The 47,752-nt window shown below is 64.8% G+C and carries 43 protein-coding genes and 1 pseudogene (1 of these 44 running past the window's edge); 24 read left to right on the top strand and 20 right to left on the bottom strand.

The window, feature by feature from the left end:
• On the top strand, positions 1 to 312 hold a 312-nt coding region (locus tag AC1DS6_RS22150), incomplete at its 5' end, for a phosphate acyltransferase (RefSeq protein WP_477103092.1).
• Between the two features lie 123 nt (positions 313 to 435).
• On the opposite strand, the gene AC1DS6_RS22145 is transcribed toward AC1DS6_RS22150, so the two are convergent.
• Entirely contained in the window at positions 436 to 996 is a 561-nt protein-coding gene (locus AC1DS6_RS22145; protein ID WP_441628424.1) for an LbetaH domain-containing protein, read from the bottom strand.
• A 342-nt stretch (positions 997 to 1,338) separates the two neighbouring features.
• Here AC1DS6_RS22145 and AC1DS6_RS22140 point away from each other — a divergent pair, with 342 nt between their 5' ends.
• The 4 genes from AC1DS6_RS22140 (at position 1,339) to AC1DS6_RS22125 (ending at position 6,680) form a co-directional block, all read left to right on the top strand.
• Entirely contained in the window at positions 1,339 to 2,421 is a 1,083-nt protein-coding gene (locus AC1DS6_RS22140) for an enolase C-terminal domain-like protein (protein WP_477103091.1), read from the top strand.
• Positions 2,422 to 2,583: 162 nt separating this feature from the next.
• Positions 2,584 to 3,651 (top strand): carbon-nitrogen hydrolase family protein, encoded by a 1,068-nt coding sequence (locus AC1DS6_RS22135; RefSeq protein ID WP_045240866.1) that lies wholly within the window; start codon positions 2,584 to 2,586, stop codon positions 3,649 to 3,651.
• A gap of 201 nt (positions 3,652 to 3,852) precedes the next feature.
• The gene (locus AC1DS6_RS22130) at positions 3,853 to 5,520 is read left to right on the top strand and encodes an L-lactate permease (protein ID WP_477103090.1); all 1,668 of its coding nucleotides are present in this window, start codon (positions 3,853 to 3,855) and stop codon (positions 5,518 to 5,520) included.
• A gap of 98 nt (positions 5,521 to 5,618) precedes the next feature.
• Positions 5,619 to 6,680 carry a threonine aldolase family protein gene (locus AC1DS6_RS22125; RefSeq protein ID WP_441628418.1) on the top strand — a complete coding sequence of 354 codons (1,062 nt, stop codon included), beginning with the start codon at positions 5,619 to 5,621 and terminating at the stop codon, positions 6,678 to 6,680.
• Between the two features lie 27 nt (positions 6,681 to 6,707).
• Here the strand turns inward: AC1DS6_RS22125 and AC1DS6_RS22120 are convergent, their stop codons facing one another.
• The 3 genes from AC1DS6_RS22120 to AC1DS6_RS22110 all read right to left on the bottom strand — a co-directional run bounded on the left by AC1DS6_RS22120 (position 6,708) and on the right by AC1DS6_RS22110 (position 12,299).
• Complete coding sequence (locus AC1DS6_RS22120; RefSeq protein WP_441628416.1) at positions 6,708 to 7,598, bottom strand: LysR substrate-binding domain-containing protein; 891 nt, start codon at positions 7,596 to 7,598, stop codon at positions 6,708 to 6,710.
• Positions 7,599 to 7,858: 260 nt separating this feature from the next.
• On the bottom strand, positions 7,859 to 10,906 hold the full coding sequence (locus AC1DS6_RS22115) for an FAD-binding and (Fe-S)-binding domain-containing protein (RefSeq protein ID WP_477103089.1): 3,048 nt from the start codon (positions 10,904 to 10,906) through the stop codon (positions 7,859 to 7,861).
• 178 nt (positions 10,907 to 11,084) lie between these two features.
• Positions 11,085 to 12,299: a pyridoxal-phosphate-dependent aminotransferase family protein gene (locus tag AC1DS6_RS22110; protein WP_477103088.1), complete on the bottom strand. Its 1,215-nt coding sequence runs from the start codon at positions 12,297 to 12,299 to the stop codon at positions 11,085 to 11,087.
• 159 nt (positions 12,300 to 12,458) lie between these two features.
• On the opposite strand from AC1DS6_RS22110, the gene AC1DS6_RS22105 reads away from it, so the two are divergent.
• The 5 genes from AC1DS6_RS22105 to AC1DS6_RS22085 all read left to right on the top strand — a co-directional run bounded on the left by AC1DS6_RS22105 (position 12,459) and on the right by AC1DS6_RS22085 (position 16,046).
• Positions 12,459 to 13,196, top strand: a complete 738-nt coding sequence (locus AC1DS6_RS22105) for a GntR family transcriptional regulator (protein WP_441628410.1) — start codon at positions 12,459 to 12,461, stop codon at positions 13,194 to 13,196.
• Positions 13,197 to 13,230: 34 nt separating this feature from the next.
• Entirely contained in the window at positions 13,231 to 13,536 is a 306-nt protein-coding gene (locus AC1DS6_RS22100; RefSeq protein WP_477103087.1) for a hypothetical protein, read from the top strand.
• A 105-nt stretch (positions 13,537 to 13,641) separates the two neighbouring features.
• Positions 13,642 to 14,190 carry a c-type cytochrome gene (locus AC1DS6_RS22095; RefSeq protein WP_477103094.1) on the top strand — a complete coding sequence of 183 codons (549 nt, stop codon included), beginning with the start codon at positions 13,642 to 13,644 and terminating at the stop codon, positions 14,188 to 14,190.
• 514 nt (positions 14,191 to 14,704) lie between these two features.
• Positions 14,705 to 15,481, top strand: a complete 777-nt coding sequence (locus tag AC1DS6_RS22090; RefSeq protein ID WP_441628404.1) for a DUF2092 domain-containing protein — start codon at positions 14,705 to 14,707, stop codon at positions 15,479 to 15,481.
• Positions 15,482 to 15,491: 10 nt separating this feature from the next.
• Positions 15,492 to 16,046 (top strand): hypothetical protein, encoded by a 555-nt coding sequence (locus AC1DS6_RS22085; protein ID WP_477103086.1) that lies wholly within the window; start codon positions 15,492 to 15,494, stop codon positions 16,044 to 16,046.
• A gap of 409 nt (positions 16,047 to 16,455) precedes the next feature.
• Here the strand turns inward: AC1DS6_RS22085 and AC1DS6_RS22080 are convergent, their stop codons facing one another.
• Positions 16,456 to 17,346: a LysR family transcriptional regulator gene (locus AC1DS6_RS22080; protein ID WP_441628400.1), complete on the bottom strand. Its 891-nt coding sequence runs from the start codon at positions 17,344 to 17,346 to the stop codon at positions 16,456 to 16,458.
• A gap of 100 nt (positions 17,347 to 17,446) precedes the next feature.
• Between AC1DS6_RS22080 and AC1DS6_RS22075 the strand changes: the two genes are divergently transcribed.
• Complete coding sequence (locus AC1DS6_RS22075; RefSeq protein ID WP_477103085.1) at positions 17,447 to 19,423, top strand: alkyl/aryl-sulfatase; 1,977 nt, start codon at positions 17,447 to 17,449, stop codon at positions 19,421 to 19,423.
• A 364-nt stretch (positions 19,424 to 19,787) separates the two neighbouring features.
• Here the strand turns inward: AC1DS6_RS22075 and AC1DS6_RS22070 are convergent, their stop codons facing one another.
• Positions 19,788 to 20,696 carry a LysR family transcriptional regulator gene (locus AC1DS6_RS22070; protein ID WP_441628396.1) on the bottom strand — a complete coding sequence of 303 codons (909 nt, stop codon included), beginning with the start codon at positions 20,694 to 20,696 and terminating at the stop codon, positions 19,788 to 19,790.
• 132 nt (positions 20,697 to 20,828) lie between these two features.
• Between AC1DS6_RS22070 and AC1DS6_RS22065 the strand changes: the two genes are divergently transcribed.
• From AC1DS6_RS22065 to AC1DS6_RS22045, 5 genes are all read left to right on the top strand, one after another.
• Positions 20,829 to 21,497, top strand: a complete 669-nt coding sequence (locus tag AC1DS6_RS22065; RefSeq protein WP_477103084.1) for an HAD family hydrolase — start codon at positions 20,829 to 20,831, stop codon at positions 21,495 to 21,497.
• 12 nt (positions 21,498 to 21,509) lie between these two features.
• Positions 21,510 to 22,502, top strand: a complete 993-nt coding sequence (locus AC1DS6_RS22060) for a tripartite tricarboxylate transporter substrate-binding protein (RefSeq protein WP_477103083.1) — start codon at positions 21,510 to 21,512, stop codon at positions 22,500 to 22,502.
• A 25-nt stretch (positions 22,503 to 22,527) separates the two neighbouring features.
• Positions 22,528 to 23,673 (top strand): DSD1 family PLP-dependent enzyme, encoded by a 1,146-nt coding sequence (locus AC1DS6_RS22055; protein ID WP_441628391.1) that lies wholly within the window; start codon positions 22,528 to 22,530, stop codon positions 23,671 to 23,673.
• Complete coding sequence (locus tag AC1DS6_RS22050) at positions 23,663 to 24,100, top strand: RidA family protein (RefSeq protein ID WP_477103082.1); 438 nt, start codon at positions 23,663 to 23,665, stop codon at positions 24,098 to 24,100. The genes AC1DS6_RS22055 and AC1DS6_RS22050 overlap by 11 nt, the downstream gene beginning before the upstream one ends.
• Before the next feature lie 148 nt (positions 24,101 to 24,248).
• Positions 24,249 to 24,449: a DUF3606 domain-containing protein gene (locus AC1DS6_RS22045; protein WP_441628387.1), complete on the top strand. Its 201-nt coding sequence runs from the start codon at positions 24,249 to 24,251 to the stop codon at positions 24,447 to 24,449.
• Positions 24,450 to 24,477: 28 nt separating this feature from the next.
• Here AC1DS6_RS22045 and AC1DS6_RS22040 read toward each other — a convergent pair whose 3' ends face one another.
• Positions 24,478 to 25,560, bottom strand: coding sequence for an SRPBCC domain-containing protein (locus tag AC1DS6_RS22040; protein ID WP_477103081.1), 1,083 nt, complete (start codon positions 25,558 to 25,560; stop codon positions 24,478 to 24,480).
• The gene (locus tag AC1DS6_RS22035) at positions 25,557 to 25,940 is read right to left on the bottom strand and encodes an ArsR/SmtB family transcription factor (protein ID WP_441628428.1); all 384 of its coding nucleotides are present in this window, start codon (positions 25,938 to 25,940) and stop codon (positions 25,557 to 25,559) included. The genes AC1DS6_RS22040 and AC1DS6_RS22035 overlap by 4 nt, the downstream gene beginning before the upstream one ends.
• Positions 25,941 to 26,162: 222 nt before the next feature.
• On the opposite strand from AC1DS6_RS22035, the gene AC1DS6_RS22030 reads away from it, so the two are divergent.
• Entirely contained in the window at positions 26,163 to 26,684 is a 522-nt protein-coding gene (locus AC1DS6_RS22030; protein WP_441628385.1) for a hypothetical protein, read from the top strand.
• A 39-nt stretch (positions 26,685 to 26,723) separates the two neighbouring features.
• On the opposite strand, the gene AC1DS6_RS22025 is transcribed toward AC1DS6_RS22030, so the two are convergent.
• Positions 26,724 to 27,104, bottom strand: a complete 381-nt coding sequence (locus AC1DS6_RS22025; RefSeq protein WP_441628384.1) for a RidA family protein — start codon at positions 27,102 to 27,104, stop codon at positions 26,724 to 26,726.
• Between the two features lie 199 nt (positions 27,105 to 27,303).
• On the opposite strand from AC1DS6_RS22025, the gene AC1DS6_RS22020 reads away from it, so the two are divergent.
• The gene (locus AC1DS6_RS22020; protein WP_477103080.1) at positions 27,304 to 28,536 is read left to right on the top strand and encodes a glycosyltransferase; all 1,233 of its coding nucleotides are present in this window, start codon (positions 27,304 to 27,306) and stop codon (positions 28,534 to 28,536) included.
• Between the two features lie 477 nt (positions 28,537 to 29,013).
• Here AC1DS6_RS22020 and AC1DS6_RS22015 read toward each other — a convergent pair whose 3' ends face one another.
• From AC1DS6_RS22015 to AC1DS6_RS22000, 4 genes are all read right to left on the bottom strand, one after another.
• A complete protein-coding gene (locus AC1DS6_RS22015; protein ID WP_477103079.1) occupies positions 29,014 to 30,621 on the bottom strand; it encodes an EAL domain-containing protein in 1,608 nt (535 codons plus the stop codon).
• 197 nt (positions 30,622 to 30,818) lie between these two features.
• On the bottom strand, positions 30,819 to 31,211 hold the full coding sequence (locus AC1DS6_RS22010; RefSeq protein WP_441628378.1) for an RT0821/Lpp0805 family surface protein: 393 nt from the start codon (positions 31,209 to 31,211) through the stop codon (positions 30,819 to 30,821).
• Between the two features lie 697 nt (positions 31,212 to 31,908).
• On the bottom strand, positions 31,909 to 32,358 hold the full coding sequence (locus tag AC1DS6_RS22005; RefSeq protein WP_441628376.1) for a DUF6402 family protein: 450 nt from the start codon (positions 32,356 to 32,358) through the stop codon (positions 31,909 to 31,911).
• A gap of 144 nt (positions 32,359 to 32,502) precedes the next feature.
• On the bottom strand, positions 32,503 to 32,742 hold the full coding sequence (locus AC1DS6_RS22000; RefSeq protein WP_441628430.1) for a hypothetical protein: 240 nt from the start codon (positions 32,740 to 32,742) through the stop codon (positions 32,503 to 32,505).
• On the opposite strand from AC1DS6_RS22000, the pseudogene AC1DS6_RS21995 reads away from it, so the two are divergent.
• A pseudogene (locus AC1DS6_RS21995) lies at positions 32,699 to 32,854 on the top strand (IS5/IS1182 family transposase); the annotation flags it as partial. The gene AC1DS6_RS22000 and the pseudogene AC1DS6_RS21995 sit on opposite strands and share 44 nt — an antisense overlap.
• Before the next feature lie 451 nt (positions 32,855 to 33,305).
• Here the strand turns inward: AC1DS6_RS21995 and AC1DS6_RS21990 are convergent.
• The 3 genes from AC1DS6_RS21990 to hppD all read right to left on the bottom strand — a co-directional run bounded on the left by AC1DS6_RS21990 (position 33,306) and on the right by hppD (position 37,189).
• Entirely contained in the window at positions 33,306 to 34,508 is a 1,203-nt protein-coding gene (locus AC1DS6_RS21990; protein WP_441628374.1) for an amino acid aminotransferase, read from the bottom strand.
• A gap of 58 nt (positions 34,509 to 34,566) precedes the next feature.
• Entirely contained in the window at positions 34,567 to 35,955 is a 1,389-nt protein-coding gene (locus tag AC1DS6_RS21985; RefSeq protein ID WP_477103078.1) for an amino acid permease, read from the bottom strand.
• Positions 35,956 to 36,115: 160 nt separating this feature from the next.
• Positions 36,116 to 37,189: a 4-hydroxyphenylpyruvate dioxygenase gene (hppD, locus tag AC1DS6_RS21980; RefSeq protein WP_441628370.1), complete on the bottom strand. Its 1,074-nt coding sequence runs from the start codon at positions 37,187 to 37,189 to the stop codon at positions 36,116 to 36,118.
• Between the two features lie 236 nt (positions 37,190 to 37,425).
• On the opposite strand from hppD, the gene AC1DS6_RS21975 reads away from it, so the two are divergent.
• The 5 genes from AC1DS6_RS21975 (at position 37,426) to AC1DS6_RS21955 (ending at position 44,650) form a co-directional block, all read left to right on the top strand.
• Complete coding sequence (locus AC1DS6_RS21975; RefSeq protein ID WP_045240890.1) at positions 37,426 to 37,899, top strand: Lrp/AsnC family transcriptional regulator; 474 nt, start codon at positions 37,426 to 37,428, stop codon at positions 37,897 to 37,899.
• Between the two features lie 106 nt (positions 37,900 to 38,005).
• Positions 38,006 to 39,208: a polysaccharide pyruvyl transferase family protein gene (locus tag AC1DS6_RS21970; RefSeq protein ID WP_441628368.1), complete on the top strand. Its 1,203-nt coding sequence runs from the start codon at positions 38,006 to 38,008 to the stop codon at positions 39,206 to 39,208.
• A 239-nt stretch (positions 39,209 to 39,447) separates the two neighbouring features.
• Entirely contained in the window at positions 39,448 to 40,020 is a 573-nt protein-coding gene (locus AC1DS6_RS21965; protein WP_477103077.1) for a DUF2760 domain-containing protein, read from the top strand.
• Positions 40,017 to 41,864, top strand: a complete 1,848-nt coding sequence (locus AC1DS6_RS21960; protein WP_276288285.1) for an Hsp70 family protein — start codon at positions 40,017 to 40,019, stop codon at positions 41,862 to 41,864. The genes AC1DS6_RS21965 and AC1DS6_RS21960 overlap by 4 nt, the downstream gene beginning before the upstream one ends.
• Positions 41,865 to 41,869: 5 nt before the next feature.
• A complete protein-coding gene (locus tag AC1DS6_RS21955; protein ID WP_441628364.1) occupies positions 41,870 to 44,650 on the top strand; it encodes an Hsp70 family protein in 2,781 nt (926 codons plus the stop codon).
• A gap of 138 nt (positions 44,651 to 44,788) precedes the next feature.
• Here the strand turns inward: AC1DS6_RS21955 and AC1DS6_RS21950 are convergent, their stop codons facing one another.
• The 4 genes from AC1DS6_RS21950 to kce all read right to left on the bottom strand — a co-directional run.
• Positions 44,789 to 45,163, bottom strand: a complete 375-nt coding sequence (locus AC1DS6_RS21950) for a hypothetical protein (RefSeq protein WP_477103076.1) — start codon at positions 45,161 to 45,163, stop codon at positions 44,789 to 44,791.
• A gap of 80 nt (positions 45,164 to 45,243) precedes the next feature.
• The gene (locus AC1DS6_RS21945; RefSeq protein ID WP_477103093.1) at positions 45,244 to 46,482 is read right to left on the bottom strand and encodes an MFS transporter; all 1,239 of its coding nucleotides are present in this window, start codon (positions 46,480 to 46,482) and stop codon (positions 45,244 to 45,246) included.
• Between the two features lie 289 nt (positions 46,483 to 46,771).
• On the bottom strand, positions 46,772 to 47,101 hold the full coding sequence (locus AC1DS6_RS21940; RefSeq protein WP_441628360.1) for a hypothetical protein: 330 nt from the start codon (positions 47,099 to 47,101) through the stop codon (positions 46,772 to 46,774).
• Positions 47,102 to 47,306: 205 nt separating this feature from the next.
• Positions 47,307 to 47,752 carry the 3' end of a 3,5-dioxohexanoate:acetyl-CoA acetone transferase gene (kce, locus tag AC1DS6_RS21935; RefSeq protein WP_477103075.1) on the bottom strand. 478 nt of this gene lie beyond the right edge of the window, so the window shows 446 of its 924 coding nt (coding positions 479-924); its start codon lies beyond the right edge, outside the window; the stop codon is at positions 47,307 to 47,309.

Below are 47,752 nucleotides of genomic sequence, written 5' to 3'. Positions count from 1 at the left end.
CCGGAACTCGAGGTGGATGGCGAGATGCACGGCGATTGCGCCCTCGACCCGAAGCTGCGCGACACGCTGGTGCCGGACGGCGCGCTCAAGGGCGAAGCCAACCTGCTGGTGTGCCCGAACATCGATGCGGCCAACATCGCCTACAACCTGCTCAAGGTCGCGGCGGGCAACAATGTGGCGATCGGGCCGATCCTGCTCGGGGTCAAGGCGCCGGTGCACATCCTGACGCCGTCGGCGACGGTGCGGCGTATCGTCAATATGACGTCGCTGGTGGTAGTGGGCGCCGCGGCAATGCAATCGCCCAAGGACTGAGTCGCCGGGTACCGGCGCCAGAAACAAGCGATCACCGCCGGGACTGCGGATGCCCGGCGGTGATCAGCGATACATGAAAGCCAGCAGGGGGCAAGCCTTGTCCGATGCGCGAGCCCCCTCCCCTCACAGCTCGTTCTGGATGCGTTTGTAGCCGCTTACAAACTGATTGTTCGTACGTGCGACATCTTCAGAGAATTCGGCGGCATCCGCTGTCACTCGCGGGATCTGTTCCAGATCCGTTGCCGGCCCGATCCGCTCCGTGGACGGCACATGGAATCCGCGCGGCAGGCGGCAGCCATCCACCACGGCGTTGTGCCGCACAACGCAGTCATGGCCGACCGAGCAGTTGTACAGGACACTGTTGAATCCGATAAAGACGCGGTCCCCCACGTCGCAGGGTCCGTGGACGATGGCGCGGTGGGCAATGGACGTGTCCGACCCGATCAGCACCGCCGCACCCGCCCGGGAATGAATGATTACCCCATCCTGGATATTTGAGTTCGCGCCGATGACGATCGGCTGCATGCCGCCGTCCGGCCCGACCTCATCCGCCCGGATAACGACATAGGGTCCGATGAACACATTCTCACGGACCACCACGCGCCCGCAAATGATTGCGGTAGGGTCGACAAATGCACTCTCGTGAATAACCGGTAAATCTCCGCTTGGGTTCTTTCGAATCACAGCATGGTCCCTTGGCATGTTTTATCGCAGTGCATGGCCAAGGGCATCCCGCGGAGCACCCCGTCCCGCACAGTCTCCGCGCGCACTGGCGCCTGGCATGAGCACCATACAGCGGCGCCACCGGCTCAGGCAACGGAAAGGCGGCCGCCGGCGAATATTTCAATCCCGCTTGATCGTATTTCAAGGTACTTCGTTTTTATTCAAAGCGACGGACGAATACGAGCCTAATGATTACGGGCTCAATGATTCGTGAAATACTTTCAAAGCACTCCCATACTGCCGCTCCCGATTCTCAACGCATACTAGCGTCATCCGTTTTTGAGAAACCCAGCGAGAGCGATTATGTCCAACTCCCCGTTGATCACCGGCTTCGATGTGCGCCCGGTCATTGTTCCACTGCACCCTCCCCTGCGAACCGCAAGCGGTGTCATGGCGACCGCGCCGCTGGTGCTGCTCGATATCAAGACCAGCAGCGGCATCGCCGGCAGCGCGTACATCTTCACCTATACGCCGCTCGTCCTGCGGGGCGTTGTCCAGGTACTGAAAGACGTCCTGCCGGTGATGGAGTCATGGGCACTCGAACCGCGGGCGAATATGGAAGCGCTCCGGCGCAAGTTCGTCCTGATCGGCACGCCAGGCCTCCTCGACATGGCCCTGGCTGCGATCGACATGGCCCTGTGGGACGCGCATTCGCGCGTCATCGGACTGCCGCTGGTGCGGGTGCTCGGTGGCACGCCGTCAAAGACGCTTGCCTATGCGAGCTTCGGCATGGAGCGTCCGAATGATGCCGCGCCGCTGATCGAAGCCGCCGTGCGGGCGGGCTTCCGCGCCATCAAGATCAAGATTGGGTACCCGACCCTGGAGGAAGACCTCCGGGCTGTGCGCGCCGCCAGGGCACTGATCGGCACGGACGGCAAGCTGATGGTCGACTACAACCAGTCCCTGTCCGTCCCCGAATCCATCCGCAGGGGCGAGGCCCTCGACGAAGAGCGCATCGAGTGGATAGAGGAACCGACAAGGTACGACGATTTCGCCGGCCACGCGAAGATCGCCGCCGCGGTCAGGACCCCCATTCAGCTTGGCGAGAACCTCTACGGCCCGCGCGAGGTGCTCCGCAGCATCCAGCAAGCGTCATCGGACCTCATGATGCTCGACCTGATGAAGATCGGCGGCGTATCGGGCTGGCTCGACGCCTCCGCGGTCTGTGCCGCAGCCACCATCCCGGTCTCCACGCACTTCTTCCAGGAGGCGAGCGCGCATCTCCAGAGCCTTACCCCGACCGCGCACTACCTGGAGTACTTCGGGCTCGCTGACGCGGTCCTGCTGGATCCCTTGCAGGTAGCCGAAGGCGCTGTCGAGCCCGGCGAGCTTCCCGGACTGGGCATCCGGTGGAACGAAGACGCGATCCGCCGTTTCGCCGCCTGATTTTCCCGGAACCCGGCTTTCGAACGCCAGCGCCTGAATGATCAGGCACCCTAGGCACCCAAGGCACCCAAGGCACCTAAAGCACCTAAAGCACCTAAAGCACCTTAAGCAGCTAAAGCACCCAACTGCCGGCAACGGCATTTCTTTCGGAGACAGCCTAAAATGAAAACCTATCCCAAGTTCAAAGCCGCCGCGTGCCATGCGGCACCGATCTACTTCAATACGCCGGCGACCGTCGACAAGGCCTGCGCATGGATCGCCGAAGCCGCCGGCAACGGCGCCGAGCTCATCGCGTTTCCGGAAGCCTTCATCTCTTCCTTCCCGGTCTGGTCCGGCGTCTGGGCGCCGGTGGATGTGCATGAGTTCTTCGTCAAGCTGGCCTCGTCAGCAGTGGAAGTGAATGGCCCCGAGGTCAGGCAGATCCGCGATTGCGCCAAGCGGCACGGTGTCTTTGTTTCACTGGGCATCAACGAGGGCACACCGATCAGCCCCGCCTGCATCTGGGACACCAACATCCTGATCGGCGACGACGGGTCCATCCTGAATGCACACCGCAAGCTCGTTCCCACGTATTGGGAAAAGCTCACGTGGACACCGGGCGACGGCAACGGCCTGCGCGTGTCGGACACTCGCATCGGCCGCATCGGTGCGCTGGTTTGCGGCGAGAACACCAATGCTCTCGCACGCTTTACGCTGCTCGCACAAGGTGAAAACGTGCACGTTTCGTCCTTCTCTCCGCGCTGGCCGACCAATCCGCCGGGAGAGTCGGGCTACGACCTTGAAGCGGCGATCCGCCTGCGCGCCGGCGCGCACGCCTTCGAAGGCAAGCTCTTCAATATCGTGGCATCGGGCTTCCTTCCCCCCGAAGCCATCGACATGATCAGCCGCGACAATTCCAGGGCTCGCCAGTTGCTCGAAGAGTCGCCGAAGAGCGTTTCCATGATCCTGGGACCGGATGGCCAGCCCATCAGCGAGGTGATCCGCGACGAGGAAGGCATCGTCTATGCGGATATCGACCTCGCGAAATGCGTGGTGCCGAAGCAGTTCCAGGACGTGGTCGGCTACTACAACCGCTTCGATGTGTTCCAGTTGAAGGTCAACCGGCGCGCGCTGGCGCCAGTTGAATTCTCCTCGCATCCGGAGGAGCGCACTGCCGGGGCCGAGGACGACGACCTGAACGATCTCCTCTTCAATTCCGCGGGCACCGTCCCCGCGCGGCACAATGCCTGACCCGAAGCGCGATGGCGCGCTATTGCGATAGTGCACTAGTCAATATTGCAATGGTCAATCGCGGTCCGGCCCCCCAGCGCCGGACCGCCGATCTCTTCACGGCGTGAATTAAAACCAGTCTGAAACCACTCCGTGCCCCACCGGCGAAGTATCGAAACATATCGATTCAGCCGCATAAAAATGCATTGCTAGGAGACAAACATGGCATGGAGTCAAATCTATGATCCATTGGGAAGCCCGTTGCTCTCGACACTCGTCGCAGCGATCCCGATCGTCGTACTGTTGGCCGCACTGGCCTTCTTTCACATTCAAGCGCACCTGGCCGCGGGCCTGGCCCTGCTGGCCGGCGGCGCCGTTGCCTGCACGGTCTTCGGGATGCCGGCGAGCATGGCGGGAAAGGCAGCCGCATACGGCATTGCCTCCGGCCTCTTCCCGATCGGCTGGATCGTCCTCAACATCATCTTCCTGCACCGGCTGACCACGCAGAACGGCTTCTTCAAGGCGCTCCAGAATTCGATCTCCGGGGTCACGGAAGACAAGCGCATCCAGCTATTGCTGGTCGCGTTTTGTTTTGGCGCCTTTTTTGAAGGCGCCGCCGGATTCGGCACGCCGGTCGCGGTCACTGGCGCCATCCTGATCGGCTTTGGCTTCTCCCCGCTCGCCGCATCCGGGCTCGCGCTGATCGCCAATACGGCGCCGGTGGCATTCGGCGCGCTTGGCTCCCCTGTCCTTGCCCTCGCTTCCGTCACGGGGCTGGATCTCTTGCAACTTTCGGCCATGATCGGAAGGCAGTTGCCCTTCTTCTCGGTCCTGGTGCCGTTCTGGCTGATCTGGGCGTTTGCCGGTTTCCGGGGCATGAAAGAGATCTGGCCGGCCATCCTGGTCGCAGGTGTCAGCTTCGCGGTCCCGCAGTATCTCGTTTCCAATTTCCACGGGCCCTGGCTTGTCGACGTCATCTCCTCGCTCGTATCCATGAGCTGCCTGGCCCTGTTCATGAAGGTCTGGAAGCCCCGCAAGATCTGGACATCCGCAAAGCTGTTCAACCGTCACGATGATTCCAGGGTCGAGAACCACGAGCCGCCGCAAACGGAAGCCCCGGGACGCCGCATCTCCGCGGCGAAGGCGTGGATGCCGTGGGTCATCCTGACTGTGTTTGTCTTCCTGTGGGGGATTCCGCAGGTCAAGAAGTCCCTGGATGTCCTCTGGACCTGGAAATACAGCATCCCCGGCCTGGACAAAATGGTGCTCAAGATGCCGCCGGTGGTCGCCGCGGCGATTCCCGAATCGGCCGTGTACTCGTTCAACGTCCTGTCGATGGCCGGCACCGGCATCCTGGTCGCGTCGGTGATCGGCGGCATCCTGATGGGATACTCGCTGCCCAGGCTGCTGCGGGAGTACTGGCAGACCATCAAGCTGGTCCGGTATTCGCTGCTGACCATCTGCGCCATGTTCGGCGTGGGCTACCTGACCAAGTTCTCCGGCCTGGACGCGACGCTGGGGCTTGCCTTTGCCCATACCGGTGTCCTCTATCCGCTCTTCGGCACGATGCTCGGCTGGCTTGGCGTGGCGCTGACCGGATCGGACACGGCCGCCAACGTGCTGTTCGGCGGCCTGCAGAAGACCACCGCTGAACAACTCGGCCTGTCGCCGTACCTGATGGCATCCGCCAACAGCTCAGGCGGCGTCATGGGGAAGATGATCGATGCGCAATCCATCGTGGTTGCCTCGACCGCCACCAAGTGGTACGGGCATGAAGGCGACATCTTGCGCTACGTCTTCTTCCACTCCCTGATCCTGGCCGTTCTCGTTGGACTCTTCATTACGCTGCAGGCGTATGTCTACCCGTTCACGCAGATGGTCATCCATTAGCTTGGCGCCTGCCCCTTCCCCAAAGAGGCAAGCATTTGGCCGATCCCCCGGATCGGCTTTTTTCCCTCGCCGCTTTCCCTATCACGAGGCAGGATTCCATGCATACGCGGATCGATCTCTACAGCGACACTAAGACCCGGCCTTCGCCCGGCATGCGCGCGGCAATGGCGGGCGCCACCGTTGGCGACGAACAAGCCGGCGAGGACCCGACGACGCTGGCCCTCTGCGCACGGGTAGCCGGTCTCCTGGGCATGGAGGCCGGCGTCTTTCTTCCGTCCGGGACGATGGCCAACCTGGTCGCGATCCTGGTGCATGCCCGGCCCGGCGACGAGCTGATCGCGGACAGCCAGTCTCACATCGTGTGCACCGAGGCCGCCGGTGCCGCCGCGATTGGCGGAGTCGCCGTCTATCCGCTCGAATCGCCGCACGGCATCTTCGATGCGGCACAGGTCGCCGGCGCGATCCGTCCGCGTGGCCGTACCTCGCCGCGAACCGCCATGCTGTGCGTCGAGCAGACGACCAATTTCGCCGGCGGCGCAGTCTGGAGCATCGGGCAACTGAAGGGCGTGCGCGATGTGGCGCAAGATGCCGGCCTGGCATGCCACATGGACGGCGCCCGCCTGCTGAACGCCAGCGCCGCTACCGGCATGGCGCCGTCGGACTATGCACAGGGATGGGATAGCGCGTGGATCGACCTGACCAAAGGACTTGGGTGCCCTGTCGGGGCCGTGCTATGCGGCACCGGGCGTTTCATCGAGCGCGCGTGGGAATGGAAGTACCGCCTGGGCGGCGCCATGCGCCAGTCCGGCGTCCTCGCGGCAGCCGGACTGTATGCACTGGACAACCACCTGGAACAATTGCCCCGGGATCATGAGAATGCCGCGCTGATTTGGCGGGCGCTGGCCGCCAGCCAGCTCTTCCGCTTCGATCCGCCGGTGCCGCAGACCAACATCCTGCGCTTCGCGTTCTCCGACGCCAGGATCGACAATGCGGGATTCGCCGGACGATGCCTTGAACGCGGCGTGAGGGTCCGGGCTATCGACCGTGGCTTCGTGCGCGTCACCACCCACCTCGACATCTCCGCCGATATGGCGGCGGCCGCTGCCGCCACGATGCTGTCGGTTGCCCACGAGATGCGCGGCGGAGCCTCAGGCGGTTGATTCAGGCTGATTCCGGCTGATTCCGGCTTACTTCAACGGATTGCGCAATATGTCGGTCATCCAGCGGACGAACTTCACAATATCGCTCCCCTCTTCGCATCCCGGCGGGTAGGTGATGTAGTACGCGTAGATCGAGCGCACCTGAAGGTCGAACAAGGGAACCAGGACGCCCGAACTGATCCAGCTCCGCGCCATCCTGTTGCGCGCCAGTGCAACGCCCTGGCCGTTCACCGCCGCTTCCAGCATCAGCCCGAGGTCGACAAACTGCGCGCCGATGCTCGGCTCCGGCCAGTCCAGCCCGGCGGCCACCAGCCAGGGCCGCCAGGGCTCAAGCGGACAACGCAGGAGGCGTGCCGTGGATAGTTTCTCGGGCGACTGGAATGGCCCGACATCGCGAAGGTAGCTGGGACTGCAGACAGGAAAGACCGGCTCATCCAGTATCTTCACCGTTTCGAGGCCCGGATAATTTCCTGTGCCAAAGCGGATCTCGATATCCGCATTCTCGGATTTGAGCCCCACCAGCGGCACGGACAGCTGAAGAATCAGCTCGATATCGGGGTGCGCATCCTGGAAACCGGTGAGATGCGGCACCAGCACCTGGCGCGCAAAGGTCGGCGGTGCGGCGACGCGCAACTGGCGGATCTCTCCGGCCGACCTTGGCCGGGCGCTGTAGTGGCTCAACGCGTTCAGCGCTTCCTTCACCACTTCGAGATACTCGGACCCTCGCGCCGTCAGGGTGAACCCGCCCTGGACCGAATTGAAAAGCTCGATGCCCATGACGTCTTCAAGCTGGCGGATGCGATGACTGATCGCACTGGGCGTGACGCACAATTCTTGCGCCGCCAACGTCCCGCTGCGCAGCCGCGCGACGGCTTCGAACGCGGTCAGGCATTGCAGCGGTGGAACTCTATACGTCATGGAAAGTGCTCACGAGTGTACCTACCCCAACCGCTGCGGATGCGACGGACAACAGGCGTTCAGAGCTACGCGAGGGAGGAGAACCCGAGACGCCGGAGCACACTATCGGGGCGTATCCTCCATGCCCGGTGCGCGTATGCCTGCGGCAACGGAACCTCGCGCAAGTATAACCGCACAGGTCGTGCGCGTTGCCGACGGGGCTTCACCGGCGCGGTCCAGCGGGCGATCGCGGTTTCGCAATCGCCGCGGGACAACACAGGTCAGCCCGCGCGCAGCAAGGCATCGAAATCCTCGTCGAGCGCGGACGCCAGCAAGCGGGCAACATGCACCGCCGGCGTACCCGTCCCGTCATGGATCTGGTGACGGCAGCTCGTTCCATCGGCGACGACAACCGCGTCGCTGCCGGCGCTTCGGACCGCTGGCAGCAGGGATAGCTCCGCCATGGCCCTGGACGCTTCAAAGTGCTCCGCTTCATAACCGAAGCTGCCAGCCATTCCGCAGCAAGACGACTCCACCGTGTCGACCTTGAGTCCCGGAATCCATTTCAATACCGTCTGTACCGGGCGGAAGGCATCGAACGCCTTCTGGTGGCAATGGCCATGCACAAGCACCTTGTTGCCGGGAATGCCTGTGAGCTTGAGCGCCAGCCGGCCGGCTTCCTTCTCCGCCACCAGGAACTCCTCGAACAGGTAGGCGGACTTCGCCAGGCGCCGGGCTTCGTCGCCGAATCCGTAGCTCAGGAACTCGTCCCGCAGGGAGAGCAGACAGGATGGTTCCAGTCCGACGATGGGTACACCGGCATCGACGTAAGGCTTCAAGGCATCCAGTGCGCGCCTTGCCTCGGCTTTGGCTTCGTCGACAAGGCCCGCCGCCAGGAAGGTGCGCCCGCAGCAAAGCGGCCGCTGGTCCGGCGAGACATTGAAGTGAACGTCATACCCGGCCGCGCTCAGCACACGCTCTGCGGCAACCGCGTTCGCCGGCTCCATATAGTTGTTGAACGTATCGACAAAGAGCAAGACGGTCTTCTCGCCGATCGCTGTCCGGCCTGCCGTCTTGCGCCTCGACAGAAACGAACGCTCGAAGCGCGGCAGCGACCGCTCGGGAGCAAAACCGATCCAGCGCTTCATCAGCGAGGACAGCACCGGGATCCGGTCCGCCAGGTTGACCAGCGGCGCGAACTTGCTCGCCAGCGGCGCATAGCGCGGCATGAATGCCACCAGGCGGTCGCGTAATCCCAGTCCGTGCCGTTGCGTCCAGGCCGAGCGCGCCTCGATCTTTACCTTCGCCATGTCCACGCCGGTCGGGCAGTCCCGCTTGCAGCCCTTGCAGGAAACGCAGAGGTCCAGCACTTCCTTGACCTCGGGGCTGGCCAGCCCTTCCGCCCCCAGCTGGCCGGACAATGCCAGCCGCAGGGTGTTGGCGCGCCCGCGGGTCACGTGCTTTTCATCCTTCGTCACGCGGTAGCTGGGACACATGGTGCCGGCATCGAACTTCCGGCAGTGGCCGTTGTTGTTGCACATCTCCACGGCCTTCGCCAGCCCCTGGGCGCGGTCGCCGCCCAGGCCGGGGGCGGTCTCCACGCCCGAGATGGGGTCCCGCATGACATTCCATGCGGTCCAGTCGAGCGCGGGCTGCAGCGCGATCGCCTGGTACTCCGGGGAGTAGCGGAAGTGCCGGCTGTCGTCCATGCGCGGCGGCTGGACAATCTTGTCCGGGTTGAAACGGTTATCCGGGTCGAACAGCGACTTGATCTCCCGGAATGCCTGGTGGATCCTGGGGCCGTACTGCCACGCCACCCATTCGCCCCGGCACAGTCCGTCCCCATGCTCGCCAGAGAACGCGCCCTTGTACTCGCGGACCAGCTCGGCGGCCTCCTCGGCAATGGCCCGCATTTTCGCGGCGCCATCGCGCCGCATGTCCAGGATCGGCCGGACATGCAGGGTACCCACGCTGGCGTGGGCGTACCAGGTTCCTTCCGTGCCATGCCGATGGAACACGCCGGTAAGACGGTCGGTGTACTCCGCCAGGTGCTCAAGCGGTACCGCGCAGTCTTCGATGAAGGAGACGGGCTTGCCATCGCCTTTCATGCTCATCATGATGTTCAGGCCGGCTTTCCGGACTTCCCACAAGGCCTTTTGCTGCCCCATGTCGGCCATTGGCTTGACCGAGCCGGGCAAGCCCAGGTCGCCCATCAACTCGACCAGGCCATCCAGTTGCCTGAGCAGGGAATCCTGCTGCTCGCCCGCGAACTCCACCAGCAGGATGGCCTGTGGATTGCCGACCAGCGCCTTCTCGATCACCGGGCGGAAGGCGGGATTGCCCATCGCCAGGTCGATCATCGTCCTGTCGACCAGTTCCACCGCGCACGGACCCAGCTTGACGATGTGCTGGGTCATATCCATTGCCTGGTAGAAGGTGGGGAAGCTGACGACGCCCAGGACTTTATGCGCCGGGAGCGGCGAGAGCCTGAGCGTGAGCTGCCGGCTTACCGCCAGCGTCCCTTCGGACCCGACCAGGATATGCGCCAGGTTGGCCAGGCCATCGTCCGTGTATGACCGCGGATTCTGGCAATCGAAGATATCGATGTTGTAGCCACCGACCCGGCGCAACACCTTCGGGACCCGCTCGACAATCTCGCGATTCTCGCGTTCGGCGATGTGCCGCAGTCCCGCCAGTATCTCGCCCAGCCGCCCCGGCTGCGGATCGCCGCGCACCGAAGCAAAACTGGCCTGCGTGCCGTCGGCAAGGACAGCGTCGATGGCGTGCACGTTGTGCACCATGTTGCCGTACTCGATCGAGCGGGAGCCGCACGAATTGTTGCCTGCCATGCCGCCGATCGTACATTGCGCCCCCGTGGAGACGTCCACCGGGAACCACAAGCCATGCGGCTTCAGCCAGGCATTCAGGTGGTCCAGGACAATGCCCGGCTCAACGGTGACCAGCCTGGCCTGCGCATCGAAGCTGACTACGTTATTGAGCCATTTGCTGTTGTCGATGACGAGCGCCTCGCCCACGGTCTGGCCGCACTGGCTGGTCCCCGCCCCTCGCGCCAGGATCGGGGCTCCGCTATCCCTTGCTATGTCCAGCGCCAGGATCAGATCGGCCTGGTCGCGCGGCACCACGACGCCCAGGGGCATGATCTGGTAGATCGACGCGTCGGTGGAGTACCGCCCACGGCTGGCGGCATCGAAGAGTACGTCCCCCCTGAGTTCCTTGCGGAGAAGCCTGGCGAGCGGACTGCCTGAACCGGCACGCGAAGGCACGAGATGAACGGGTTTCACCAGCGGAGACGGGGATAGGATAGTCATGATAGGTGGCGGTGGGCCTGGCGGATGCCGGCCACGCGAGCGGGGCTTCGGCGAGACCACGAAAATGTCTCGGGGGAAGCCCGGCCGCGCTGACGGAAGATGAAGTGAATGCGGCCTGGTCCGGGCACCCGTCCCGGACCGTCAGTCACATCCCTGGCGCTGCGCTAACGGGTGGCCTTCAGCTTTTGACCAGCGGTGGAACGACCTGATCGCCAAGGAATTCCATCGCCGCCAGCACGCCACTGGCGGCGGTCTTCACGCCGGAGATCTTCAGGCCCATCTCGCATCCCGCGAGCGCCCCGACCAGCGTCAGGTCATTGCAGTCGCCCAGATGGCCGATCCGGAACATCCGGCCACGCAACTTGCCCAGCCCGGCGCCCAGGGAAATATCGAAGCGCTCGTAGGTATTCCTGCGGACCACGTCGGCATCGACACCATCCGGCATCATGACGCCGGTCAGCACGGGGCTGTACACCGCGGCGTCCACGCACTGGATTTCGAGCCCCCAGACCCGCACCGCGCGCCGGCATGCCTCGGCAAGACGCTTGTGGCGGGCAAAGACATGCTGAAGCCCCTCCGTCTCGATCATGTCCAGCGCTTCCGACAAGCCATAGAGCAGATTCGTATTCGGCGTATAGGGCCAGTATCCGGTCTTGTTCATCTCCAGGATCTCAGACCAGCCGAAGAAACTGCGGGGCAACGTGGCGTGACGGCTGGTCTCGATGGCCTTGGGGGACAGCGCATTGAAGCTGATCCCCGGTGGCAGCATCAGGCCCTTCTGCGAACCGGAGATGGTCACGTCCACGCCCCATTCATCATGCCGGTAGTCCGCCGAGCCAAGGCTGGAGATCGTATCCACCATCAGCAGCGCCGGATGCCCGGCGGCATCGATGGCGGCCCGTACCGCCGCGATATTCGAGGTCACGCCCGTCGACGTCTCATTGTGGACGACGCAAACCGCCTTGATTTCATGCTGCGTGTCAGCGCGCAACCGTTCTTCGATCATCGGGGCATTCACGCCGCGCCGCCATCCCTCGATGCCGGGAAGCCCGAGAAACTCGGGCTGCAGGCCGAGACTGCGCGCCATCTTGTCCCACAGCGTCGCAAAATGTCCCGTCTCGTACATCAGGACCTTGTCACCCGCGCTCAGGGTGTTCACCAGCGCGGCCTCCCAGGCGCCGGTTCCGGACGCGGGATAAATGATGACCGGATGCCGCGTCTGGAAGATCTTCTTGATACCATCGAGCACCTTCAGGCCAAGCGCGCCGAACTCGGGTCCGCGATGGTCGATCGTCGGATAGCTGATCGCCCGCAGGATCCTGTCGGGGACAGGACTCGGCCCCGGAATTTGAAGAAAGTGGCGACCGGAAGGATGAAAATCCAGCTTAAGCATTGCGTTCTCCTCTGATGAATTTTGAATACAATTCAATTTAGCAGAACGATCTCCATAAATCCGGCAAGCCGGCTTGAAGTTTTCTCAATCCCGTTTGAGCATCGATTTGCCGACATTTCCGTTAGTATTTCCGCACAAGGAAGCTAATTGGAGTCCTGCATGCAAACGGCACCGCCGCCGGCCCGCCCCGGATCCGCGCCATTGCTCCCGAAGGTGATGCGCCAACGCCTCCATGACGCGGTGGTGGACCATATCAGGAGTCTCATTGTCGAAGGCAAGCTGGTGGCCGGCCAGAAGATGAATGAGCGCGAACTCTGCGAGGTCTTTGGCATCTCGCGAACGCCGCTGCGCGAAGCGATGAAGGTGCTTGCTGCCGAAGGACTGATTGAGCTCACCCCCAACCGTGGCGCGTCGGTGGCCAGCATGTCGGCACCCGAGATACGCGAGGCTTTTGAAGTCCTTGGGGGCCTGGAGGCCCTGGCGGGGCAACTCGCGTGCGAGCGGATGACCGACGCGGAGCTGCTGGAAATCAGGCGCCTGCACCACGATATGATCGCGTGCCGCACGCGCAACGATCTTGCCGGCTACTACGCACGGAACCAGACGATCCATGACAGGATCAACGAGGCAGCGCGAAACTCGGCGCTGCGCCAGATCTACCAGACCGTCAACCGGCGCTTGCAGGCGCTGCGATTTCGCTCGAATTTCCAGGCGCCGAAATGGGACAGCGCGGTGCAGGACCACACGCAGATGCTGCTGGCGCTGGAAGCGCGGGACGGCGCCAGGCTTGCCGGGATCCTGCAGCGGCATTTGCTTGATAAGCGGGATGCGGTGTTGGGCACGCAGACGTTGCCGGGTGATGTTTATTCTTGCGAGTCGGGTGCATTTCACGCTTAATGCACTTATATTGCGCGAGCGAAGATGGACGGCAATGGATCTCGATTCTTTTTTCCTGGATTTCAGTGACGATGCCCTGAACGACACGCTCCCATACCTGTGGCCGGATGCTTGTTTGATCCATGTCAACGGCAATTCGCTGGAACTTCCTATGCTCTCCGGATGGCCGTTTCCGCTTGCACGATCCGGGCCGAGGCCGATTACCAATCCAAACACCTGGTTCCGGAGGCTCAACGGTACGAGTGCAAATTGCAACGGCAGCAACGGAATCGCCAGCGGCAACAACACCTTATATCCGATTGCCCGGCTTGCATTCCGATCCGGATCCCCCCAACGCTAACGGCCCTGAATGACCATGAAACTGCCCTTCGTCACGAGTATGCGAATGCATTCCCTGCTTCTGACTGCAAGCATTGCGCTGACGGTGACGCTGACGGTGACGGTGATGCCGGCGCGCGCGGAAGGTGGCGCGGGGCTGGCCCAGCAGCTATGCGCGACCTGCCATGGCGCGAGTGGCCGCAGCGACTCGCCCAGGTTTCCGCGACTGGCTGGCCAGACCCCCGAATATCTGCAGGCACAGCTCAAAGGCTTCCGCGATCATGAACGCGGAGAATCCGATGCACGCTCGCACATGTGGGGAATCGCCGCGCAACTCGATAACGCGACGATCCAATCGCTGGCCGACTATTACGGGAGTCAGACGCCGGCGCCGGGTGTGGCCGGCGACCCCGAACTGACGAGCAAAGGACAAACGATTTTCGAGCAAGGCTTCGCTGACCGCGGGGTGCCCGCCTGTGCTTCCTGCCACGGCGCACGGGCCGAGGGCGCCGGCGCATTCCCGCGACTGGCCGGGCAGCATCGCGCCTATCTGCTACGCCAGATCGAAGTGTTCAAGAACCGTTCGCGCGGCAACTCGCCCGTGATGAGCGCGGTGGCGCACGATTTGAGCTACGACGAGGCCAGCGCCGTGGCCGCCTACTTGCAATCCAGGTGATCGCCTCCCCTTCCAATGCAGGCGGCGGGGTCGGTGCCGCGACCTGCGCGCGCGCCTTATACGCCATTTCGCGACCTCGCGACCGCGTGTAGTCCTCTCTGCACTATAGGGAAGCAGGCAAGACGCAGCCTGCGAATGCCACGTCTCAGACTGGAGAAGCGCTAAACCTGGGCCGCCCGCGCCTATGAATGGGCTTCTTGTCCTGGATCAAAGTTTACCTGCCGGCTTTGACTAGGTTGGAAGTGTCTTGCGACCGGGTACTGCATGCGTTTCCTGGCATCGCGAACTCCGAGCTTCTCCCGCAGCGTGCGGAGTGAGTGCAACGGCGCGGTGCAGCCGGAACCGGTGTGGCAAAAAGCGGGGCACTGGACGAAATTTCCGGTGCCATGCCGAAGTCGAGGCGGCCGATTGCGAACAGGCGGCCAACGTCCCTCGATCAGCTAAAGCGAAATATCGCCGGCGGCGAGCCGTCCATATTGTTGCAGTGAATTTCATTTCACAAGAGGAGACAGCCATGGAACGGAAGATTCTGGTGCTCAGCCTTCTGGCTATGGCGCTCGCGGCACCGCCCAATCATGCTCAGACTCCGCCGGCGGGCACGGCCCCGGCCGCGGCCGCGGCGAGCGCTGTCGATCAAGGATCGATTCAGGCACTCAAGGACATGGGCGCCTATCTGCAGACATTGAAGCGCTTCCGGGTATCGAACGATCTGACCGCCGAACGGGTGCTGGCGGATGGGCAGAAACTACAGCACATGGCAAGGGCGGATATGGACGTCGTCCGTCCGAACAAGCTGCGCGTCATGATGCTAAGTCCGCGCTCAGAACGCGAACTGATCTACGACGGCAAGACTGTTACCCTCTATACCCCTGCGCAAAAGTATTACTCGTCGGTGGAATTTTCCGACACCATCGGTGGCCTGATCGCCCGGTTGCAGGAAAAGTACGGCGTGGAACTGCCGCTAACAGATCTCTTCATCTGGGGTACCCCCGCCGCGCCACTCGACAAGATCGAGTCCGCAATGAATGCCGGCCAGGACTTTGTCGGAAAGGACCTTTGCGATCATTACGCTTTTCGTCAGGGCAATATCGACTGGCAGATCTGGATTACCACCGGAGGCAAGCCGCTGCCGCGCAAGGTCGTCATCACCAATCGGGCGGATGAAGCCCGTCCGCAATCGGTCTCCCTCCTTGAGTGGAACCTGACGCCGAGCTTCACGGACTCGGTGTTCAGCTTCACGCCGCCGAAAGGCTCTTCCAAGATCGAGATCGTGCCGGTCAAGACAAAGTAAAGGAGCCATCATGAAGAGATCATTCAGCAAGTTGCTTCAGATGCCGCTGGCCTTGCTTGTCCTCGCCAGCTTCGCGTTGGTTCCCGCGGGCGAGGCGGCAGCTCGTGCCGGCGGCGGCGGCGGCGGCGGCGGTGGCGGAGGTGGTGGTGGTGGCGGTGCTCGCGCACAAGCGGCTGGTGGTGGCGGCGGCGGCGCTCACGCGCAAGCGGCTGGCGGCGGTGGTGGCGCCAGGCAGACTGCTCAGGTCAACAATAGCAAGGCCGACGCGCGGACCAACAATGTCCGCAACACCAGTGTGAACAACGTCAACAACGTCAACAAGAATGTCAACGTGAATGTCCAAGGTAATAGTGGCGGTTGGGACAATGACTACCACCCGGTCGGGGCCGCTGTCGCGGTCGGTGCCACGGTTGCCGTGACTTCGGCCATTGTCGGCTCGATGGTGAGAACCGTGCCGCCAGGTTGCGTACCGGTCAACTATAGCGGCATGGTCTACCAGCAATGCGGCACTACCTGGTATCAGCCGCAAGGATCCCAATATGTGGTCGTGAATCCTCCGTATTGACGCCTGCGTGTTCGGCTTCAACATCTCATGGTGATCCCCGACTAAAGCAGACAGCTGGCAGCGACGCGCTCTCGACCTCTGCCAGCCACAAGGCCAGTTCCCACCAGTCCGCCGCGGCGTTCGCGCACGGCCCGCCGCCGAAGGCCGCCAGTGCGGCCTCGATGCGCTGCGCCGTCCCGGCCAGCCCGGCATGTGGTGCCGGCGCGGATCCGACGGCGGCCGGCACCGGCTGTCCCGATAGCCAGCACCACGGCGCGGGACTGTGTCATCAGGACCAGCGACTCCATTTCCAGTTCGACCCCGAGCACACGCACCGTGCCCGCCACACGCCGGATGGGATTGCCACGCGCTTCGGCGATCCGCAGCAGGTTCGCCAGTGCGTCGACGGCGCCCCGGCACGCGCAACCGGCTATGCAGCCGCCTCGACCACCGCCACCGCCCTTTCCGCCGCCGGGGACAGCGTGCGCTGCGCCAGGCGCACGATCACGAACTCCACGGTCATGGCGGGGGTCCCCGCCAGTTCCAGCGGCACGAGCGCGCCGGCCTCCAGTTCGGCCCTGAGCGCGCGCGCGGGCGCCAGCAGGACTGCATCGGAATGCCGCGCCAGGTGCGCCAGTGCGCGAAAGTCGTTGCACTCCACCTGCAAGGGCAGGGTTTCGCCAGGCCGGCAGCCAAGCAGCCTGCGCAGTTGCCCGTGGCCGTACGGCGGCAGCGTCACCGACACCAGGGCGGCCTCGCGCAACAGCGCCGGCGTGACCCGCCCGCGGCTAAGCGGATGGTCCGGGCGCACATACCAGCCCGAGCGCTCCGGCCGCAGCCGCCGAACCTCCAGTTCCGCCACCGGCGGAATCGTGCGGTGCTCCGCCACCAGGAAATCCAGCGTCTCGGCGTGCAAGGCGGCGAGCAGCGCCGGCGCGCTATTTACCTCGGCCGTCACGCGCAACTTGGGCCATTGGCGATTCATGGCGGATAGCACCTCGGGCAGCAGGATGGCCGCGGGAAATGGCCCCATCCCCAGCTGGACGCTGCCGATCTCGTGCTGCTGCACCAGCGCGAGATCGCGCGACAGGCAACGGGTTTCGAACAGGATGCGGCGGGCCCGCTCGGCCACCATGCGCCCCGCCGACGTCAATGTGACCCCGCGCGCGCCGCGGTCGAACAGCGGCATGCCGGCCTCGGCTTCCAGCGCCTGGATGCTGCGGGTCAGCGCGGGCTGGCTCAGGTGCACGCGGCGGGCGGCCGCCGCCAGCGAACCCTCTTCCGCCACCGCGATCAGGTGTTCCAGGCGCTTCAGGTTCAAGACATGCGCTCCATGCATTGCTGGGATAAAAAACTTGCAATTGAATTATAGGTTCCGGTCGACTCCAATAGTCGCCTTGCCCGTTTCACAGAGCCTTGCCATGTCCCTTCGCCGTACCTTGCCCGCCCTGCTGGCGCTCCTCGCCTTCCAGGCTGCCACCGCCCAGACGGCCAGCGCGCCGGCTTCGCCCGCGACCGCCCAGGCCAATGCGGCGTGGCTGCAGGCGCTGCCCTTCGGCGACCGGCAGGATTTCGAGGATGCCCATCGCGGCCTGGTGGCACGCTTCCCCGAAGCCACCATCCGCACCGCGGATGGCCGGGTGGCGTGGGACTTCAACGCCTATGCCTTCGAGCGCGCCGATGCCGCGCCGCCTACGGTCAACCCCAGCCTGTGGCGGCTCGCGCAGCTCAACAACGAAGCGGGCCTGTTCAAGGTCACTGACCGCATCTACCAGGTGCGCGGGGCCGACCTCTCGAACATGAACATCATCGAGGGCGACACCGGCATCATCGTGATGGACCCGCTGATCACCGCCGAGACCGCGAGCGCGGCCCTGGCGCTGTACTACGCGCACCGGCCCCGCAAGCCGGTCGTCGCCGTGATCTACACGCACAGCCATGCCGACCATTTCGGCGGCGCCAAGGGCATCGCCGACGAAGCCGACGTCAAGGCCGGCAAGGTGGCCGTGATCGCGCCGGCCGGCTTCATGGAAGAAGCCGTCAGCGAAAACGTGCTGGCAGGCAACGCCATGAGCCGGCGCGCGCAGTACATGTACGGCACCACCCTGCCCCGCAGCGCGACAGGGCAAGTCGACGCGGGACTGGGCAAGGCCACCTCGCGGGGCACGGTCACGCTGCTCGCACCCACCGACCTGATCGCCAAGACCATCGAGACGCGCCGCGTCGATGGCATCGACATCGAGTTCCAGCTCACGCCCGGCACCGAGGCGCCGGCCGAGATGAACCTCTACTTCCCGCAGATGCGCACCCTGTGCATCGCGGAGAACGCCGCCCGCACCCAGCACAACATCCTGACCATCCGTGGCGCGCAGGTACGCGACGCCAAGGCGTGGTCGTACTACATCGGCCAGGCACTGGCGCGCTATGGCGAGCGCAGCGACATCCTGATCGCGCAGCACCACTGGCCCACCTGGGGCCAGGCGCGCATCAACGAGTTCCTGTCGGACCAGCGCGATATGTACGCCTACCTGAACGACCAGACGCTGCGCCTGATGAACCATGGCATGACGCCCATGGACATTGCCGACACGCTGCGCAAGCTGCCCGAGCCGCTGGCCAGCAAATGGTATGCGCGCGACTACTACGGCTCCATCAGCCACAACGTGCGCGCCGTCTACCAGCGCTACCTGGGCTTCTACGACGGCAATCCCGCCCACCTGAACCCGCTGCCGCCGGTGCAGGGCGCGAAGAAGACGATTGAATGGATGGGCGGGCCGGACGCGGTCCTGGCCAAGGCGCGCGAGGCCTATGCCCGCGGCGAATACCGCTGGGTGGCGCAGATTGGCAATGAACTCGTCTTTGCCGACCCGTCCAACGCGGCGGCCCGCGCGCTGCAGGCCGATGCGCTGGAGCAGCTCGGCTACCAGACCGAGAACGCCACCTGGCGCAACGCCTACCTCACCGGCGCGCAGGAACTGCGCAACGGCGTCAAGCGGGGCGCGTCCGGCGGCACCACATCGCCCGACATGGTGCGCGCGCTGACCGTACCGTACTTCTTCGACTACCTTGCCGTACGCCTGAACGCCGACAAGGCCGCCGGCAAGGCCATGACGCTGAACTGGAACTTCACGGACCTGCGGCAGCGCTACGCCATGACCCTGCGCAACAGTGCGCTGACCTACCTGGCCGACACGCAACATCCGCGGCCCACGGCGTCGCTCACCCTGGACAAGGCCACGCTCGACCGCATCAGCCTCAGGCAACTGACGCTGCCGGAAGCGATCAGCAATGGCAGCATCCGCATTGACGGCGATCCCAAGGCGGTGGCGTCGCTATTCGGCATGCTGGATAGTTTTGACGGATACTTCAATATCGTCACGCCGCAGGCGGTGCCTTGAAGGCGCCGCAATCATGGAGAGACCGATGCCGATGCGAGTGACCTGCCCCCTCAGCGCGCTTCTCTTTTGCTGCGTCGCCGCATGCGCAACGCAAGCGCCGGTGGCGCCGGCCAAGCCGGAAACGCCGGCTCCCGCGGCGAATATGCCTGGCTCCGACCGGGATGCGAATGGCTGCATCCCCTCGGCCGGATACGCCTGGTGCACGCGCACCAGGCAATGTGTGCGTCCGGGCGAGCTGGCCCAGAAACAGGGCTTTAAGCTCACCCTGGAATCATTCGACGGCTACTGCGCCAACCCGGAGCAATAGAAGTCTGCCTGCGCGCCGGCGAAAGCTCGCCTCGGCAAACCCGTAATTTCCGGATCGCTATTTCCCCAATCCCTCCTCGAAGAATTGCAGCAGCGCCTGCACCCGTGCCGTACGCCCACGCCGCGTCGGCACCAGCAAAGTCACCGGGGCGCTGTCGAACTCCCAGTCGGCAAGCACGCGGACCAGCGAGCCGCGCGCCACCGCCTCCGCCGTATCCCATTCCGAGCGCAGCACCAGGCCCAGCCCTTGTTCCGCCCACTGGCGGGCGACGCTGCCATCGTTGGTGGTAAAGGCCGGCACGACCCGCAGCGTCTCGCGTGCCGGGGGCCGGCGCGCGGCGCCCGGACCCGGCCGGCGAAAGCGCCACAGCGTCACGTCCTCGTCGTTCTCGCGAATGCAGATGCAGGCGTGTTCCAGCAAGTCGCGCGGCTCGGCGGGCGTACCATGCGCGCGCAGGTAAGCCGGGCTTGCGCACAGCCAGCGCGCATTCGGCGCCAGCGTGCGGGCGATCCAGGATGAGTCCCGTACCGCGCCGATATGGATCACCGCGTCAGAGTCATGGCGGTCGGGCCAGGGCGTTTCCCGAAGGTCCAATTGCAGGCGCAAGCCGGGATGGCGCTGCGCGAAACGCGCTAGCAGCGGGGCCACGTGGTGCCGCCCGTAGCCAAAGGGGGCGGCGATGCGCAGCGTACCGGTCAGGCGGCTGTCCTCCCGGCGAAAAGACTCTGGCAACGCCTCGAGCTGCGCCAGCAGCGCCGCGCCCTCCTGGGCAAACCGCTCCCCTTCCGGCGTGAGGCTCAGGCGCCTTGCGGTCCGCGTGGCGAGCGCCAGGCCCAGGGTAGCTTCGAGCTTGCGCAGGCGCATCGACAGCGCCGGTGGTGTCACGTTGAGCGCGCGCGCGGCGGCGCTCAGGGACGGCGCTTGCGCCAGCGCTTCGACCAGCCGCAGGTCCTCGATCTGGATCATTCACTTCAGATTAACGATTGATGTTCCGGTATTTAACCACGAGCCGCATACTCCTTCCTACACTGAGGGCCTGTCACGACTGCCGATTGCCGATTGCCGCTGACAACCACCCCACTCACGTAAAAGGCCCCCATGGATACCCCGGACCGTTCTCCCTCCCCTGCCTGGCCCCGCGCCGTCCTGTTCGACCTGCTCACTGCCTTGCTGGATTCCTGGACTATCTGGAACGCCGCCGCCGGATCGGAGGCGCAAGGCAGGGCGTGGCGGGCGGAGTACCTGAAGCGGACCTATGGTTGCGGCGCCTACGTCAGCTATGAGCAACTGGTGCGGGAGGCAGCCCGGCATGTCGGCCTGCCCGCCAGCGCGCCGGATGCGCTCGAGGCCGGCTGGGATGCGCTCCCGGCATGGGATGGCGCGCGCGAACTGCTGCGGGCGCTGCGGCCGCATTGCCGCCTGGCGGTGGTGACCAACTGCTCCGAACGCCTGGGACGCCGTGCCGCTGCCCTGCTGGATATCGACTGGGATGTGGTCGTCACCTCCGAGGAAGCCGGCTTCTACAAGCCGGATCCGCGCCCGTATCAACTGGCGCTGAAGCAGCTCGGCGTGCCGGCCGCGGATGCCGCCTTCATCGCGGGCTCGGGCTATGACATGTTCGGGACCTCGGCCGTGGGCTTGCGCACCTACTGGCATAACCGGGTGGGCCTGGCCCTGCCCGCGGGCGCGCCGGCGCCCGACGCCGAGTTCGCGACGCTGGAGCCGGCGCTGCCATGGCTGCGGTCCTTTCACGCTGCAACTTGCTAGGGAGCGCCCGCCATGCCCGGCATTTCAACTCCTCTTGGCCGCCGCCTGCTGGCGGCAGCCACCCTGGCCCTGGCCGCGCAGGCCATGGCACAAAGTCCGGCGTTTCCCGCGCGGCCCATCACGCTGGTGGTGCCGTTCCCGGCCGGGGGACCCAGTGACGCGCTCGCGCGGGGCTTTGCCAGGCAAATGGGCGATCAGCTCGGCCAGCCCATGGTCATCGAGAATCTCGCCGGCGCGGGCGGCACCATTGGCCTTGCCAGGCTGGCGAAGGCCGCGCCCGACGGCTACACGCTGGGCTTCGGCACGATCGGCACCCATGTCGCCAATGTGGCCTTGTACAAGAAGCTGCCCTACGACCCGGTCGCGGACTTCAAGCCCATCGGGCTCGCCGGATCGGCGCCGATGCTGCTGGTCGCGCGGGCGGACCTGCCAGCCGGCAACCTGCGGGAGTTCGACGCATGGCTGCAAACCCATGCGGCCACGGCATCGTACGGCAGCGCCGGCCTGGGCTCGGTCTCGCACTATGGCTGCGTGCTGCTGCTCGCGGCACTGAAGAAGAATGCCACCCATGTTCCCTATAAGGGCGTGGCGCCGGCCGTCAGCGACCTGATGGGCGGCCAGACCGACTTCATGTGCGACCAGACGACCACCGCGCTGCCGCAACTTGCCGGCGGCAAGATCAAGGTGCTGGCGGTGCTGTCCGGCGAGCGCCTGAAACAATTGCCCGGCACGGGTACGGCCAGGGAGGCTGGCTATCCTCTCGACGTGCGCTCCTGGAACGCCATCTTTGCGCCCAAGGGCACGCCCGACAGCGTTGTCACCCGGCTCACCGCGGCCATGGCCGGTGCCGCGGCCGATCCGCAGTTGCGCCGCCAGATGCAGGCGGTGGGCGTCGACGTCCCGGCCCAGGGCGGCACAGCGCCTGCCGTGGTGTCGAACCTGATTTCGCGCGGCCTGCGCGACGATGTGCCGGCGCTCAAGGCCAGAGGCCAGCTCCTGGACTAACCACCTCTAAAGACCCCAAGACGATATGCCTATTTCCTCCGACACGCTCGCGAGCCTGGAAACGCCGGCAGCGGTGATCGACCTCGCCCGCATGCAGCACAATATCCAGCGCATGCAGGCACGCATGAATGCGCTTGGCGTGCGCTTCCGCCCGCACGCCAAAACCAGCAAATGCTCGCCCGTGGTGCAGGCGCAAATCGCGGCCGGCGCGCGCGGTATTACCGTTTCCACCCTCAAGGAAGCCGCGCATTTCTTTGCCGATGGCGTCACCGACATCCTCTACGGTGTCGGCATGGTGCCGGGCAAGCTGCCCCAGGCCCTGGCCCTGCGCCGCCAGGGCTGCGACCTGAAGATCGTCACCGATAGCGTGGCGTCCGCCGAGGCCATCGTCGCATTCGGCGCCGAACACAAGGAAACGTTCGAGGTCTGGATCGAGATCGACACCGATGGCCACCGCTCCGGCATCCGCCCCGGCGAAGCGGCGCTGCTCGCGGTCGGCCGCGTGCTGCACGAAGGCGGCGCCCGCCTGGGCGGCGTGATGACGCACGCCGGCTCCAGCTACGACCTGGACACGCCCGAAGCCCTGGCCGCGATGGCGGAACAAGAGCGGGCCGGCTGCGTCAGCGCGGCCAGCCGGCTGCGCGAAGCCGGCCTGCCTTGCCCGGTTGTCAGCGTGGGCTCGACCCCCACCGCGCTTTCCGCAACCGGCCTGGCAGGCGTCACCGAGGTGCGCGCGGGCGTCTATGTGTTCTTCGACCTGGTCATGCGCAATGTCGGCGTGTGTACGACGGAAGACGTGGCGCTGAGCGTGCTGACCACCGTGATCGGGCACCAGGCGGACAAGGGCTGGGCCATCGTGGACGCGGGATGGATGGCCATGAGCCGCGACCGCGGCACCCAGAAGCAGAAGTGCGATTTCGGCTACGGCCAGGTCTGCGGCATCGACGGCGCCGTGCTGCCGGGGTACGTGCTCAGCGGCGCCAACCAGGAACATGGCATTCTCTCGCGGGAAGGCTCTCCGGAGCCCGACATCGCAACGCGCTTCCCCATCGGCACGCTGCTGCGCATCCTGCCCAATCATGCCTGCGCGACAGGGGCGCAATTTCCTGAATATCACGCGCTCGCGCAAGACGGCGAGCTCGCCACCTGGAGCCGGTTTCATGGATGGTAATCAGAATCACGCAGTCCAGACCGCACCGACTGCACCGACTGTGCAGACGGTCTCGCCCGCCGGACTCTCCGCGCCGGGCGGACACTACAGCCACGCAACGGTCGCCAATGGCTTTGTCTTCGTGTCCGGCCAGCTTCCGGTCACGCCTGACGGGCAAAAGCTCTCCGCCGCCCCCTTCGACGTGCAGGCGCGGCAGGTGCTGGCAAATGTGGAGGCGGCGCTGGTCGCCGCCGGGAGCGGCATCGCCGGACTGGTCCAGGTCCGCGTCTATGTGGACAGCATCGAGAACTGGCCGGCCTTCAACGCCATCTACGCGGCATGGGCGGGCAACGCGCGCCCGGCGCGGGCGATCGTGCCGACCGGTCCGCTGCATTTCGGGCTGAAGGTCGAAGTGGAGGCCACGGCGGTTGTCCTTCCGGCCGCATGACACCGCTGCGCTGAACCAAGCGGCCGCAAGCGCTAACACGCTGCCATGCGCGGCCGATCAATGACTACAATGCAAGGCAGCCATTCGACAGCAACACGCTCCGCTCACGACCCCATGTGACGCGGCCGGCAAAGGCTGGGAGAGCCGCATGAGCAACGATCCGAAGCACTTCAGGCCTCTGGACCCGGGAAGGGTCAACATGATGGATGCGCTTGAAGTGCAGTACTGGTGCACGGAGCTTAACTGTACGCAGTCCGAACTCCGGGAGGCCGTGGCAAACACAGGCGATCACATTTCCGCTGTCCGGGCCCGCCTGGAGGCGTTGTACCCGGACAAGCGGCACGGATAGCGCATCCGCCTCCATACAGGTCCCGCCGTCAGCCAAGCTGCGGCTGCGTGGCGGCAAAGCTGGGCCGCTCGCGCATGACCGCCTGTGCGCGCCGCACGTTGGGGCACTTCTCCAGCAGCTCGGCCCCTTCAGGGAACATGCCGACATAGGTCAGGATCGGCGCGAGGAACAGGTCCGCCATCGACAGCGCCGTGCCAGCCAGGTAGTCGTGATCGCCGTATGCGTCCTCCAGCGCCTGGAGTTGCGCGGCGATCTCCGGCAGCGCCGCATCGATCATCGCGCGATCGGGCTGGCCGTTCTCTCCCTTTGGAAAGAGGTACTGCAGGACGTAGCGGCGGACCATCGTGTCGTAGGCATGGCAGTTGATCAGGCTGATCCACTGCTCGCAGCGCGCACGGGAGACGGGGCCGGATTTTTCACGCAGGCTCGGTCCGTCAAAGGCTTCCTCGATATAGCCCAGGATCGCGCGCGTTTCGTAGAACGCGATCGGTCCGTCGGTCAGCACCGGAATGCGCCCGAACGGATTGTGCGCGAGCACCTCCGGCGAATGCGGCGGCACCGGCTTCAGCGTGTAAGCCACGCCTTTTTCCTCAAGCGCCATGCGCACCGTGCGGCAGTAGCTGCTGCGCGGATCGCCGATCACGGTCACGGTGCCGGCGCTGCCCGCCGGATCGAGGTAGTCGCTGAGGCGATTGAACACCGATTGCCATCCCCCCATATGCGAGTCGCGCTCGCGCGCTTCCGGGAAGCCGCTGTGGCGCATGTGCAGACGGGTGCCGCCCTCCTTCTCCGTCAGCGTGACTTCGATCAGCGTCTTGATCTCCCGCGGAATTTCGCCGGATTCCCAAGTCCAGGTATAGGCGAGGAAGTCAGCGCGGTCGATCGCCTGGTACTCGCCGCCCACGATGTGCTTCGCGCCATCGCGCCCGCCCATCACGATGCGGTACTTGCCGCCGACGCGTGCGTCGGCGCTGGCTTCCAGCACGCTCATGCCGCGCGGGCAATGCCACGCGGCCAGCGCGGCCTGGCTGGTAAATGCATCGAAGACCTTCTCGCGCGGGGCGCGGATGAAGCGTTCCATTTCCAGGTGGAAGGTAGCGGCTTGGGTCATGATTTTTTCCCTCGGGATTTGCTTTCGCTGCGGGCGCCTTCGGTGACGCCCGCCGCATGGGTGCGTTCGACGAACTCAACGAGGCGATCCAGGTTGCCTTCCCAATGGCGCCGGTAAGTACCCAGCCAGTCATGCGCGTCGCGCAACGCATCGGCCCGCAGGTGGCAGATGCGCCAGCGCGCGTTGACTTCGCGTTCGATCAGTCCGGCTTCCGCAAGCACGCGCAGGTGCTTCGAAATCGCCGGAGCGGACATCTCGAACGGACGCGCCAGCTCGCTTACCGGCGCCTCCCCTTCGGCCAGGCGCGCCAGGATCGCACGGCGGGTCGGGTCAGCCAGGGCGGCAAAGATGGGGGTGAGCGGGTCGATGGAGGATGGCATGGGCTCATTTAACCAACAGGTTAAATGAAAGTCAAGGCGGAAAATCACGGACGCCGCGCGATTTGGGCTGATGGAATAAATCCCCCGCCCGGTGCGTTTACCGTGAGGGCAAGGGAGGCGCGACAGATGCGACAGATGCGACATGTGCATTTGCGTGCGCATGCGCTATGCTGCACGGATGTCCCCGATAAACACGACCCGCGCAGACGCTGGAGAATGGTCATGCAATATCGCTTAGTCAGATGGATGGCCGCCGCCGCCGCCGCGTTCGCGCTGTGTGCCTGCGCGACCCTGAATCCCGTGCAGACCGCGCAAAATATGATCGGCAGTCCGCAAAGTACCGTGCGCGACACGTTCGGCGCACCCACCGAGACCTATCAGCTCGCCGGGGGCACCAGCCGTTGGATCTACTCCAAGCAGCCGCTCGGATTCGAGGTCTACGCCGCGGATTTCGACGCAAGCGGAAACCTTTCCAACTTCCGCCAGATGCTGACCGAGAAGGAGATCTACGAGGCACGGCCCGGTGTCTGGACCAAGCGCGACGTGGCCGAGCGCTTTGGCATGCCGCGCGAGCCGGTCCAGTATTACCCCCTCATGAAGCGCGAGGCATGGTCGTACCGGCTCTATACAAACGGCTACATGCCGGCCCACTTCAGCGCCTATTTTGACGACCGCGGTGTACTGGACCGCACCATGATCATCCTCGACATGATCGGCGGCGACAGCCGTGACGCCAGCAAGTAAGGCCATTGGCATCCGGCGCGACGGCGCCGGAATCGCCGTTCAGCCGCCAAACACGGCAATACACTCCACCTCCACCCTCGCGCCGAGCGCCAGTCCGTTGGCGCCGAGCGCGCTGCGCGCCGGATACGGTTCCTCGAAAAACTCCTTGTAGACCTCGTTGAACACCTGCCACTCGCCGATATCGGCCAGCATGATGGTGCATTTGGCCACATGCTTTAGCGACAGGCCGTGCGCTTCGAGCGTGATGCGGATATTCATCAGCGCCCGCCTGGCTTCTTCGCGGATGCCGCCCGGCACAAGGCGGGTGGTGCCGGGCACGATGCCCATCTGCCCGGAGAGGTACAACAGCTCGCCAACCCGCACGCACTCGGAGAAAGGCAGCCCTGCGGGCAGAATCTTGCCGGAGTTCAGGAATTCCATATTGCGCCCCGCATCAGTAAGATCTTCGAACGCCACATCCCGGATCGCCCGGTGGCGGCCTCGCGGTTTTCAAGTCTAGGAGAACGGATCCGGGATCGTGCTTATTTGCAGGGTTTGCCTGATAGTTGGTGCCGCAGCCGGCCCTCGCCCCCGGCTTGAGCCGGCCAGCCGTACCGAGCACCAGGAGCCGCAGGAAAACATGAAATTCGTCGTTGCAACCTATGGAACGGAAGGCGATACCCGCCCGCTGGCGGCACTGTGCCGCGCCCTGATGGACGCCGGCCACGAAACCCGGCTGCTCGCCGATGAAGCCACCCTGGGCACCGCCCGGTCCCTTGGCGTCCCGACAACCGCGCTGGCGGGAGACATCAAGGGAACCCTGCAGCCCGAGAACGCGATCGCCAGCGTCGTTGCCGGGAACAGCGGGCTCACCAGCACCGCGAGCGCGCTGGCGGGCATTGCCAATGCCAACGCCGAGGCCTGGCTGCGGGCGATCGTGGCGGCGGGCGAGGGCTGCGATGCCATCATCGTCTCGGCGCTGGCCGCCTTTGTCGGCTTGTCGGCGGCAGAACATCTCGGCGTAAAGGCCATCGGCACCGGGCTCATCCCGATCACGCCTACGGCGGCATTCGCTTCGCCCTTCCTGCCGCCGAACCGGGTGCCGGGCCTGCTCAACCGCGCGAGCCATCACTTCGTCAACGGGCTGCTGTGGCGCGCGTTCCGCAAGCAGACCAACGCGGCGCGCGCGGCCGTATGCGGGCTGCCGCCACGGCGGGAACTCTGGACCCGGCACCCGATGCTGTACGGGATATCGCCCAGCCTGCTGCCCCGCCCCGGCGACTGGCCCGGCAACACGCATGTCTGCGGGCAATGGATCCCGCCGTCGCCGGACTGGTCCGCGCCGCAGTCGTTACGCGACTACCTCGCGGCCGGGGAGGCACCGATCTACATCGGCTTTGGCAGCATGGCGGGTTTTGACCGGCAGAAAACGCTGGAAGCGATGATCGCCGCCGCTGCGGGCCGCCGCGCGTTGTTCTATCCGGGCTGGAGTGGTGCGGACGCCACCGTGCTGCCGGCGAATTTTCATGTCGTGGGCGACACACCCCATGACTGGCTGTTTCCCAGGACCTCGCTGGTCATCCATCATGGCGGCTCCGGCACAACCCATTCCGCGGCGCGGGCCGGCGTGCCATCGGTGGTGGTGCCGTTCGCGGGCGACCAGTTCTTCTGGGCCGACCGGCTCAGGCGCGCAGGCATTGCCGCCGGCGCCGTGAACGGAAAGCACCTGCAAGCCGCTGCGCTGGCGCGTGGCATCGCGTTTGCCGAGAGCACCGAAGCGCGTTCCCGTGCCCAGGCACTAGGTGCCAGCATGCGGGAGGAAAACGGCGTGGCCGGTGCGGTTTCCGCTATTGAGCACATCATGTCCCATTGAGCCGCGACCGCAGAATCAGAGCCCTCGGAAGCCCCAACATTCGATCTTCGAGGACCGCGAATAACAGCTGCCGCCCGAATGAGCTTCGGTGTAGCCGTGTGGAGCGCCCCCAAGGGCGGGCCACACCCCAGCGCGATGCGAAGCGAGCCGTACCCCGGTGTACATTTTTTGCCTACTTTTTTGGCAAGACAAAAAAGCAGGTCGCCGCCCCGCAGGGGTGGTGAAACCGCCTTTGACTTTAAGCCTTTGAAGTTGACCTTGAAGTCAAACATCTCAGCATGCCGGCAGGCGCCGCGGATGTGAGCGTGCTCTCCATCAACTACAACCACGCGTGGTAGTGAGCCGACACCCTTTCTGTGAACACCAATAAGTTCATGGGCGAACTAGCAGGCATGCTCGACACATTCAGGCCTGAATTCAATATCGTGACGCCGTAATCCGCGCTGAATGACCAGGCCATGGCCAGGGCCCGGTCAGTTAGCCGGGCATGGCCTGCTCTTCCAGGGTGGCCGAAGTGGCACCGGGACGGTGGTGGCGCCACGCCGCCAGCTCGCCCGCCCCCAGCGGCGCGGCGAACAGATAGCCTTGCGCCCAATGCACGCCGTGCTGTCGCAGGTAGGCGGCCTGCTCCTCGTTCTCGATCCCCTCGGCGGTCAGGTCCAGATGCAGCCGCTGGCCCAGGCTGATGATGGTGTCGAGCACCACGGCATTGACGGAGTCCATCCCAATGCCCATGACGAACGAGCGATCGATCTTGAGGAAATCGGCGTGGAGCTGTTCAAGGTAGGACAGCGAACTCTGTCCCGTGCCGAAATCATCGAGCGCCCAGAGCACGCCCTGCGAACGCAGCCGCTCGATGTTGCGTTGCACCTGCTCGTCGTTCGGCAGCGCTTCGCGTTCGGTGACTTCCAGGACCAGCAGTGGGCCGCCGGGGCCGAACTTGCCCAGAAGTCGCTGCACATCATCGACGAATCCGGGGGTCGCCAGGTGGGAAGCGCTGACGTTGACGCCGATGTGGTCGCGCGGTCCCAGTCCCAGGCGCGGCAAGTCGGCGGCCACCAGGTCGAAGATATGCCGCGTCAGGTCGCCGATGAGGCCATTGTCTTCCGCCAGCGGGATAAAGATGTCCGGCCGGATATGGCCCTGGCCCGGCCGGTGCCAGCGCACGAGGGCCTCGAGCCCGCTGCACTCTCCCGTGGCCAGCCGGATGACCGGCTGGTAGACCATGTGAAATTCGCGCTGTCGCATGCCGCGGTAGATCTCGTTGACCAGGGACAGCCGGCGCCGGCAGAACAGATGCGCCAGGTATCCCGAAAGCAGCGCCGCCAGTACCAGGAACGGTGCGTAGTGACGCCACAGCTCATGGCGGTAAGCGGTGATGAGCGCCGGGGCGACCGCGACGCGCACCTCGATGGGAAAGACGGCGGACCTGGCCAGTTTCATGCTGTTCCGGTAGCGCGGGCCGGTCGGCGTCGTCAACGGCGCGCCGGTCGGCAACTGGCGTAGCGAGTCGCTGAGCAGGATCTGGACCTGGAACTGGCCGCGGTACGAGGCGGCCGCCTGGATGTCCAGCAGGTACTGCCCGTCAATGACAGCCAGCACGCCCGAACCGTCGCCAATACCGTGCGAGACGATAACCGCGGGCCGGTCCGGGACCATGGAGGTGCCAGCGCTCGGGGTGATCCGCTGCCCTGGCGGCAAGCTGGTCATCGCGTCGAATGCCAGGGCGAGGGGGATGTCGTTGAGTTTGCCCAGGACCGGAGAGCAGTAGAGTTTCTCTTGATGGACCAGGATGAGCGAGCGGAAATACGGACTCAGGGTGCTCGTCCGCGTGAGTTCGCCGATCACCTCCTGGCATGGCTTGCCGAGCAGCGCCATGGATTTGTCGACATTGGCGGTGACCACCCTGAGGATGTTGTCCATCTGCTTCTGGATCGCCACCGCCGTGACCAACGCTTCGCCGTCGGCGCGTTGCCTTCCCTGCAAGAACACCAGCGGCACCATGACGAGCGCGGGAATCAGCATGGCTGCCAGCACGATTGCCAGGTGCCAGTATTGCTCACGCCGAGGCTTGATGATCTGCACGTCCGAGGCTCCTGCGCGTGACGTGCATCCGGGAGGCCAATTCCAGGGACCCCATGCCCGGTGACGTGTTCGCGCTACGGTGTTATTGATGTGTACTCGTCCAGGGCGGTTTCCTGATGTTTTTGCGCTTGCCGCGCGCGCTTTGCCCTTGCGGATTAGCGCAAAAGGAAGAAAGCCGAGTCATGTACTGCAGGCGTTCAACCCTCGCTGACCTTGCGCGAGCGCCAGTGCCCGTCGCTCTGCTTGCAGAACCAGCCGGTCCAGTTGTCTTCATGGTCGGCGCGTTTCAGCTGAACCCTCAACTGGCGGCAGGACTGGCCTTTGTCGGTCTTGGCGTTCATCGGAGTCAGATTACCCTCGATCGGCTTGCGCTTTCCCGACGCCGGGTAGGTCCATGGCACCGCCGCTCCGTCGGTGCCGTCGTTCAGCGTATTGCCAACAGCCTTGGATAGCGCGGCCGATTCCTTTTGGTTCATGCTCCCGATCACGGTGCCATTGATGAACGTGTCGAAATATGCAAGAGCCGGCGCGGCCGGAACAAGCGTGACCGCGCAGAGCAGCGTGCTTCGAAGAAAAAGACGGGGTGACATGAAAGCAATCCTTATGTGGGACGGTGGAAGAGCGGGGAGCATTGCGCTGCAAACGTCTGTCGACTGGAGCAAATCCCGCAACTGGCTATTTGCAGAACATGGAGAACGTTTCCATAGTAACGTAATAGCCACACATAATCGAGTGCACATCCCGGACGCTGATCTGCATCCCGGCACAATCAGTGCGAGCGCAAATAGCCGGTCTGGTACCGGGCATCGGGCATCGGGCTCCCACGTGGTGCAACAATCATCAAGCGACGGACCGTAGCCATCGCTCTATCACCCCATCAGGGAGCGCCACGTCCTCGGACTCCTCATCGCCCTTACGGGAGTCTAGCCCGTAGCCAGTCCCATCGGGTCGGCGGCAATGCTATGTGGCCCGAGCCATCGCTAGCGCCAACGTCATAGACCACATCATCTTTTGACCGGAATACCCGCCGTGCTTCGGGGCTAAGGTATGTGCACTCCGCCAGCAATTCGCCGGTACGTGCATCATAGAGACGGAATAACGTTCCATAATCGCCCGTTAGAAGGCAGGTTTCACCAATATAGCCCCCTACGGAGTCACGCTCGCATTCGTGCGCTGCCGATCTGTTGATTGCATCGCAACTATACGGCACTGCAAATATCGCAACCAAAAAAATTAAAAATATTTTAATGAAAATTTTGACCCTTTTTATTATCGCTCCATGTAATATCATAAATCAAACTCCACAAAAATAGGCTTGACAAGCCTAACCTCGATTCTATCGGAATATAGAATCAAGTCACCGCCCTGCTTGTGGTTGATCTGCCAAGTGCGATAGTCAACGTTTCGCACCGGATAGTAAACATCATGCTCTGAAATCATTCCTCGCCGCGCAACCGGTCCCAGATGCCGACTACCGGTCGATACCTCTCCAATTGCCGTGGCACTTGGAACAATGATAAAACCATATTTATTCCAATGACCAAGATACTGAAAGCCGCGCCCTACCCCGAGACGCACCGGCGACTGGTCTCGCAGAGGCGGCGCCGGGCGCTCGGTAGAAATGTGGAACTCTTCTATATCCTCAACGGTGCAACCTTGCTGCTCACGCCTTAACGCCCACAACGGCTTGATAAATCTCGGTTCAAAAAACGGTATCCGCGTATCCAAATTTTCCACAAAATCTCTCCACCCATCAAAATATCGTTTTTAACAAATATACGGTGGCAGTGATATCGGACAAATCCGAATACGGGGCGGAGGCGGAAAATTCTTTAGCGAGATAGTCAGGGAAGCGCCACGTTCCCGTCCAGGATCGACGCCCTATCCACGGGCTGCAGCTCCCGTGGGAAGTACGCTCAAATAGCCTCTAACGATAGCGCCGTCCTGCGCCGCGATCCGGACTGCAGCCAACTTAAGCGGTATCGCATTCATAAGCGGCACTGGAATGCTCTGCTGCGGGTGCAACTCGCACAGGAGGCCGTCGAGATCAAGGCTGTATTGCACATGGCACACCAAGGCCAAGCTGAACAGCGCGCCCACCTCGACGAAGAACAGCAGCATTGGGCACGATCCCGAGATGCATTCAACGCGAAAGGGCAAGCAGTATGACTTCGGCATGAAGGCACGTGCTGGCATGGATGCGGATTCGGGGCAGGTGCGTACAGGGATCGGCGCAACCAAAGTGCGCTACCTAGGTGCGCTACCGAGCGGCGAGCGAGGAATCGGCGCTACTGAACACACCGGTTGCACTGAGCCATCTCTGGCTGGCTCGCAGAGCGCTGTTTGGGTACGGCGCGTGACGCCGGTTGAGGGGCGAATGGCCCCTCAACCGGCTAGAGAACGGGATTACTCAGCTGAGGTCCAAACCGTGCCAGCGGCGATGGTATTCCTGGGTCGCGAAACGGATTTTTCAGGCAAGACTCAAACATGGCCCCCTCTTTTCCGCTCTTTTCCCAGATCACGAAGCGCCCCATACGGCCTGGAACACCTTCACGGCTCGCTGCGCATGGCGGGGTGGTGTGGCCCGCCGAGGGCCACACACAAGAATCAACGGATTCAGCAGCCGTCATTGCAGGCGGCATTGGCCCACCGGCGGGCTCCGGCTGACGCCGGACAAACAACCCTTACGCAGCCGGTGCCAGCACGCTGGCAATAGCCCCCGCCACCTGCTTCACGTTGCCCTCGTTCAGGCCAGCCACGCACATCCGCCCCGAGCGCAGCAGGTACACGCCGTGCTCCGCGCGCAGGCGGTCCACCTGGTCGGCCGTCAGGCCGGTATAGGTGAACATGCCGCGCTGGGTCAGGTAGCGCGACAGCGCCTCGCCGCTGACATGGTCGCGCAGGCTGTCGTGGATCGCCGCGCGCATCCTGGCGATGCGATCGCACTTCTGCGCCAGCTCGCGCTCCCAGGTCACGCGCAGGGCCGGCGTGGTCAGTACCTTAGCCACCACCCGTGCGCCGTGGGTCGGCGGGTTGCTGTAGTTGGCGCGTACCGCGCCCGTCAGCTGGCCCAGGACCCGGCCGGTTTCTTCCGCGCTGTCGCAGACCACGCTCAGCCCGCCGCAGCGTTCGCCGTACAGCGAAAAATTCTTCGAGAACGAATTCGCCACCAGGCACGGCACGCCTTGCGCCACCAGCTCGCGCACCGCGAACGCATCGTCGTCCAGGCCGGCGCCGAAGCCCTGGTAGGCCATGTCGACGAAGGGCAGCAACTCGTTCGCCTTCAGCAGGGCAATGAGCTTGCGCCACTGGTCCTGGTTCAGGTCCACGCCGGTGGGGTTGTGGCAGCAGGCGTGCAGCAGCACGATGCTGCGCTTCGGGATCAGCCGCAGCGCGTCCATCATCGCATCGAACCTGAGGCCGCCGGTGGCGTCGTCGTAGTACGGATACGTGTTGACGGTGAAGCCGGTGCGCTCGAAGATCACGCGATGGTTTTCCCAGCTCGGGTCGCTGATCCAGACTTGCGCCTCCGGGAAATATCGCTTCAGGAAATCGGCGCCTACCCGCAGCGCGCCCGAACCGCCCAGGGTCTGCACGGTGGCGATGCGGCCTTCCGCGCGCGCCTTGCATTGCGCGCCGAAAACCAGCGCCTGCACGGCGTCACGGTAGGCCGCGAAGCCGGCCATGGGCAGGTAGGGACGCGGGCCCATGTCGGCCATCAGCGCGCCTTCGGCTTCCGCCACCGCCTGCATCACGGGCAGCTTGCCATCGCCGTCGAAGTAGATGCCGATGCTCAGGTTGACCTTGTCGGTCCTCGGATCTAGTTGAAAGCTTTCGTTGAGCGAAAGGATCGGGTCGCCGGGATAGGCATCGATATGTTCGAACATTGGATACTCTGGCTGGAATGGGTTGTGGCCGGCGGCCGGAGGGCCGCCAGGGTCATCATTATGCCGATACGCTCTGCTGCAGGGCCGGCGCCGCGTTCTTTTGCCGCAATCGGTAGCTCACGCCCAGCACGGCCATCCATGCCGGAATCAGGTACACCGAAATGCGCAGCCCCGGCGTGAGGTACATCACGTACAGGATACCCGCCAGGAAGACCAGGCACAGGTAGTTCGTGAACGGATAGCCCAGGCTCTTGAAGCGCGTCTCCTGCCCGGCGATGCGCTTGTCGCGGCGGAACTTGAGGTGAATGATGCTGATCATCGCCCAGTTGATGATGAGCGCCGAGACCACCAGGCCCATCAGCAGTTCGAAGGCTTCGCCCGGCATGAAGTAGTTGATCACAACGCAGGCGGCCGTGGCCAGTGCCGAAACTCCCAGCGCGGCCAGCGGAATCCCGCGCTTGTTGACCTTCAGCAGCGCTTGCGGCGCATTGCCCTGCTTGGCCAGGCCGTACAGCATGCGGCTGTTGCAGTACACGCCGCTGTTGTAGACGGACAGCGCGGCGGTCAGCACCACGGCATTCAGCACCGTGGCCACGATGTCACTGTTCATCGCATGGAAGATCAGCACGAACGGGCTGCCGCCGGTCACGACCTTTTCCCACGGGTAGAGCGAGAGCAGTACGCCCAGCGCGCCAACGTAGAAGATCAGGATGCGGTAGATCACCTGGTTGGTGGCCTTGGGGATGGTCTTTTCCGGCGCATCCGCCTCTGCCGCGGTAATGCCCACCAGTTCCAGGCCGCCGAACGAGAACATGATCACCGCCATGGCCATGACCAGGCCGCTGATGCCGTTCGGGAAGAAGCCGCCGTGCTGCCACAGGTTGGCCACGCTCGCTTGCGGGCCGGCCGTGCCGGACGCCAGCAGATAGCCGCCGAACACGATCATGCCGACGATGGCCAGGACCTTGACGATGGAGAACCAGAACTCCATCTCGCCGAAGGACTTGACGCTCGACAGGTTGATGGCGTTGATCAGCAGGAAGAACGCCAGCGCGGATACCCAGGTGGGAATGTGCGGCCACCAGTACTGGACATAGATGCCCACCGCCGACAGTTCCGCCATGCTGACCAGGATATAGAGCACCCAGTAGTTCCAGCCTGACATGAAGCCGGCAAAGCTGCCGCAATACTTGTTGGCGAAGTGGCTGAAGGAGCCGGCGACGGGTTCGTCGACCACCATTTCGCCGAGCTGGCGCATGATGAAGAAGGCGATGATCCCGGCCACCGCGTAGCCGAGCAGGACCGAAGGGCCTGCCATCTTGATGGTCTGGGCAATGCCCAGGAACAGCCCGGTGCCGATGGCACCGCCCAGCGCGATCAGCTGGATATGCCGGTTTTTCAAGCCGCGCTGGAGTGTCTCTTCCGTGTTCTTGGAATTGGGAACCATATTGTGTCTCTACCCACTCTTTTGGAATGTGGGCCTGCGCCTCTCGCGTGTTGCGGGCGCTTTGGCCAGGCACCGCCGGCGCGCAGTCTTGCTGCGGGCGCCGGGCGGTGTTGTTGCAGTCCGCGGCTCGGTGCCCCGGTGTCTAGCTGCCTTGTGGGCTTCAGACCTTGAGCGTGCCGCGTTCGATCTGGTCGCGCTCCAGCGATTCGAAGAGCGCCTTGAAGTTGCCTTCGCCGAAGCCTTCGTCGCCCTTGCGCTGGATGAACTCGAAGAACACCGGGCCGAGCGCGGTCTTGGAGAAGATCTGCAGCAGCAGGCGCGGCTTGCCGCCTTCGGTCGTGCCGTCCACCAGGATGCCGCGCGCCTTCAGCTGGTCCACCGGCAGGCCGTGGCCCGGCAGGCGCTTTTCCAGGCCTTCGTAGTAGTAATCGTTGGGCGCGGTCATCAGGGGCACGCCGGCCATCTGCAGGCTGTCGATGACTTCGATCAGGTTGTCCGTCAGGAAGGCGATGTGCTGGATGCCCTCGCCGTTGAAGGCCATCAGGAATTCCTCGATCTGGCCGGCACCCTTGGACGATTCCTCGTTCAGCGGGATGCGGATCTTGCCGTCGGGGGCGGTCATGGCCTTCGAGGTCAGGCCGGTGTATTCGCCCTGGATGTCGAAGTAGCGGATTTCACGGAAATTGAACAGCTTTTCATAGAAATTAGCCCAGTAAGCCATGCGGCCACGGTAGACGTTGTGCGTCAGGTGGTCGATCAGGCGCAGGCCATGGCCCACCGGGTGGCGGTCCACGCCTTCGATGAATTCGAAGTCGATGTCATAGATGGACTTGCCTTCCTCGAAGCGATCGATCAGGTACAGCGGCGCGCCGCCGATGCCCTTGATCGCCGGCAGGCGCAGTTCCATCGGGCCGGTGGCGATTTCCACCGGCTGGGCGCCGAGTTCCAGGGCGCGCGCATAAGCCTTGTGCGAGTCCTTCACGCGGAATGCCATGCCGCAGGCGCTCGGGCCGTGCTCGGCCGCGAAGTACGCCGCCGGGCTGTTCGGCTCGCGGTTGACGATGAAGTTGACATCGCCCTGGCGGTACAGCACCACGTCCTTGGAGCGGTGGCGCGCGACCAGGCTGAAGCCCATCTGTTCGAACAGCGGCTCCAGGAGGTTGGGAGTGGGCGAGGCGAATTCCACGAATTCGAAGCCCATCAACTGCATCGGGTTTTCAAACAGATCGGCCATGGTGTGCTCAACAGGAAGTTGGGGGGACGAGAGAAATATTATTGCGGCAGCTGTGCGCCAACGCGTTGGTGCGCAGCGCCAGACACGTACGGCGTGGGCTCTCAACTCCCTGTCCGTACCGTCAATCTGGCAATGAGTTTATATTCCGCTCCGGTAAATAGGATTTCGTTATCCACGCAGGCAAACCCTAGATCATGAGATAAAATTTCATCATTGCAGGAACAAGGGAAACAAAAGTGCACAATCCTGAGCTTGATCGCATAGACCGCCGCTTGCTGGCGGCGCTGCAGGAAAATGGACGCGCCTCCAACCTCGAACTGGCCGAGGCTATCCGCCTGTCGCCGGCGCAGACACTGCGCCGGCACCGCCGGCTGGAAGAGGCCGGCATCATCAAGCGCTACGAAGCCCGGCTGGACTCCGCCAGCCTGGGCTTTGGCGTCGTCGCCTTTATCCATGTCACGATGGAGCGGGGCCACATCCGGGATCTGTCGAACTTCAAGGGACTTGTCGCCGAGCTGGCGCAGATCCAGGAATGCTTCTCCGTCACGGGGGATATCGACTACGTGCTGAAGGTGGTGGCGCGCGATCTCAAATCGCTTTCCGATTTCCTGCTCGACACGTTGATGCGCATCCCTGGCGTGAGCGGGGTCAAGTCCAGCGTTTGCCTGGATGAGATCAAGTGCACCAGCGCGATGCCGCTCGATGCCTGAACCCGGGCGCCGGATGGCGGCGGCGCGCTCGCTGACACTCACTAATATAGGAGAGACCCGCCACGGGCCGCCTATGCTTGGATGAGATCCCTGGCTCACCCTCCCCGTGCCCCCTGCCCCCGACGCCGGTTGCCCCGTCATCCTGTTTGGTGCCTTCGATCGCCATAACTTCGGCGATCTGCTGTTGCCCCATGTCCTCACCTGCCTGCTGAAAGACCAGCCGCTGCGCTATGCCGGGCTGGCGCGGCGCAACCTGCTGCCGCACGGCGGCCACCGGGTCGATTCCCTGCTGCATCTGGCAGCGCGGCCGGACCTGCAAGCACCCGGCATCATCCACGTGGGTGGCGAGATTCTTTGCTGCGAAGCGTGGGAGGCGGCTGTGATGCTGCAGCCACCGGGCAAGGCAGACGTGCTGATCGCGCGGCTCGACGACCGGCAGCGGGAGCGCCAGGCATGGGCGCGCAGCGTGCTGGGCGTGGAGGACCGGGCGCCTTACGTGCTGCCGCAGGGCCTGTTTCCCCAGGCGCGGGCCGTGATCTACAACGCCGTGGGCGGCGTCGGCCTGGACCAGCGCGACCCTGCCATGCGGGCGGAAGTGCTGGGCAAGCTGAGGGCCGCGGCCCATGTCAGCGTGAGGGATGGCCGGACCAGGCAGATCCTGCGGGCCAACGGCATCGCGGCCAGCCTTGTCCCGGATCCCGCGGTGATGGTCGCGGCGCTGTTCGGCGAGCGCATCCGCCAGCGGGTCCGCCACGGTGAGCCGGCGCGCATGACCGACGCCTTCCCGCAGGGTTATCTTGCCGTGCAGTTCAGCGCGGACTTCGGCGACGACCAAACCCTCGGCGAGATCGCCAGCCAGCTCGACCGCGCCGCGCGGTCAACCGGATACGGCGTGGTGCTGTTCCGCGCCGGTGCCGCGCCCTGGCATGACGACCTGTCCTGCTACCGGCGGCTGGCGCAACGCATGGGCACGCCCGCGCCGGGCATCGTCCGGTCCCTCGATATCTGGGACATCTGCGCCGTGATCGCGCACAGCCGCGGCTTTGCCGGCAGCAGCCTCCACGGCCGCATCGTGGCCATGGCATTTGCCGTGCCGAGCGTGAACATCACACGGCCGGGGCTGGATCCGGGGACCAGCAAACAGGCCGCGTTCGCCGCCACCTGGGCGCCGCCGGAGGCCCCGTGCACTGTGGCGGTGCAAGCGCTTGCCGATGGCATTGGCCAGGCGCAGGCGCTTGAGCGCACACGGCGGGAACAGACGGCGCGCGAGCTGGTTGCGGCATGCCGCCAAGGCTTCGTGGCTGCCTGAAAAGCACAGGCCTGCGCCAACGCCATATGAAACACACCGCGATGCTGTATAACCGGCGGGGCCGGTTCGCAGGCGCAATAGGGCAAAATACGCACCTGAGAGGCCCGGCAGGGCCAAAAAACACAAGACGCTGACGCCCGGCTCGTGCCCAGGTGTCCGGAATCGCATGAGCCTCCGGGGCTTGTCCAGCGTCGCGAGGGGACAGCTCGTCCTTTAACAGAGCACACCAGGAGCATTTAATGACCGACTCGAACCTATCTTTCTTCGGCAGGGTCTCTCTTGCCGTCGGCACCTTCTTCACCATCCTGGGCGACCGCGATTTCGCCGCCGGCGTGCGCCGCCTGCGCAGCGGCGAAGGCGCTGCAGCCGCAGCCCCGGTGCCGCAAGCTGCCGCACCGGGGCCGCGGCCTGCCGCCCCCGCGCTGAAGGAAGCGAGCCCGGCCGCGGCACTCCAGTTGCTGGGACTGCTCCAGCGCGACGCGCGTTTCGTGGACTTTGTCGAGGAAGACATCGCGGCCTATTCCGACACGGAAATCGGTGCCGCCGCCCGCCTCGTGCACGATGGCTGCCGCGCGGTGCTGCGTGAACACTTCACCATCAAGCCGGTGCGCGAGGAAGCCGAGGGCAGCCGCGTGACGCTGGCCGACGGCTTCGACGCCACCGCCGTCCGGCTGACCGGCAACGTGGTAGGCAGCGCGCCGTTCAGCGGCAGCATCAGCCACCGCGGCTGGAAAGTCGCGGAAGTCCGCCTGCCCCGGCTGGCCGAACGCCATGACGCCACCGTGATCGCCCCGGCCGAGGTGGAACTATGAGCGCAGCACGCTATTCCATCGGCATCGACCTGGGCACCACGCATAGCGCCCTCTCCTACGTCGACCTTACCGCCAGCGACGGCGAGAAGACCAGCCAGGGTGTCCTGCCGGTCACGCAACTCACCGCGCCGGGTGCCATCGAAGACCTCGATCTGCTGCCCTCCTTCCTCTACCTGCCGCACCCGAGCGAACTCGCCCCGGGCGACCTGGGCTTGCCGTGGAACGCCACGCGCGACTTCGCGGTCGGCGAACTGGCGCGCACCCGCGGCGCAGCCACGCCGATCCGGCTGGTGTCGAGTGCGAAAAGCTGGCTGTGCCACCCCGGCGTGGATCGCCGGGCGGCGATCCTGCCGAACGACGCGCCGCCTGAAGTGACGCGCGTCTCGCCGCTCGAGACCTCCGTGCGCTATCTCACGCACCTGCGTGAGGCGTGGGATCACGCGCATCCCGAAGCCCCGTTCGGCGAGCAGGAAATCACCGTCACGATTCCCGCCTCGTTCGACCCCGCCGCGCGGGAGCTGACCGCCGAAGCGGCCGAAGCGGCCGGGTATGCACGCATGACCCTGCTGGAAGAGCCCCAGGCCGCGCTCTATAGCTGGATCCAGAAGAGCGACGGCCACTGGCGCAAGCAGGTAAGGGTCGGCGACATCATCCTCGTCGTGGACGTCGGCGGCGGCACCACCGACCTTTCGCTGATCGCCGTGGTCGAGCGCGATGGCAACCTGGAGCTGCACCGCGTTGCCGTGGGCGAGCACATCCTGCTCGGTGGCGACAATATGGATCTCGCGCTGGCCCATGTGGTGGCGCGCAAGCTGGCTGGCCAGGGCACGCAGGCCGATCCGTGGCAACTGCGCGCGCTCACCTATGCCTGCCGCTCGGCCAAGGAAACGCTGCTCACCGATCCGGCCACGGATGCCGTGCCGCTGGTCGTGCCGAGCCGGGGGTCCAAGCTGATCGGCGGCTCGATCCGCACGGAGCTGACCCGCGCCGAGCTCACCCAGACCATCCTGGAAGGCTTCTTCCCGCAAGTGGAGGGCTCGGCCCGCCCGGTAAGCCGGGCGCGCGGCGGGCTCACGCAACTCGGCCTGCCGTATGCGCAGGATGCGGCCATCACGCGGCATCTGGCCGCGTTCCTGGGCCGCCAGGTGGCGGCGCTCGCGGAACTCGAAGGCTTCCAGAGCGCGCAGCCGGAAGGCGCGACGTTCCTGCACCCCACCGCCGTCCTCTTCAATGGCGGCGTGTTCAAGTCGGGCTTGCTGGTGGAGCGCATCCTGCAGACGCTCAATGGCTGGCTTGCGGCGGAAGGCGCGGCGCCTGCGCGCCTGCTGGAAGGCGCCGACCTGGACCTGGCCGTGGCGCGCGGCGCTGCGTATTACGGCTACGTGCGGCGCGGCAAGGGCGTGCGCATCCGTGGCGGCACCGCGCGTGCCTACTATATCGCCGTGGAATCGTCGATGCCCGCCGTGCCTGGCTTCGAGCCGCCCATACAGGCGCTGTGCGTGGCGCCGTTCGGCATGGAAGAAGGGACCGAGGCCGCGTTGCCGCCGCAGGAATTCGGCCTGGTGGTGGGCGAGCCCGTCCACTTCCGCTTCTTCGGCTCGTCGGTGCGCCGCCAGGATCAGGTCGGCACCCTGCTCGACTCCTGGTCGCCCGAGGAACTGCAGGAACTCGATGAAATCCAGGCCACGCTGCCGCCCGAAGGGCGCACGCCCGGCGAAGTGGTCCCGGTGAAACTGCACGCGCGGGTCACCGAGGCCGGGACGCTGGAACTGGAAGCCGTGCCCCGCGGCGCCGGCGAGCGCTGGAAGGTCGAGTTCGACGTGCGCGGCAACCCCAATGCCTGACTGAGATGAAGCCGTACATCGTCGGCATTGACCTTGGCACCAGCAACACGGTCGTCGCCTATGCGGAGGCGGGGTCCGAGCAGATCCGCGTCTTCGATATCGATCAGCTGGTCAGCCTGGGAGAGGTCGCCGCGCGGCCTCTCCTGCCATCCGTGCGCTACCACGCGGCGCCCGGCGAACTCAACGGGGCCGACCTGCAGTTGCCGTGGCAACATGCCGCGAGCGCCGGAGCGCGCCGGACCGTGATCGGCCGCCTCGCGGCTACGCTGGGCGCGCAGGTGCCCGGCAGGCTCGTGGCCAGCGCGAAAAGCTGGCTGTCGCATGCCTCGGTCGACCGGACCGCGCCGATCCTGCCGTGGGGGGCGGACGAAGAGGTCGGCAAGATCTCGCCGGTGGCGGCCAGCGCCAGCTATCTGGCCTACGTGCGCGCGGCATGGAATCACCGTTTCCCGCAGGCTCCGCTCGAAGAACAGGACGTGGTGCTTACCGTGCCCGCCTCCTTCGACGAAGGCGCGCGCGCGCTGACGCTGGAAGCGGCGCGCATGGGCGGGCTGCCCGCCCTGCGCCTGCTCGAAGAGCCGCAGGCTGCGTTCTACGACTGGCTGTTCCATCATCGCCAGACACTGGAAGCGGACCTTGCGCAAACGCGCCTGGTGCTGATCTGCGACGTCGGCGGCGGCACCACCGACCTGACCCTCATCAAGGTGGAGATGCAGGACGGGCAGCCGCAACTGACCCGCATCGGCGTGGGCAATCACCTGATGCTCGGCGGCGACAATATGGACCTCGCCCTGGCGCATCTTGTCGAAGCGCGTCTCGCCACGGCGGAGACACGGCTGTCGGCGGCCAGCCTGTCGCAGCTCGTCGCGCGCTGCCGCGCCGCCAAGGAGCAGCTCCTCGGCGCGCAGCCGCCGGACTCGGTCACGGTGACGCTGCTGGGCGCGGGCTCCCGGCTGATCGGCGCGGCGCGCTCGGTGGAAGTGACGCGGCAGGAAATCCAACAGCTCATCGTCGATGGATTCTTCCCCGCAGTGTCGTCCAGTGAACGGCCCGGCCGCGCACGGGGCGCCATTGTCGAGTTTGGCCTGCCCTATGCGGCCGACCCGGCGGTCACGCGGCACGTTGCGGCCTTCCTGAGCCAGCACGCCGCGCAGTCGCAAACGGCACTGGGCGCGGCGCAGACGCTTGATGGTGCGCTGGCGATGCCCGATACCCTGCTGCTCAACGGCGGGGTGTTCCGCGCCGATGCGCTGGCGGGGCGCGTTGCCGGCACCCTGGGCACCTGGCGCGGTGCGCCCGTGCAGGTACTGCACAACGACAACCCCGACGTAGCCGTTGCCCGTGGCGCGGTAGCGTACGCGCGCGCCCGTACCGGCCAGGCGCCGCGCATCGGCGGGGGATCGCCGCGCAGCTACTTCCTCGTTCTCGACGATGGCGCGCAGGGGCAGCAAGGCATCTGCCTGTTGCCGCGAGGCACGGAAGAAGGCCACGAGATCCATCTGGAGGATCGCGCCTTCGCCCTGCGGCTCGGGCATCCGGTGCGCTTCCACCTGGTTTCCTCCGTCGCCGACACGGCCTATCGGCCGGGCGAGCTGACCGATCTGTCGAAGGGCGACTTCGTTCGCCTGCCGCCGATTGCCACCGTGGTGCAGCCGCGCGGCGCGAGCGGGCCCCGGGAAACGCCGGTGCAGCTCACCACGTCGCTGACCGAGGTCGGCACGCTGGAGGTGCACTGCATCGACATGGCGGATGCCTCGCAGCGATGGCTGCTCGAATTCCAGCTGCGCGCCAACGGCACGGCAGCGCCCACGCCCGCTGAAACGCCGGATATGCCAAACGCAGCCTTGCCGCAAGCGGTCGAAGCCATCGACCGTACCTTCGGCGCGCGCTCGCAAGACGTCGGCCCCAAGGAGGTCAAGCGGATGCGGGCGCAACTGGAACAACTCCTGGGCACGCGCGAGCGCTGGGACAGCGCCCTGCTTCGCGAACTGTTCGGCACGTTCTGGGAGCGCGTGCGGCGGCGGCGGCGCACGGCCGACCATGAACGCCTGTGGCTGAACCTGGCCGGCTACTGCGTGCGGCCGGGGTTCGGCTACCCGCTAGACGACTGGCGCGTCGAACAGCTCTGGTCGCTGTACGAGCAAGGGATCCAGTACGTCAACGAAAGCCAGATCTGGTCGGAGTGGTGGACACTCTGGCGGCGGGCGGCGGGCGGCCTGGACGAGAGCGCGCAACTGCGCTTGCTGGATGACATGGCCTTCTATCTGCAGCCGCCCGGCAGCACGCGATATAAACGGCCTGCCGGCCCCGCGAGGGCCGGCTACGCCGACATGGTGCGCCTTGCCGGGTCCCTTGAGCGCATCCCGGCCGAGCGCAAGATCGAACTCGCCGAATGGCTGCTGGCCCGGCTGCGCAAGCCCTCGGAAAACAGCCAGGGCTGGTGGGCCGTGGGCCGCATCGGGGCACGCCGGCCGTTCTATGGCAGCGCGCACAGCGTCGTGCCAGCCGAGGTCGCCGCGCAATGGCTGGAAGCGATTCTTGCGCTCGACTGGAAGAAGGTCGAGCCGGCCGCGTTCGCCGCCGTCCAGATCGCCCGCATGACGGGCGACCGCTCCAGGGACCTGTCCCCCGAGATCCGCGCGAGCGTGGTCCGGCGGCTGGAAGCCGCCCACGCACCGCAAAGCTGGATCGCCATGGTGCGCGAAACGGTGGAACTCGATGAGGCCGACGAGGGGCGCGTGTTTGGCGAGTCCCTGCCCGCCGGGTTGAAACTGATCGTGGGTTGATCCCCACCGGGAACGCCATGCCAGATCCGGGTGCCGCGTCTTGTCGACCACATCGCCGCCTGCCTGGCGAACGGGGGCGAGGGGCGCGGCGCGTTCCGTACGCGCGCCAGCCTGATATCCGCCCCGCTCTGACCCCGGTTATTCGGACTTCCCCGGCAGTTCGATGATGCCGCCGTCGTGGCCGTCCATCACCACCACCGCATCGCCTGCCCAGTGCACTTCCGCCACCGGCACGCCGGACGCAGGGGTCTCGCCGACCTGCATGCCATTGGCTGAATACACCCGGACATAGCCGTTCACATAGTAGAGCTTGTCCGATCCCTGCCCAGGGGTGGACATTGTCGGGATCAGGTTCATCCAGCTGAACAGTTTGTACTTCTGATAGTAGAACGCCTGGTTCGGGCTATATACCCTGGCCCCATGAGGCACGCCGTAGTACAGGTAAAGATACGATGGATAAGCCAGGGCGGTGACCGCCACGGCGAAGCAAACAAGGCGAATCCGTTTTTTCATTGTTTTCCAGGCTCGCTTCGAACCGTGCCTCCGAAAGGATAGCCAGGGTCGGGTGAAATGCGTTTGCGCCGGCGCGCGGCTCAGCTTCTTTTCGGCGCCGGACTGAAGAGATACGGCACCACCGCCAGCGCTACCACCACCGCCGCGGTGAGGAAAATCGCGGCGTAGGTCTTCGAGACCGGCCAGCGCTGCAGGTCGCCCATCCGGGCAATCATGCCGAACCCCCACGAGGTCAGCGCCGAGCCGAGGAAGACGAACGTGTTGAGCACGCCGAGACCTCTCCCGCGCGAAGACGGCGGAACCAGGCCACGCCCCTGCGCCATGACCAGCGGATGCAGCATGCCGATGGTCGACAGCAACGCCATCAGGCCCACGCCGGAAACCATGCCCCTCGCAGGCCAGATGGTCAGCAAGATCGCACCCGTCATCGCGAAACAGGACCATGCCGCGATGGTCGTCTTGAGCGAGCTGCGCCGCACCAGCACAGGCAGGAAGAATGCGGTCAGGAACCCGCTGACGCTGAGCAAGGCCAGCGCGACGCCACGGGCGCCGGAGTCGAGGCCATACACATTGGCCAGATAGGGCCCGCTCCACGCATTGCGGAACGCCGTGCCCGCCGACATGGCGACGCACATCGGGATGAGGGTCCACAAGGGTGCGATGGCCAGCAGCTTCGCGCTCTGCGAGAGCATGGGCCACAGCGGAACATGGCGGGCCTCGGCGTGCCCTTCGTCCCGGACGAAACGCCAGACGCCGTAGCAGGCGACAACCATGCAAAGCGCCGCGAAGGACATGGCAACGCGCCAGCCGAGCAGGTGCATGGCCCACCCGAGCGGCGCCGTTGCGCACAGTGCGCCAATCATGCCCGTGGCGTTGGACTGGCTGACAACCCTGGTGTAGTTCCTTTCGGAGAGCTGCTCGGAAGCGAAATGCAGCAGCCCCATGAAGACCGGTGCGCAGGCCAGTCCAAGCCCCGCCTGGGCAAGCATGGCGACCGTGCCGTTGGGCGCGGCCGTAAACAGCAAGGAAGACACCGCGCCGACGGCAAGAAGAAGGGCCGTGGGCTTGCCCACGCCATATCGGTCGAAGGCGATCCCGACGGGAATCTGCGCGACCGCGAATGCCAGGAAGAAGCAGGAGGACAAGCTGCCGAAACCCGCGGCGGTCAAGCCAAAGTCATGCTGGAGTTCGGGCGCCATCACGGCCAGGCAGCTGCGATAGAACTGGCTTAGCGCAAAGGCGAAGGTCAGCAGGACAATACCGCGCCGGGCACGCCGGGCCGCCGTACCGGCGCCATGCAATGCACTCTCCTCAGGCAACGCGGAGGAGAACCGGCGATTGCGCCAGTAACTGACCGGATTTTTCAACTTGAAATCTCTTGACGAAAACCATCAACCTTTGGCGGGGCCGACTCTTGAAAGTGCCTGCGCGCCCTGCGTGCCCGAAGCTTGCATGGCGGGCCGCCGTTCAGGTTGAAAGAGCGATATTCTACGCGGCCTCCCGATCATCTGCCGCCGGCATTGGTGTTGGCGGCTTGCAAAACAGGGCCGGACAGGCGTCCGGCGACGCGGGAACGGGCTGACAAGAAAAGCGGCCCGCCCGTGGAGACTATGCGCCAGCGGTAAACAGCGCCATCGCGGCGATGCCGGCAATGATCAGGATAGGAACCGCCCAATACTGCATGGGGATCCAGAACAGCGTATGGCGCTTGCGAAGCTCGACGGGTTCCTGGGTCTTGGGATCGACCAGGATGCGCCCGGGGCGGGAGTTGAGGCGGCGCCCGAGATAGAAGACGGCCACGGCGGACAACATCAGTGCAACGACAATCGTCGCCACGTTGGAAAGATTCAGCACCGAGCCCAGCAGGCTCATGACAAGCATGACGGCAAGCGGAACGATGACAACGAGAAAACCTAAACCTTGCCAAATCAACAACATTAAATGCTCCAGCTCAATGGATATAAGAATGAAATGCCCCGGTCGGGCGGCATTGCCGGTGAATTATATCGATGAGACGGATTGAGCACAAACCAGGATTCCGATGAAATTGGAGAAGGTGGATCCTTTGTCCACCCCCTTCCATACCCTTGCTTGCAAGCTTCGAACGAGGCCCGGCACGCGTTGATCCGGACCACCTTCCGCTTCAGAAGCCGACGTTATTGCGCCCCTTCAGTTTCAGCAGCGACCGCGCTTCTTCCGGCGTGGCGACCTCGAGCGACAGCGCCTCGATCACACTGCGCGCCCGCAGTACCTGCGCGGCATTGCTGTGCGCGAGCCTGCCGGGGCCATCCCACAGGGAATCCTCCAGCCCGACGCGCACATTGCCGCCGACCGACGCGGAAATCGCCGCCAGCGGCATCTGATGCCGTCCGGCGCCCAGCACCGACCAGACGTAGTCACTGCCGAACAGCCGGTCCGCAGTGCGGCGCATGTGCATCAGGTCCTCGACGTGCGCACCGATGCCGCCCCGCAGCCCGAACACGGACTGAATCAGCAGCGGTGGCGTCAGGAGCGCGCGATCGAGGAAGTGGGCCGCCGTGTAGAGGTGCCCGATGTCGTAGCACTCGATCTCGAACCGCGTCTGGTTTT

It is taken from the genome of Cupriavidus sp. 05L310, assembly GCF_056398185.1.
The sequence above is the reverse complement of the archived record's forward strand: the minus strand, read 5'-3'. Positions and strand labels throughout refer to the sequence as shown.

Excerpts from the sequence above, each read along its gene's own strand:
- AC1DS6_RS22140 (WP_477103091.1), top strand. The coding sequence starts at position 1,339 with ATGTCCAACTCCCCGTTGATCACCGGCTTCGATGTGCGCCCGGTCATT.
- AC1DS6_RS22135 (WP_045240866.1), top strand. The coding sequence starts at position 2,584 with ATGAAAACCTATCCCAAGTTCAAAGCCGCCGCGTGCCATGCGGCACCG.
- AC1DS6_RS22130 (WP_477103090.1), top strand. The coding sequence starts at position 3,853 with ATGGCATGGAGTCAAATCTATGATCCATTGGGAAGCCCGTTGCTCTCG.
- AC1DS6_RS22125 (WP_441628418.1), top strand. The coding sequence starts at position 5,619 with ATGCATACGCGGATCGATCTCTACAGCGACACTAAGACCCGGCCTTCG.
- AC1DS6_RS22120 (WP_441628416.1), bottom strand. The coding sequence starts at position 7,598 with ATGACGTATAGAGTTCCACCGCTGCAATGCCTGACCGCGTTCGAAGCC.
- AC1DS6_RS22115 (WP_477103089.1), bottom strand. The coding sequence starts at position 10,906 with ATGACTATCCTATCCCCGTCTCCGCTGGTGAAACCCGTTCATCTCGTG.
- AC1DS6_RS22110 (WP_477103088.1), bottom strand. The coding sequence starts at position 12,299 with ATGCTTAAGCTGGATTTTCATCCTTCCGGTCGCCACTTTCTTCAAATT.
- AC1DS6_RS22105 (WP_441628410.1), top strand. The coding sequence starts at position 12,459 with ATGCAAACGGCACCGCCGCCGGCCCGCCCCGGATCCGCGCCATTGCTC.
- AC1DS6_RS22100 (WP_477103087.1), top strand. The coding sequence starts at position 13,231 with ATGGATCTCGATTCTTTTTTCCTGGATTTCAGTGACGATGCCCTGAAC.
- AC1DS6_RS22095 (WP_477103094.1), top strand. The coding sequence starts at position 13,642 with ATGCCGGCGCGCGCGGAAGGTGGCGCGGGGCTGGCCCAGCAGCTATGC.
- AC1DS6_RS22090 (WP_441628404.1), top strand. The coding sequence starts at position 14,705 with ATGGAACGGAAGATTCTGGTGCTCAGCCTTCTGGCTATGGCGCTCGCG.
- AC1DS6_RS22085 (WP_477103086.1), top strand. The coding sequence starts at position 15,492 with ATGAAGAGATCATTCAGCAAGTTGCTTCAGATGCCGCTGGCCTTGCTT.
- AC1DS6_RS22075 (WP_477103085.1), top strand. The coding sequence starts at position 17,447 with ATGTCCCTTCGCCGTACCTTGCCCGCCCTGCTGGCGCTCCTCGCCTTC.
- AC1DS6_RS22070 (WP_441628396.1), bottom strand. The coding sequence starts at position 20,696 with ATGATCCAGATCGAGGACCTGCGGCTGGTCGAAGCGCTGGCGCAAGCG.
- AC1DS6_RS22065 (WP_477103084.1), top strand. The coding sequence starts at position 20,829 with ATGGATACCCCGGACCGTTCTCCCTCCCCTGCCTGGCCCCGCGCCGTC.
- AC1DS6_RS22060 (WP_477103083.1), top strand. The coding sequence starts at position 21,510 with ATGCCCGGCATTTCAACTCCTCTTGGCCGCCGCCTGCTGGCGGCAGCC.
- AC1DS6_RS22055 (WP_441628391.1), top strand. The coding sequence starts at position 22,528 with ATGCCTATTTCCTCCGACACGCTCGCGAGCCTGGAAACGCCGGCAGCG.
- AC1DS6_RS22050 (WP_477103082.1), top strand. The coding sequence starts at position 23,663 with ATGGATGGTAATCAGAATCACGCAGTCCAGACCGCACCGACTGCACCG.
- AC1DS6_RS22045 (WP_441628387.1), top strand. The coding sequence starts at position 24,249 with ATGAGCAACGATCCGAAGCACTTCAGGCCTCTGGACCCGGGAAGGGTC.
- AC1DS6_RS22040 (WP_477103081.1), bottom strand. The coding sequence starts at position 25,560 with ATGACCCAAGCCGCTACCTTCCACCTGGAAATGGAACGCTTCATCCGC.
- AC1DS6_RS22035 (WP_441628428.1), bottom strand. The coding sequence starts at position 25,940 with ATGCCATCCTCCATCGACCCGCTCACCCCCATCTTTGCCGCCCTGGCT.
- AC1DS6_RS22030 (WP_441628385.1), top strand. The coding sequence starts at position 26,163 with ATGCAATATCGCTTAGTCAGATGGATGGCCGCCGCCGCCGCCGCGTTC.
- AC1DS6_RS22025 (WP_441628384.1), bottom strand. The coding sequence starts at position 27,104 with ATGGAATTCCTGAACTCCGGCAAGATTCTGCCCGCAGGGCTGCCTTTC.
- AC1DS6_RS22020 (WP_477103080.1), top strand. The coding sequence starts at position 27,304 with ATGAAATTCGTCGTTGCAACCTATGGAACGGAAGGCGATACCCGCCCG.
- AC1DS6_RS22010 (WP_441628378.1), bottom strand. The coding sequence starts at position 31,211 with ATGTCACCCCGTCTTTTTCTTCGAAGCACGCTGCTCTGCGCGGTCACG.
- AC1DS6_RS22000 (WP_441628430.1), bottom strand. The coding sequence starts at position 32,742 with ATGCTGCTGTTCTTCGTCGAGGTGGGCGCGCTGTTCAGCTTGGCCTTG.
- AC1DS6_RS21990 (WP_441628374.1), bottom strand. The coding sequence starts at position 34,508 with ATGTTCGAACATATCGATGCCTATCCCGGCGACCCGATCCTTTCGCTC.
- AC1DS6_RS21985 (WP_477103078.1), bottom strand. The coding sequence starts at position 35,955 with ATGGTTCCCAATTCCAAGAACACGGAAGAGACACTCCAGCGCGGCTTG.
- hppD (WP_441628370.1), bottom strand. The coding sequence starts at position 37,189 with ATGGCCGATCTGTTTGAAAACCCGATGCAGTTGATGGGCTTCGAATTC.
- AC1DS6_RS21965 (WP_477103077.1), top strand. The coding sequence starts at position 39,448 with ATGACCGACTCGAACCTATCTTTCTTCGGCAGGGTCTCTCTTGCCGTC.
- AC1DS6_RS21960 (WP_276288285.1), top strand. The coding sequence starts at position 40,017 with ATGAGCGCAGCACGCTATTCCATCGGCATCGACCTGGGCACCACGCAT.
- AC1DS6_RS21955 (WP_441628364.1), top strand. The coding sequence starts at position 41,870 with ATGAAGCCGTACATCGTCGGCATTGACCTTGGCACCAGCAACACGGTC.
- AC1DS6_RS21950 (WP_477103076.1), bottom strand. The coding sequence starts at position 45,163 with ATGAAAAAACGGATTCGCCTTGTTTGCTTCGCCGTGGCGGTCACCGCC.
- AC1DS6_RS21940 (WP_441628360.1), bottom strand. The coding sequence starts at position 47,101 with ATGTTGTTGATTTGGCAAGGTTTAGGTTTTCTCGTTGTCATCGTTCCG.